At 69.6% G+C, this 41,185-nt stretch carries 34 protein-coding genes and 4 pseudogenes; 22 read left to right on the forward strand and 16 right to left on the reverse strand.

What is annotated here, in order from left to right; all coding sequences use genetic code 11:
* Positions 1-110 precede the first annotated feature (110 nt).
* Positions 111-947: a hypothetical protein gene (locus tag KV557_RS35015; RefSeq protein WP_218205627.1), complete on the reverse strand. Its 837-nt coding sequence runs from the start codon at positions 945-947 to the stop codon at positions 111-113.
* 339 nt (positions 948-1,286) lie between these two features.
* Positions 1,287-2,036, reverse strand: a complete 750-nt coding sequence (locus KV557_RS35020) for a FadR/GntR family transcriptional regulator (RefSeq protein ID WP_308130224.1) — start codon at positions 2,034-2,036, stop codon at positions 1,287-1,289.
* Between the two features lie 214 nt (positions 2,037-2,250).
* On the opposite strand from KV557_RS35020, the gene KV557_RS35025 reads away from it, so the two are divergent.
* Genes KV557_RS35025 through KV557_RS35045 form a run of 5 tightly spaced genes read left to right on the forward strand, consistent with a single transcriptional unit; the run spans position 2,251 to position 8,053 of the window.
* Positions 2,251-3,816, forward strand: a complete 1,566-nt coding sequence (locus KV557_RS35025) for an amino acid permease (protein WP_256178416.1) — start codon at positions 2,251-2,253, stop codon at positions 3,814-3,816.
* Positions 3,813-5,171, forward strand: a complete 1,359-nt coding sequence (locus tag KV557_RS35030; RefSeq protein ID WP_218205628.1) for a glutamine synthetase family protein — start codon at positions 3,813-3,815, stop codon at positions 5,169-5,171. Before KV557_RS35025 ends, KV557_RS35030 begins: the two co-directional genes overlap by 4 nt.
* Positions 5,168-5,893, forward strand: a complete 726-nt coding sequence (locus KV557_RS35035; protein WP_218205629.1) for a gamma-glutamyl-gamma-aminobutyrate hydrolase family protein — start codon at positions 5,168-5,170, stop codon at positions 5,891-5,893. Before KV557_RS35030 ends, KV557_RS35035 begins: the two co-directional genes overlap by 4 nt.
* A gap of 13 nt (positions 5,894-5,906) precedes the next feature.
* Positions 5,907-7,280 carry an aldehyde dehydrogenase family protein gene (locus KV557_RS35040; protein WP_218205630.1) on the forward strand — a complete coding sequence of 458 codons (1,374 nt, stop codon included), beginning with the start codon at positions 5,907-5,909 and terminating at the stop codon, positions 7,278-7,280.
* Between the two features lie 5 nt (positions 7,281-7,285).
* Positions 7,286-8,053, forward strand: a complete 768-nt coding sequence (locus KV557_RS35045; protein ID WP_218205631.1) for a 3-oxoacyl-ACP reductase — start codon at positions 7,286-7,288, stop codon at positions 8,051-8,053.
* A 173-nt stretch (positions 8,054-8,226) separates the two neighbouring features.
* Here the strand turns inward: KV557_RS35045 and KV557_RS35050 are convergent, their stop codons facing one another.
* The 4 genes and pseudogenes from KV557_RS35050 to KV557_RS35060 all read right to left on the reverse strand — a co-directional run bounded on the left by KV557_RS35050 (position 8,227) and on the right by KV557_RS35060 (position 13,045).
* Positions 8,227-10,503, reverse strand: a complete 2,277-nt coding sequence (locus tag KV557_RS35050) for a S9 family peptidase (protein ID WP_218205632.1) — start codon at positions 10,501-10,503, stop codon at positions 8,227-8,229.
* A 253-nt stretch (positions 10,504-10,756) separates the two neighbouring features.
* Positions 10,757-10,888 (reverse strand): annotated as a pseudogene (locus KV557_RS43475) (ABC transporter); the annotation flags it as partial.
* A gap of 597 nt (positions 10,889-11,485) precedes the next feature.
* On the reverse strand, positions 11,486-12,013 hold the full coding sequence (locus tag KV557_RS35055) for a hypothetical protein (protein WP_308130225.1): 528 nt from the start codon (positions 12,011-12,013) through the stop codon (positions 11,486-11,488).
* 237 nt (positions 12,014-12,250) lie between these two features.
* Positions 12,251-13,045 (reverse strand): SDR family oxidoreductase, encoded by a 795-nt coding sequence (locus KV557_RS35060; protein ID WP_218205655.1) that lies wholly within the window; start codon positions 13,043-13,045, stop codon positions 12,251-12,253.
* A gap of 333 nt (positions 13,046-13,378) precedes the next feature.
* On the opposite strand from KV557_RS35060, the gene KV557_RS35065 reads away from it, so the two are divergent.
* From KV557_RS35065 to KV557_RS35075, 3 genes are read left to right on the forward strand one after another with little or no spacing between them, the layout of a single operon-like run.
* Positions 13,379-13,615 (forward strand): ferredoxin, encoded by a 237-nt coding sequence (locus tag KV557_RS35065; RefSeq protein WP_218205633.1) that lies wholly within the window; start codon positions 13,379-13,381, stop codon positions 13,613-13,615.
* Positions 13,605-14,999: an NAD(P)/FAD-dependent oxidoreductase gene (locus KV557_RS35070; RefSeq protein ID WP_218205634.1), complete on the forward strand. Its 1,395-nt coding sequence runs from the start codon at positions 13,605-13,607 to the stop codon at positions 14,997-14,999. Before KV557_RS35065 ends, KV557_RS35070 begins: the two co-directional genes overlap by 11 nt.
* Before the next feature lie 18 nt (positions 15,000-15,017).
* On the forward strand, positions 15,018-16,256 hold the full coding sequence (locus tag KV557_RS35075) for a cytochrome P450 (protein ID WP_218205635.1): 1,239 nt from the start codon (positions 15,018-15,020) through the stop codon (positions 16,254-16,256).
* A gap of 70 nt (positions 16,257-16,326) precedes the next feature.
* On the opposite strand, the gene KV557_RS35080 is transcribed toward KV557_RS35075, so the two are convergent.
* From KV557_RS35080 to KV557_RS35100, 5 genes and pseudogenes are all read right to left on the reverse strand, one after another.
* Positions 16,327-18,156, reverse strand: a complete 1,830-nt coding sequence (locus tag KV557_RS35080; protein WP_218205636.1) for a glycoside hydrolase family 15 protein — start codon at positions 18,154-18,156, stop codon at positions 16,327-16,329.
* Positions 18,157-18,245: 89 nt separating this feature from the next.
* Positions 18,246-18,623 carry a GAP family protein gene (locus tag KV557_RS35085; RefSeq protein WP_374106712.1) on the reverse strand — a complete coding sequence of 126 codons (378 nt, stop codon included), beginning with the start codon at positions 18,621-18,623 and terminating at the stop codon, positions 18,246-18,248.
* A 323-nt stretch (positions 18,624-18,946) separates the two neighbouring features.
* On the reverse strand, positions 18,947-20,734 hold the full coding sequence (locus tag KV557_RS35090; protein ID WP_218205637.1) for a hypothetical protein: 1,788 nt from the start codon (positions 20,732-20,734) through the stop codon (positions 18,947-18,949).
* Between the two features lie 268 nt (positions 20,735-21,002).
* Positions 21,003-21,552, reverse strand: a pseudogene (locus KV557_RS35095) (winged helix-turn-helix domain-containing protein); the annotation flags it as partial.
* Between the two features lie 86 nt (positions 21,553-21,638).
* Positions 21,639-22,706 carry a zinc-dependent alcohol dehydrogenase family protein gene (locus tag KV557_RS35100; RefSeq protein WP_218205638.1) on the reverse strand — a complete coding sequence of 356 codons (1,068 nt, stop codon included), beginning with the start codon at positions 22,704-22,706 and terminating at the stop codon, positions 21,639-21,641.
* A 370-nt stretch (positions 22,707-23,076) separates the two neighbouring features.
* Between KV557_RS35100 and KV557_RS35105 the strand changes: the two are divergent.
* A pseudogene (locus KV557_RS35105) lies at positions 23,077-23,570 on the forward strand (winged helix-turn-helix domain-containing protein); the annotation flags it as partial.
* A gap of 230 nt (positions 23,571-23,800) precedes the next feature.
* Here KV557_RS35105 and KV557_RS35110 read toward each other — a convergent pair.
* The gene (locus KV557_RS35110; protein ID WP_218205639.1) at positions 23,801-24,100 is read right to left on the reverse strand and encodes a YciI family protein; all 300 of its coding nucleotides are present in this window, start codon (positions 24,098-24,100) and stop codon (positions 23,801-23,803) included.
* 153 nt (positions 24,101-24,253) lie between these two features.
* Here KV557_RS35110 and KV557_RS35115 point away from each other — a divergent pair, with 153 nt between their 5' ends.
* The 4 genes and pseudogenes from KV557_RS35115 to KV557_RS45155 all read left to right on the forward strand — a co-directional run.
* Positions 24,254-24,691, forward strand: a complete 438-nt coding sequence (locus KV557_RS35115) for a hypothetical protein (RefSeq protein ID WP_218205640.1) — start codon at positions 24,254-24,256, stop codon at positions 24,689-24,691.
* 225 nt (positions 24,692-24,916) lie between these two features.
* Positions 24,917-25,831 carry a COG4705 family protein gene (locus KV557_RS35120; RefSeq protein WP_218205641.1) on the forward strand — a complete coding sequence of 305 codons (915 nt, stop codon included), beginning with the start codon at positions 24,917-24,919 and terminating at the stop codon, positions 25,829-25,831.
* 228 nt (positions 25,832-26,059) lie between these two features.
* Positions 26,060-27,565 (forward strand): protein kinase domain-containing protein, encoded by a 1,506-nt coding sequence (locus KV557_RS35125; protein WP_256178421.1) that lies wholly within the window; start codon positions 26,060-26,062, stop codon positions 27,563-27,565.
* Between the two features lie 245 nt (positions 27,566-27,810).
* Positions 27,811-27,935: pseudogene (locus KV557_RS45155) on the forward strand (IS630 family transposase); the annotation flags it as partial.
* 10 nt (positions 27,936-27,945) lie between these two features.
* On the opposite strand, the gene KV557_RS35130 reads toward KV557_RS45155, so the two are convergent.
* Genes KV557_RS35130 through KV557_RS35140 form a run of 3 tightly spaced genes read right to left on the reverse strand, consistent with a single transcriptional unit; the run spans position 27,946 to position 31,995 of the window.
* Positions 27,946-28,599 (reverse strand): response regulator, encoded by a 654-nt coding sequence (locus KV557_RS35130; RefSeq protein WP_218205642.1) that lies wholly within the window; start codon positions 28,597-28,599, stop codon positions 27,946-27,948.
* 4 nt (positions 28,600-28,603) lie between these two features.
* Positions 28,604-29,791 carry a sensor histidine kinase gene (locus KV557_RS35135; protein ID WP_218205643.1) on the reverse strand — a complete coding sequence of 396 codons (1,188 nt, stop codon included), beginning with the start codon at positions 29,789-29,791 and terminating at the stop codon, positions 28,604-28,606.
* A gap of 5 nt (positions 29,792-29,796) precedes the next feature.
* Positions 29,797-31,995, reverse strand: coding sequence for an MMPL family transporter (locus KV557_RS35140; protein ID WP_218205658.1), 2,199 nt, complete (start codon positions 31,993-31,995; stop codon positions 29,797-29,799).
* 569 nt (positions 31,996-32,564) lie between these two features.
* Between KV557_RS35140 and KV557_RS35145 the strand changes: the two genes are divergently transcribed.
* From KV557_RS35145 to KV557_RS35160, 4 genes are all read left to right on the forward strand, one after another.
* The gene (locus tag KV557_RS35145; RefSeq protein ID WP_218205644.1) at positions 32,565-33,002 is read left to right on the forward strand and encodes a hypothetical protein; all 438 of its coding nucleotides are present in this window, start codon (positions 32,565-32,567) and stop codon (positions 33,000-33,002) included.
* 147 nt (positions 33,003-33,149) lie between these two features.
* Positions 33,150-33,440 carry a hypothetical protein gene (locus tag KV557_RS35150; RefSeq protein WP_218205645.1) on the forward strand — a complete coding sequence of 97 codons (291 nt, stop codon included), beginning with the start codon at positions 33,150-33,152 and terminating at the stop codon, positions 33,438-33,440.
* Positions 33,441-33,629: 189 nt separating this feature from the next.
* Positions 33,630-34,361 (forward strand): SDR family oxidoreductase, encoded by a 732-nt coding sequence (locus KV557_RS35155; RefSeq protein WP_218205646.1) that lies wholly within the window; start codon positions 33,630-33,632, stop codon positions 34,359-34,361.
* Between the two features lie 91 nt (positions 34,362-34,452).
* A complete protein-coding gene (locus tag KV557_RS35160) occupies positions 34,453-34,893 on the forward strand; it encodes a cupin domain-containing protein (RefSeq protein WP_218205647.1) in 441 nt (146 codons plus the stop codon).
* Between the two features lie 527 nt (positions 34,894-35,420).
* Here the strand turns inward: KV557_RS35160 and KV557_RS35165 are convergent.
* Positions 35,421-36,263 (reverse strand): flavodoxin family protein, encoded by an 843-nt coding sequence (locus KV557_RS35165; RefSeq protein WP_308130229.1) that lies wholly within the window; start codon positions 36,261-36,263, stop codon positions 35,421-35,423.
* A 36-nt stretch (positions 36,264-36,299) separates the two neighbouring features.
* Between KV557_RS35165 and KV557_RS35175 the strand changes: the two genes are divergently transcribed.
* From KV557_RS35175 to KV557_RS35195, 5 genes are all read left to right on the forward strand, one after another.
* Positions 36,300-37,196, forward strand: coding sequence for a LysR family transcriptional regulator (locus tag KV557_RS35175; RefSeq protein ID WP_305149037.1), 897 nt, complete (start codon positions 36,300-36,302; stop codon positions 37,194-37,196).
* Between the two features lie 312 nt (positions 37,197-37,508).
* Positions 37,509-38,372 (forward strand): LLM class flavin-dependent oxidoreductase, encoded by an 864-nt coding sequence (locus tag KV557_RS35180; RefSeq protein WP_218205648.1) that lies wholly within the window; start codon positions 37,509-37,511, stop codon positions 38,370-38,372.
* Positions 38,373-38,753: 381 nt separating this feature from the next.
* The gene (locus KV557_RS35185; RefSeq protein ID WP_218205649.1) at positions 38,754-39,215 is read left to right on the forward strand and encodes a transposase; all 462 of its coding nucleotides are present in this window, start codon (positions 38,754-38,756) and stop codon (positions 39,213-39,215) included.
* Between the two features lie 135 nt (positions 39,216-39,350).
* Positions 39,351-40,430, forward strand: coding sequence for a tyrosine-type recombinase/integrase (locus KV557_RS35190; protein ID WP_218205650.1), 1,080 nt, complete (start codon positions 39,351-39,353; stop codon positions 40,428-40,430).
* A complete protein-coding gene (locus tag KV557_RS35195; RefSeq protein WP_218205651.1) occupies positions 40,427-40,750 on the forward strand; it encodes a helix-turn-helix domain-containing protein in 324 nt (107 codons plus the stop codon). Before KV557_RS35190 ends, KV557_RS35195 begins: the two co-directional genes overlap by 4 nt.
* Positions 40,751-41,185: the final 435 nt, after the last annotated feature.

Here is a 41,185-nt window from a genome sequence, read left to right on the forward strand (position 1 = left end):
TCGCGTCCCGCTTGAACTCGGCCGTGTACCGCTTGCTCATGTTGCTCTTACCGCTCACTATCAGGACTGCTTCCTCCGGGACTCAACGTCCCAGTATCAGGCTGTCCAGTTCAGTGGGGGAACTTCACGTCGGTGAAGGTGATCGAGTCGAAGAAGTCGTACAGCGTGTCGGTTCGGGGATCGACCACGATCTGGTTGCCGATGGTCTGGGTGTTCGGCGTCGAGCTGGTGACCACGAAGGGCTCCGCCGGGGACCAGGTGCGGCCGTGGTCGCGGGTGATGGAGATGTAGCCCGGTCCGTCGAAGACGGGCGTCGGGCTGGTGGCCTGGTCCACCCGGTCCCAGACCTGGTAGGCGACGCCCGGGTGCACCGGGTCGGCGGTGACGGCGTTCTTGTCGTCGACGATCGCCGGGTCGTTGTCGCTGATCAGCTCGGCGACGTGCTGCCAGCTGCGCCCGCCGTCGGTCGAGGTGGCGGCGGCCACCGCGCTCCGCGCCGTGGTGGCGTCGAAGACCAGGGCGCTGGCGTAGGCGGTGCCGTCCGGACCGAAGCTCACCCAGCCGTCGGAGGCCCGCTGGTAGGCCAGTCCGCCCGGCGCGCAGTGGGTGAACGGCAGAGCGGTCTGGGTGAAGTGCACACCGTCCGTGGTGTAGCTCGAACTCAGGCCCCGGGCACCGCCGTTGGACCAGCGGTCCTGCTGGTAGATGGTGATCGTGTTGGCCGGGTCGCGCGGGTTGGCGGCGGCGTACGGTTCGTCCTCTGCCGACGGGTAGTTGGTGCCGTCGCCGTCCGCGGTGAGGTTGCAGGCGGCGTACGGATCGCCGGGCGAGATCAGGGCGAGCGGCGCGCCGCCCGTACTCGCGCCGGCCGGGACACCGCCCGCGACGGCGGCGAGGAGGAGCGCTGCGGTCGCCGTGGCGAGCGACGCTCTGGCGCGGAACTGCATGGAGACCCCCATGGTCGTCGGCGGGTTGTGCCTGGTGTCCTGGGTGGTGCTGCGCTGTTCCTGTACCGAAACTGAAGTTGATGTTCGGTCAGCCGGGTGAGTCTATCCAGCCATGGGGGTCACGCCAATGATCTGGACGGGTCAGAAGCAGGGGCCGCTGCCTGGGCCCCCGAGCCGGAACGAGGTGGCGGTGGTCCGCCCGCGTCGTAGAGGTCCGGGCTGGTCGAAGTGACCTTCGGCGCGGGCGAGTCGGCGGAGTCGCGAACCGGGAAAGTAGCCCACCGCCTCACCGTTGAGGCCCAGGTCGAGCTGCAGGTCGGGTGGGGTGCCCAAAGAGCCTCAGGCCAGGAAGCCCCGCAACAGTGCGGCCGTCGCGGCGAGGTGTTCCTCGGTGGCGCGTCGGGCGGCGTCACCGTCGCCGGCGAGGATCGCCCCGACCATCGCCCGGTGTTGTTCGGCGGCGTGCTCGATGTTCCGGTCCAGCATGGGGATGGCGTTGAGCAGGTCGTTGAGACGCATCCTGGCCTCGGCGATGGCCGCGGCAAGGGTGGGGGAACCGGTGAGCTCGCCGATGGCGAGGTGGAAGCGCGAATCCAGCTGGCGGTACTGCTCCGGCGGGGCTCCCTCCAGGTCGGTCAGCCGGCTCTCCAGGTGGGCCCGCTGGTCGGGGGAGAGGGTGCGACGGGCGGCCGCCTCGGCGGCGCCTACCTCCAGCACCTGGCGGTAGGTCAGCGCGTCCTCCAGCGCGCCGCCGAGGTCGCGGGCCGCCCGGCGCAGGTCGGCGACGTCCGGCGCGGGCATCCGGTAGGTGACGAAGGTGCCGCCGTACCGGCCGCGGCGGGGTTCGACGCAGCCGGCCTGCTGCAGCGTGCGGAGCGCCTCGCGCAGGGTCTCCCGGCTGACGCCGAGCCGGGCGGCGAGCTCCCGTTCGGCGGGCAGCCGGTCGCCGAAGCCGAAGACGCCGAGCTTGATCGCCTGGAGCAGCCTCTCGACGGTCTCCTCGAAGGCGTTGCCGGTCCGGACCGGGCGGAAGATCGCCCCGGCCTGCCAGCCGAGCCGCGCCTGCTTACGTGCTTCTTCCAGGTCCACGCCGGAATCGTACCTACGAGCGGGTTTCCCGGACTCGTTCCCTCCTCGCTCTTGACGCGGCCCCGATCCAGCCGGAACGATGCTGCTCACCCACCCCAATGGCCTGATTCCAGACCATTGAAGAGCCGTCCGACCGTCGAACCCGCCGGGGCGACCGCGCCACGCCGTCGTGGCCGTGTGCTCCCCGGCACACCCTCAACCCCCAGGGGTGCCCATGACCGACGCACGCTCACCCGACCACCCTGCCCCCGCCGTGTTTCCGGAGAACACCGCCCCCGTTTCCGCCGACGAACAGCGGCTCCGCGAGCTGGGCTACACCCAGGAACTGGCCCGGTCGATGTCGGGCTTCTCCAACTTCGCCGTCTCCTTCTCCATCGTCTCGATCCTCTCCGGCTGCCTGACCCTGTACGGGACCGGGATGAAGACCGGAGGCCCGGCCCTGATCGTCTGGGGCTGGCCGGTGGTCGGCCTGCTCACGCTCTGCGTCGGGCTGGCGATGGCCGAGATCTGTTCCAGCTACCCGACTGCCGGCGGGCTCTACTACTGGTCCGCCAAGCTGACCCGCAGCCGCGGCCCGGCTTGGAGCTGGTTCACCGGCTGGTTCAACTTCCTCGGCCAGGTCGCGGTGACCGCCAGCGTCGACTACGGCGCCGCCTTCTTCACCAACGCGTTCCTCACGCTCCGCTTCGGCGTCGAGGCCAGCCCCGCGCACACCATGGAGATCTTCGCCGTCATCCTGCTGGTGCACGGCCTGCTCAACACCCAGGGGGTGCGCCTGGTCGCGGTCCTCAACAGCGTGTCCGTGTGGTGGCACCTGGTGGGTGTCGCGGTCATCGTCGGCGCGCTAGCCCTGCTCCCCGATCGGCACGCCTCCGCCTCCTTCGTCTTCACCGAGTTCGTCAACCAGACCGGCTTTCACAACCAGTTCTACGTCGCGATGCTCGGCCTGTTGATGGCCCAGTACACCCTCACCGGCTATGACGCCTCCGCGCACATGACCGAAGAGACCCACGATGCCGCCCGCTCCGGCCCGCGCGGAATCGTCAACGCCATCACCGTCTCCCTGGTGGCGGGCTGGATCCTGCTGATCGGCATCACCTTCGCGATCCGCGACTACGACGGCGCGCTCGCCAGCGACACGGATGTCCCGCCCGCGCAGATCTTCATCGACGCGATCGGCGCCGGTGGCGCCCAGCTCCTGCTGCTCATTGTCATCGGCGCCCAGTTCTTCTGCGGTATGGCCTCCGTCACCGCCAACTCCCGTATGATCTACGCCTTCTCCCGGGACGGCGCGCTGCCCGGCTCCCGCCTGTGGCACCGCATCGACCCGCGCACCCAGACCCCGACCAACGCGGTCTGGCTGGCGACAGGCGGCGCGTTGCTGCTCGGGCTGCCCGCGCTCTGGAACACCACCGCCTACACCGCCGTGACCTCCATCTCCGTCATCGGTCTCTACATCTCCTACGTCATCCCGGTGTACCTGCGGCTGCGCCAGGGCGAGGACTTCCCACGCGGCCCCTGGCACCTGGGCCGATGGAGTCGGCCGATCGGCGCCGTCGCGGTCGGCTGGACCGCGGTGATCACGGTCCTGTTCATGCTCCCCACCGTCAGCCCGATCACCGTCGAGAGCTTCAACTACACCCCCGTCGCCGTGGCCATCGTCCTCGGCTTCGCCGGCCTGTGGTGGCTGGCCTCCGCCCGGCACTGGTTCACCGGGCCCACCGTCCACGGCACGCCACCCGAACCCGACGCACTGGACACCGAACTGGAGGTCCGATGACCAGCCCCCGGCTCACCCTCGACGGGCTGCGCGCCCGCGTCGCCGACGGGTCCGTCGACACCGTCGTGCTCGCCATGACCGACATGCAGGGGCGCCTCCAGGGCAAACGCGTCGCCGCCGAGTACTTCCTCACCGACGTCGTGCCCGGCGCCGCGGAGGGCTGCGGCTACCTGTTGGCCGTCGACGTCGACATGAACACCGTCGACGGCTACCGGATCTCATCCTGGGAGAGCGGCTACGGCGACCTGGTGCTCCGCCCCGACCTCGCCACCCTGCGGGTCGTTCCCTGGCACCCCGCCACAGCCATGGTCCAGTGCGACGTCACCCACCACGACGGCAGCCCGGTCGCAGTCTCCCCGCGTCAGGTCCTGCAACGCCAGCTGGAACGCCTGGCCGGATACGGCTGGCAGGCCCACGCCGCCACCGAGCTGGAGTTCATCGTCTTCCGGGACAGCTACGAACAGGCCTGGGACAAGGACTACACCCGGCTCACCCCAGCCAACCAGTACAACGTGGACTACTCCATCCTCGGCACCGGCCGGATCGAGCCCCTACTGCGCCGACTCCGCAACGACATGGCCGGCGCCGGCCTCACCGTCGAGTCCGCCAAGGGCGAGTGCAACCTCGGCCAGCACGAGATCGCCTTCAAGTACGCCGACGCCCTCACCACCTGCGACAACCACGCCGTCTACAAGACCGGCGCCAAGGAGATCGCCGCGCAGGAGGGCTGCAGCCTCACCTTCATGGCGAAGTACGACGAACGCGAGGGCAACTCCTGCCACATCCACCTCAGCCTGCGCGACCGGCAGGGCGCACCGGTGTTCGCCGGCGACCGGCCGCACGGCTTCTCCCGCACCATGGAGCACTTTCTCGCCGGGCAGCTCGCCTGCCTGGCCGACTTCGCGCTGCTGCTCGCACCCACCGTCAACTCCTACAAGCGCTACGCGCCCGGCAGCTTCGCGCCCACCGCCATCGCATGGGGCCGCGACAACCGCACCTGCGCCCTGCGCGTGGTCGGTCACGGCCCGTCGCTGCGCTTCGAGAACCGTGTCCCCGGCGGCGACGTCAACCCGTACCTCGCGGTCGCGGCCCTGATCGCGGCCGGATTGCACGGCGTCGAGCAACAGCTGGAACTCGAACCGGAGTTCACCGGCAACGCGTACGCCTCCGACGCGCCCCGGGTGCCCGCCACCCTGCGCGACGCGGTCGACGCCTTCGAACGCAGCGCCGTCGCCACCGAGGCCCTCGGCAAGGATGTCGTCCGGCACTACACCCACGCCGGACGCACCGAACTCGCGGCCTACAACAGGGCGGTGACCGACTGGGAGCGGCGCCGCGGATTCGAGCGGCTGTGAGTCGCGACGACCGCCGACGACCGCTGATCGGCATCACCAGCTACCAGGACGACGCCGCCTGGTCCGTCTGGAACCAGCGCGCTTCCCTCGTGCCCCAGACATACGTCGACGCCGTCGTCCGCGCGGGCGGCACCCCGGTGCTGCTGCCGCCGCAACCCGGCGGGGCCGACCACCTGCTCGACGCCCTGGACGGGCTCGTCCTCGCCGGCGGACCGGACGTCGACCCGGCCCGGTACGCGGCGACCGCCGATCCGCGCACCGGCCCGCCCCACCACGCACGGGACGACTGGGAGAGCGGGCTCCTGGGGGCCGCCCTGGCGCGGGACCTGCCGTTGCTCGGCATCTGCCGCGGCATGCAGCTGCTCAACGTCGAACTCGGCGGCACCCTTCTCCAGCACCTGCCCGATGAGAGCCACCAGATCGTCCCCGCCCGCTTCGTCCGCCACCGGGTCGGCCTGGTGGACGGCAGCCGGCTCGCCGCCGTCCTGGGGCCGGCCGCCGAGGTCTCCTGCTACCACCACCAGGCCGTCGACCGGCTCGGCACCGGTCTGCAGGCCACCGCCCGGAGCGCGGACGGCACCGTCGAGGCGCTCGAACTGGCCGGCCACCGCTTCGCGTTGGGCGTCCAGTGGCACCCCGAGACCGACCCCGACGACCTGCGCGTCTTCCGCGCGCTCGTCACCACGAGCCAGACCTCCACCCACAGGGAGACTGTCCGATGAGGGAGACAGGCCGATGACCGAAACGGACCTCTTCGAGGTCGTCAACCCCGCCACCGAGGAGGTGATCACCACCGTCGAACTGGCGGGCCTCGCCGAGACCGACGCCGCCGTCGCCCGCGCCCGCGCCGCCTTCGACACCTGGCGCCGGGTGGCCCCCGCCGACCGAGCTCGGCTGCTGCGCTCCTTTGCCGCCGCCGTCGACGCCGACCGCGAGCACCTCGCCGCACTGGAGGTCGCCAACGCCGGCCACACCATCGGCAACGCGCGCTGGGAGGCCGGCAACGCGCGGGACGTCATCGAGTACTACGCCGCCGCCCCCGAACGGCTCCTCGGCCGACAGATCCCGGTGTCCGGCGGCATCGATGTCACCTTCCAGGAACCGATCGGCGTGGTCGGGGTCATCGTGCCGTGGAACTTCCCGATGCCGATCGCCGCCTGGGCCCTGGCCCCGGCGCTGGCCGCCGGCAACACCGTCATCGTCAAACCGGCCGAACTCACTCCACTCACCGCCCTGCGCCTCGGTGAACTCGCCCTCCAAGCGGGGATCCCGGAGGGCGTGTTGCAGATCCTGCCCGGCCGAGGCCCGGTCGTCGGACAGCGCTTCGTCACCCACCCCGACGTGCGCAAGGTGGTGTTCACCGGCTCGACCCGGGTCGGCAAGGAGATCATGGCGGGCTGCGCCGCCCAGGTGAAACCCGTCACCCTCGAACTCGGCGGCAAGAGCGCCAACATCGTCTTCGCCGACGCCGATCTCGCCAGGGCCGCCGCGACCGCGCCGTACGCGGTCTTCGACAACGCCGGCCAGGACTGCTGCGCCCGCTCCCGGATCCTGGTCGAAGCATCCGTGTTCGAGGACTTCCTGGCGCTCCTGGAACCAGCCGTCCGCGGCGTGCGGGTCGGCGACCCGACCGACGAGAAGACCGAGATGGGCCCGCTGATCTCCGCCGCCCACCGGGCGCGGGTCTCCTCCTACGTCCCGGACGGGTCGGCCGTCGCCTTCCGTGGCAGCGCCCCCGACGGGCCCGGCTTCTGGTACCCCCCGACCGTCCTCGCGCCCGTGCGGCACGACGACCGTGCCTTCATCGAGGAGATCTTCGGCCCGGTCGTCGCGGTCGTCCCGTTCCGCGACGAACAGGACGCCCTGCGCATCGCCAACGCCACGGAGTACGGGCTGTCCGGCTCCATCTGGACCAGGGACGTCGGGCGCGCACTGCGGGTCTCGCGCGGCGTCGACGCCGGCAACCTCTCCGTCAACTCGCACTCCTCGGTGCGCTACACCACGCCGTTCGGCGGCTTCAAGCAGTCCGGACTCGGCCGCGAGCTCGGCCCGGACGCCCTCGACGCCTTCACCCAGACCAAGAACGTCTTCATCTCCACGGAGGAGTGATCAGCATGACCCAGCGACTCGACGGCCGGGTGGCCGTCATCACCGGCGCGGGCAGCGGCATCGGCCTGGCGACCGCCCGCCGTTTCGCCGCCGAGGGCGCCAAGGTGGTCTGCGTCGATCTCGACGCGGAGACCGGCGCCAAGGCCGCGAGCGAGGTCGGCGGCCTGTTCGTCGAGGCCGACGTCACCGACGAGCAGGCGGTGCGCGACCTCTTCCAGCGGGCCGTCGACGAGTACGGGCGGCTCGACATCGCCTTCAACAACGCGGGCATCTCCCCGCCGGACGACGATTCCATCCTCACCACCGGCCTGGACGCCTGGAAGCGGGTCCAGGAGGTCAACCTCACCAGCGTCTACCTGTGCTGCAAGTACGCGATCCCGCACATGCGGCGGCAGGGCAAGGGGTCGATCATCAACACCGCCTCGTTCGTCGCCGTGATGGGCGCGGCCACCTCGCAGATCTCCTACAGCGCCTCCAAGGGCGGAGTGCTGGCCATGTCCCGCGAGTTGGGCGTGCAGTTCGCCCGCGAGGGCATCCGGGTCAACGCACTCTGCCCCGGCCCGGTGAACACCCCGTTGCTGCAGGAACTGTTCGCCAAGGACCCGGAGCGGGCGGCCCGCCGACTGGTCCACATCCCGCTCGGCCGCTTCGCCGAGCCCGAGGAGATCGCCGCCGCGGTGGCCTTCCTCGCCTCCGACGACTCGTCCTTCATGACCGCCAACACCTTCCTCGTCGACGGCGGCATCTCCGGCGCCTACGTGACGCCGCAGTAGCGGCGGCCGCCCTGGGGGACGCCGACGGCTCGTCCGCCGCTGTCGCGGGGGCGGACGAGCCGTCGGTGGTGCGGGCGCTGAGCACGCCTGGTCGGTTGCAGCGGTGCACTGATCGATCGGCTGACGTGGGGCGACGCCGGTGCAGGGCGGAAACGGGCTGCTGGTTGTTCGGCTCAGGCGAACAGCTCGCCGAGCAACTCGGGGTCGATGGCGATGGGGGCGGGGCGGTAGGCGGGTGGCTGCGTGCCCATCAGCTCGCGCACCAGGAAGTCCCAGCAGCGCTTGCGAACGTAGGTGAGGCAGTCGATGAACGTGTGCTCGGCCCCGGGCACGATGAGCAGCTCGAAGTCCTTGTCGGCGGCGATGAGCCGGTCGGCCAGCCGCAGCGTGTGGTCCGGGTGGACCTGGTCGTCCATTTCGCCGTGGATGAGCAGCAGCTTGCCCGCCAACCGGTCCGCGAGGTCCACGTTGGAGGCACTGGCCCAGGCCTCGGGATTGTCCGCGCCGTCGTAGGTCTCCACGAAGCCCAGGTTGAAGTAGCGGGCGTCGTGCGAGCCGGAGAGGGCGACTCCGGCCTTGTACACCTCGGGGAAGTCCAGCATCGCCCGCGCTGCGGCGAACCCGCCTCCGGAGTGGCCGAACGCGCCCACCCGGTCCAGGTCCATCCACGGCCGGGTCCGGGCCAGCTGCCGCAGCGCCGCGACATGGTCGGCCAGGCAGCCCGCGTCGGCCAAGTGGCCGTAGGAGGCGTCGTGGAAGGACTTGCTCCGCCCCGGGGTGCCTCGCCCATCCAGCGCCACCACCACGAAACCCAGCGCCGCGACGGGTTCCGCGTCGAGGCCCATCCCGCCGGGGTCGAAGCACGGGGCGACCCGGTCGACCTGCGGGCCGGGGTAGACGTTGTCCACCACCGGGTAGCGCCGGGCGGGGTCGAACCCCCGCGGCCGGTACAGCACCCCGTAGATGTCCGTCACCCCGTCGGCCGCCTTGACGCGGAACCGTTCCGGCGGCGTCCAGCCGGTGGCGGTGAGCTTGCTGATGTCGGCGCGCTCCAGCTCGACCAGCACCCGCCCGGCCCAGTCACGGACGCGGGACACCGGCGGGGTGTCGACAGTGGACGCGGAGTCGATGAAGTACTCCTGGTTGTCCGGCATGGTGACGATGTGGTCCAGCTCGTCGTCCGTGACCTTGGCGAAGCCGGAGCCGTCCAGACCGACACGGCACACCGTGCGCCGGTACGGATCCTCGTCAACCAGCCCGGAGGCGGTGAAATACACCACCCGCTCGGCCTCGTCGACGCGCAGGATCTGACGCACCGCCCACTGCCCGGAGGTGACCTGCCCGAGCAGCGCGCCGGTGCGCAGGTCGTACCGGTACAGGTGGCCCCAGCCGTCCCGCTGCGAGTACCACAGCACCTCGTCGGCCAGCACCCGCACGATCGGCGGCTCGTACATGAACTGGTTGGGCTCCACGCGGGTGGCCCCGGTCTCGCTGAGCACAGTGGTGACCTCGCCGGTGGCCGGTTCCAGCCGGTGCAGGGTGAGCGTGCGCAGGTCGCGGGGCCGGTCGAGGTAGTACACCGCCGAGCCGTCCGGAGCCCACCACGCCCACTTGGTCGTGATCGGCGACAACTGCGGCATGAGCAGCGGCTCGGCCTGCGCGCGGACCACCGTGCCTTCGGCGACGTCCAGCACGACCAGCTGGGCCTGCGGCATGTTCTCGTCCCCGGCGTAGGCGTACCGCTGGGTGTGCAGGAGGGGCGCGCTGCCGTCGGCGGGCCTGGCCTCCACGAGGTGGGTCTGCCGGACGCCGCGCTCATCGGTCCGATGCGTCAGCACGTTCGTCGAGTCGGGCGACCAGGCCACCGCGGGCGGCAGGTGCGGCAGGCCGATCTTGCGCAGCAGGGTGGCGTTGCTCGTGCAGTCCGGGCCGGAGCCGTACTGGTGGTCGGGCTCGCCGTCGGTGGTCAGCGCCCACTCGCGGCCGTCGGACAGCGAGCGCGCCCACAGGTCGTGCCCCCGCCGGGACACCGCGACCTTCTTGTCGGGTGACGGCACCTCCAGCGGGTTACCGGGCGGCGTGGACTCGGCCCGCTCGCAGGCGTAGCTGTCCAGGCGGCAGCGCCAATGCTCGCCGAACGCGTCGAACTCCACGGCGTTCCCGGCCAGTTCGATGGCCATGAACGGCAAGGCCGCAGGGTCGACCTGTTGCCCGGAGGCGGCGGCCAGCGCGGCGGCGAGCAGGGCGTGGTCGAAGGCCGGCCCGCAGGTGCCCGCCGCCGGGTCGACCAGCATGAACCGCCTGCCGACGCCATTGCTCACCGCGTACCAGAAACGGGCGCCTCCGTCGATCCACTGCGGCCTGACTTTGTCGCCGATGACGAGCTCGCCAGGGCGGGCGGGTCGGCGGAGGAGTTGCTCCGCGGCCTGGTAGTCCTGAGTGGTGCTCATTCCTTTTGTCCTTCCTCGGTGTCGGTTTGGGCATGGTGATGCCACGGTGGTGCCATCACGGCAGGGGTGATGAGGGCATGGGAGGGCTCAAGCGAGGGCGCCGGCCGTCTCGCGAGCCGGGGGAGCCGAGGTGGGCACTGTCGGTGCCGTGTTGGGGTCAGGCGTGGCGGACGATGGATGTCACCGCCGTTGCTGCGGGCGCGCACCTTGACGGTCCGGTCGGACTGTTCCGGGTTGCCGGGGGCCTGCAGGTGGCGGTGGTCTTGCCGGCGTCGTTCGGGCCGAGCAGGGAGAAGATCGTTCGTTCGGGGACGGCCAGGTCGACGCCGTCGAGCACGACCTTGTCGCCGTAGGACCTGCGCAGCCTGTTCGCGGCGATGGCCAGGTTGGCTTTAAGGGGTGCTGCTCAGAGGCTGCGGGCGGTGATGTCGCCGTAGGCGGTCAGGCCGGCGCCGGCGCCGTCGGTGTTCTTGAGCGCGTTGTGGATCCGGCCGTATCGAACTTCTGCATCGTGCTCTCTTTCTTCCGCAGCGGGCGCTCCGTCGGCCCGCCGTTTCTTATGACGGAAAAGCTACGTTGCACTCACTGATCTGGCAACAGATTCGTTGTGTGGAAACCCTATCACTGCAGGTAGAAGCCGAGAAATCGTTGCAGTGACCCTGGAGTCTAATGCAACGGCCCGCACCCTGTTCGTTGCAATGGATGGAGTTGAACGCTATGTCGGAGGCACGTCGTGCCCGGCTGCCACTGCGCTCAGTGAGATCGGCGAGCGCGGTGCGGGCAGTGCGGCCGGCTTCCTGATCACCTACCAAGGCGGAGCCGTCCAGTTCAGCGGGGGAACCTCACCAGCCCGCTTGCCCCAGGGCCGGATCGGTAAATGGGGTCGACCACTGGTCAGCCACGACGGCCGGACTGACGTTGCCGGCCTCCGGCGCCGGTCCGGGGCTGTCGTGTTCGGCGGGCTGTGCCGGGGAATCGGCTGTCAGTGATGAAGGGCGGCCTTGGCGGCGACAAGGATCAGCCCGAGTAGAAGGTTGACGGCGCCGCTGACCACCACCAGACGGCGGGTCGCGCCGGCGCGGACCAGTGCGGCACTGGCCCAGCCGACCAGCTCGGCCCCGGCGATGGCGAGGGCGAACCAGGCCGTTCCCGCCACTCCGATCCCCAGGACCGGACTGATCATCACGGCAGCGGCCGGAGGAACGGCCGCCATGACGATCGGCCACTCGCGGGCGCTTTGGCGGCGGATCTCCTCCCAGGTCAAGGACTTGTGCGCCAGCCGGTCTCCGACGAGGGCGGTGTAGACGTGCGTAGCCCAGAACACCAGCGCGGTGATGAGCAGGAGCAGCACGAGCTGGAGCCGAGGGAAGGAGCCGAGGCTGGCCCCGGCCACGACCGATGCGGCGAGGATCGATCCGTAAAGCGCGCTGACGTAGTCGGTCCGAGCTGCGTGGGGCCGCTTGTGAGCGGGTCCGTCCACGCTGTCGTCAGGGTGCTCGTGGTAGCTCACGTCTGGCTCCGTTCCCGGTTCAGCGGCTCGTGCTGGAGTCCGGCTGCTTCCCGGCCGAGCCGGCGGATGGCGACGTAGGCGGCGCGGTCGAGGATGGCGGCGTAGATGGGGAATGAGAGCGGAATGCGGCCGAGCAGGAAAGCGACCCCCGTCCAAGCCGAACTGTGGGTCGGCGCGCTCGGCGGAGAGGTGGACGCCTGCGTCGACTCTGTGGAATCCGGGGCACGTTGTCGACGATCACCCGCCGGTGGCGAAACCGGGGAACAGCGTCATCCCGCCATCGACATAGAGCGTGGCGCCCACTACGTAGTCGAACAGGTCGGATGCCAGCGCGGCCACCGCGGTGGCGATGTCCTCCGGGTCGCCGACCCGGCGGTAGGGGATCAGACGGAGCAGGTCGGCCTCCGCCGCCGGGGAGTCCCAGGCATCGCGGTTGATGGGGGTACGGATCGCTCCAGGGGCGACCGCGTTGACCCTGATCTTGTGAGGTGCGAACTCCTGGGCCAGGGTCTGCATCATCATCAGGACGCCGCCCTTGGAGGCCGCGTAGTTCACGTGCCCCGCCCAGGGAATGATCTGGTGGACCGAACTCATGCAGATGATCTTTCCCGCGGACTTGGAGACCTCCGGGACGACTCCTCTGCGCAGGAACTCCTTGGCCGCCTCCCGGGCACACAGGAACTGGCCGGTCAGATTGACGTCCAGGACCTTCTGCCACTGCGCCAGGGTCATGTCGGTGGCGGCGGCGTCCCGCTGCAGGCCCGCGTTGGCCACCAGGACGTCGATCGTGCCGAACTCGTCGACCATGCGGGAGATCATCTCGGCCACCTGGTTCTCCTGGGAGACATCGGCCTCGTGCGCGTAGGCCCGCACCCCGAAGCTCTCGATCTCCCGCACCACCGCTTCGGCGGATTCGCGATCGGACACATAGTTGACCACGACATCGGCACCGACCTTCCCCAAGCCGATGGCGGTGGCCTTGCCGATCCCGGAGTTTGCGCCGGTCACCAAGGCTTTCTGACCTTTGAGCAGCGGATAGGCAGCGGTCTGGCGACTCTCGCTGATGCTGGTGCCCACTGATGTCTCTCCCTCTGTGCGGCGGTACACGGAACAGAAGCACGATCGCCAGTACGCAGTGCGGCTCGGCTCGCGCCCTTGGTCCGTCCGGGGGAGATCTCTCAGACCTGCGGCATGGGGCGCCTCACCTCATTGGCCCGGTGGACGTGCGCCGTTCCGGGAGGGCCTTCCATGGTGGACCGGGGACACCACGTGTCCGGGCTGTACGCGGATCATGGGGGCACCTTGCGGCCGAAGGCCGGGGGCGGATCAGTGGCAGCGTCATGACGCTGAAGAAGCGGAGACCTGATGAGGCTTGTCGTTGATCTCAACCGGTGCCAGGGGTACGCGCAGTGTGCCTTTCTGGCCCCGGAGGCGTTCACCATGCACGGTGACGAGGCGTTGATGTACGACCCGCAACCCGACGACGCGCAGCGGGAGCACGTCCTGCGGGCAGCGCAGGCCTGTCCGGTCAAGGCCATCACCGTGGAAGGCACGGACGGGGCGCTGATCGCGGAGAGGGCAGGTGCCTCCCGTGTCGGTTGACGGTTCACTGGAGAAGCTCAGGCGGGAGGGACACATCGTCATCGTGGGAGCCTCCCTGGCGGGCCTGCGGGCCGCCGAGACGCTCCGCGACGAAGGCTTCACCGGCACCCTCACCTTGGTCGGTGACGAGCCGCACGATCCGTACGACCGGCCGCCGCTGTCCAAGCAGGTCCTGCTCGGCAGAGTGCCCGCCGACCATACGGGGCTGCCCCGGCGCCGGGCGCTGGACGCGCGGTGGCGGCTCGGCGTCGCGGCCACCGGGCTGGACCTGGCAGCCAAGCGGGTGCACCTCGCCGACGGCGACTCGCTGGAGTACGACCGGCTGCTGATCACGACCGGCGTCCGCGCCCGCCCCTGGCCGCACGAGCTGGAGGCCGACCTGGACGGGGTCTTCGTGCTGCGCACCAGCGACGACGCCGCCCAGCTGCATCGTCGGCTGAACGCGGGCCCGAGCCGGGTCCTGGTCATCGGGGCCGGATTCACCGGCTCCGAGATCGCCTCCGCCTGCCGTGAGCGCGGACTGGACGTCACCGTCGTCGAACGCGGTTCGGCTCCCCTGGTGGGCGCACTCGGCGGCGTCGTCGGCGAGGTGGCCGCGAAGCTGCAGCGCGAGCACGGTGTCGACCTGCGGTGCGGCGTCATGGTGACCGGGCTGGAGGGGGACTCCGCGGGACGCCTGCGGTGTGCGCATCTGTCGGACGGCAGCACGGTCGAGGTGGAAGTGGCGGTCGTCGGCCTGGGAGCGACACGCAACACCGAATGGCTCGCGTCATCCGGTCTCGGTGCCGGCCCGCGCGGGATCGCCTGTGACGCGGGCTGCCGGGCGTTCGACGTGCGGGGCATCGTCACTGACGACGTCTTCGTCGCCGGGGACGTCGCCCGCTCCCCCCACCCGCTCTTCGGTTACCAGTTCCTCTCCCTGGAGCACTGGGGCAACGCGATCGCGCAGGCCGAGGTCGCGGCCCACAACATGGTCAGCTCCAGCACGGAGCGCCGCCCGCACGTCTGGACGCCGTCCTTCTGGTCCGCCCAGTTCGGCGTCAACATCAAGTCCGTCGGTGTGCCGCCCATGGCTGACGAGATCATTGTCACCCAGGGGTCCCTCGACGAGCGCTGCTTCACCGCGGCCTATGGCTACCAGGGCCGCATCATCGCCGCTGTCACCTTTGACCAGGCGAAATGGCTGGAGTTCTACCAGCGGCAGATCGAACAGGCCGCGCCGTTCCCTCCCGAGTTCACCACCGTCGACCGGCGCCCCGAGGGGATGCGGCCGGTACCGGCCGATTTCCCCGACCCCTCCCTGCCCAGCCACGGCCCCACCGTCACCCTCAGCGGCCACTCGCCGTCCGACCGGCGTATCTCGTTCACCCCCCTCCACGCCTGACTTGGAAGGACCCACGCCATGACGTCGGTCGCACTCCTGCGCCAGATCACCGACTACGCCAACCGCGCCGACCCGTACCCCCTGTACGCCGAGCTCCGCAAGACCCCGGTGGTGCGGGACGAGGACGGCCCCTACCTGGTCAGCACGTACTGGGAGATCCACAGCCTGCTCCACGACCCGCGAGTCAGCTCCGACACCCGCAATCTGAGCCCTGAGGCAGCCAGGACCATCAGCCAGGAGGAGGACCCGAACCTGCCGCCCCCTTTCATCAAGCTCGACCCCCCCGAGCACGACAGGCTGCGCCGACTGGCGATGCGGCCCTTCGGGCCACCGCACACCCCTCGACGGGTGTACGAGATGCGCGGCGAACTCGGCGAGATCGTGTCCGGCCTCATCGACGGCTTCCGGGACCGGGGACAGGTCGACCTCGTGGACGACTTCTCCTACCCCTTCCCCGTCACGGTGATCTGCAGGCTGCTCGGGATCCCCCGGGAGGACGAGGCACGCTTCCACGGCTGGGCCGACACGATCGCCGCCAGCATCGACCCCGCCCACGGCACGGCCGATGAGCGCGAAGCGCAGCTGCAGGTCTTCCGCCAGGCCCGGACCGACCTCGCCTCCTACCTCGCCGGCCTGATCGAGGAGCGTCGCCGCTCACCCCGCGACGACATGCTCTCCGCGATGGCCGCCGGCTACGGACCGGACGGCCAGATGTCACCGGTCGAAATGGTCAGCACCTCGATCCTGCTGCTGATCGCCGGCCACGAGACCACGGTCAACCTCATCACCAACGGGATGCTCACCCTGCTGCGCAACCCCGACGTCCTCCAGCGGCTGCGTGACGACCCCGACCTGGTCGTCCCGCTGGTGGAGGAACTGCTGCGCTACGAGCCGCCCGTGCAACTGCTGCCCCAGAAAACCACGCTGGCCGACATCGACATCGCCGGGACCACCATCCCCAAGGGTGCTCCCCTCTGGCTCGTGCTCGCCTCCGGCAACCGGGACCCCCAGAGGTTCCTCGACCCCGACCGCTTCATCCCCGACCGTCCCGACAACCAACACCTCGGCTTCAGCAGTGGCGTGCACAACTGCTTCGGCTCTCCCCTCGCCCGGCTGGAGGCCCAGCTCGCCCTGACCGAACTCGTCCGCCGACTCGACAACCCCCGCCTGGTCGAGGACCCGCCCCCGTACCGCCACAACGCGGTCCTCAGGGGCCCCCAGCACCTGGGCATCGCCTTCGACGGCCTCAGGCAGTAGCCCGGTCCAGCCCCACCATGCCTCGGCCCGCCGCACATGAGCGGCGGGCCGAGGCGCACGGGACTTCCGGTCAGTAGTCGCGCTGCCGGTCGAGGGCGTCGTCGAGGGTGGTGGCCGCCATGATCAGCGACAGATGGGTGAACGCCTGCGGGAAGTTGCCCAACTGCTCGCCGCTGGGGCCGATCTCCTCGGCGAAAAGGCCGACGTGGTTGGCATACGTCTGCATCTTCTCGAAGGCATAGCGCGCCGGGCGGAGGCGCCCGGCGCGGGCGAGGGCGTCCACGTATAGGAAGGTGCAGAGGCTGAAGGTGCCCTCCGAGCCACGCAGACCGTCGGGAGAAGCCTCAGGGTCGTAGCGGTAGACGAGGCTGTCGGAGACGAGGGTGCGCTCCATCGCGTCCAGCGTCGACAGCCAGCTCTCCGTCCGGGGGGCCAGGAACCCGACCCGGGGGATCAGCAGCAGCGAGGCGTCGAGGACATCGCCTCCGTAGTACTGGACAAGGGCCTGCTCCTTCTCGTTCCAGCCGCGCTCCATCACCTGTTCGAGGATGGCATCGCGAGCGGCGGTCCAGCGGACGGTGTCGGCAGGACGGCTGAACTCGGCTGCCAGGCGCAGGCCACGGTCGAAGGCCACCCAGGACATCACCCGGCTGAAGGTGAAGTCATTACGTCCGCCGCGGGTCTCCCAGACACCCTCGTCTGGGCGGTCCCAGGAGTCGGCGAGCCAGTCCAGCGTCCGGGCGAGGTTCTTCCAGCCGTGGTAGCCGGCCCGCATGCCGACCTCGCGGCCCTCCGCCAGGGCGTACAGCGCCTCGCCGTAGATGTCGAGCTGCAGCTGATCGGCGGCGGCGTTCCCGGCCCGCACCGGATACGAGCCGCGGTAGCCCTCCAGATGTTCGAGGATCTCCTCTGTCAGCTCGGGGTCCCCATCGACCCGGTACATGATCTGGAGTGGTTCCCCGCCGGCGCCCTCATGGCTCCGTAGGCGGTCTCCCAGCCAGCGGGTGAACTGCGCCGCCTCGTCGGTGAACCCGAGGTCCAGCAGTGCTCGTACGGACAGTGAGCCGTCGCGGACCCAGGTGTACCGGTAGTCCCAGTTCCGCTCACCGCCGACCTGCTCGGGCAGACCCATGGTGGCCGCGGCAATGGGGGCACCCGTAGGAGCGTAGGTGAGCAGTTTGAGGGTGATGGCGGAGCGGTTCACCATGCCCGGCCACCGGCCGCGATACCGGGAACCGCGTACCCATCGTTGCCAGAAGTCCACGGTCTCCCACAGCAGTTCGGCCACGCTGTCCGGGGTCGGGGGCGGCGGCAGTTCCCCGTCCGGTCCGTCGACGGTGAAGACGGCGGCGGCCACCTCCCCGGCGTTCAGGGTGACCGCACCCCGTATGTCGGGGGCGTCCCGGCCGTCCACCTGCAGGGGAAAGGTGCTCTGCAAATGGGCGGTGAAACCCGGCGCCCGGAAGGTGGCGGTGCCGTCCCGCAGGTCGAGCTCGTGGGTGGCCCGGCCGTAGTCGAACCGCGGCCGACACTCCAGAGCGAAGCGCACCGTGCCGCGTACGGCCCGCACCCCGCGGACCAGAACGTGCCGTTCGGAGGGCGTTCCCATCCGGTCCGGCGGCATGAAGTCGAAGACCTCGCCGACCCCCTCAGGCGACATGAACCGCGTCACCAACACCGCGGTGTCCGGATAGTAGAGCTGTTTACAGACGGTGGACCGGTCCTCTGGCGCTAAGAGGAAATAGCCGCCTCGATCATGGCCCAGCAAGGCGGCGAAGACACTGGGCGAGTCGAACCGGGGAGCCGCGAACCAGTCGACAACCCCCTGTGAGGAGACCAGAGCCGCAGTCTGCAGGTCGCCGACAAGCCCGTGGTCAGCGATGGGCGGATACCGATCCATAACCATCACGCCTCCCTGAAACCCCTCCTTCCACTCTCCGCCCGGTCCGACAGCTTCGCGAGAGGGAGACGAGTGTCCCGCGGCCACCGTCATGAGGAGGTAAGGATCCCGATGCCGTCCCCGAACAGCTTCAACCCGAGCACGAAGAACAGGACCGCCATCACGATCGAGGCACCCGCGGCGATGGTCAGCGGCGCATTCTTGACATTCGCGGCCGCCAGCGCCACCGCGAGCCCGAACATCTTCACCGGTGCCAGGTGATCGATCGCGGCCATCCACTCCGGCAGCTGCGCCTGGGAGGTGTCCGCAGGACGCCGGTGCCACTGCCGGGAAGCCCTCAGGACAAGCAGCACCCCCAGGGCGACCTTGAGGGCTCCCACCCAGGTGGCCGGAGGGCTGTGGGTGGAGGCGCTCGCCGGCCCGGCGATCGCCAGCATCACCCCACCCAGCGCCGAAAGCCCCACCACCCAGCCGGCCGAGCGGCTGGTCGCCCGCCTGCGCCCGCAGTGGCAGCCAAGATCACCACGGCGGCTTTCACGGAACTCGCGCCAGAGCCATTTCGGCGTGTCCGCTCACAGACGCCGGCCGGGCTGCTGCCCACCACTCGCAGTCTCGTCTGGAGCGAGCCGGCGGGGCACTGGACGACTTCCGTGCGCCATGCGCTGGATGTCACCCGCAAGGCCTCGATCGCCTCGGTGACGGCTGCCGGGTCGAGCAGTCGGTACGCGGTCGAGCCGGTGAGCGCGGGCGAGGGCGGGGGCCGGTACGTGGTCCCCGCCCTCGTGGAGGTTCAGCGGTGGGTCGCGGTCTTGCGCCGGCGTGCGACCGTGAACAGCACACCGCCGAGGGCGATGGCTGCCGCGCCGGTGCCGGCGATCAGGAGGGTGCCGTCGCTGCCGGTGTGGGCCAGGTCGCCGCTCAGCGCGCGGGCGCTGGGCGAGGCGGTCGCGTTCGCGGTGGGGACCGGTGCGGCCGAGGCCGTCGCGCTCGGGGTCTGGCCCGGTGCCGAGGGCGTGGCCGTGGGCTGTGCAATCGGCGGAGCGGAGGTCGGTCGGGTGCTCGGCGTCGAGCTCTGCGAGGTGCCCGAGGACGGGGTGGAGCTCGGGATCGAACCGCTCGGCTGGGTGCCCAGCGGGACCGAGACGGACTCGTGCGACGGGTCCGGCTCGAACGACAGCTTGGCGATCGTGGAGTTGACGTTGTACAGGCTGTCCTGGTCCTGGAGGGTCACCGGGACGGTCGGCCGGGTGGTGCCTGCGTCGATCGACAGCCCGAACTGGAACACCTTCTCCAGCCCGCTGGCCACGAAGACCGGGGACTCGCACAGGTACTTGTTCGGGTGGGCGACCTGCTTGCCGTTCTCCCAGGTCTTGGGCCGGCAGCCGTCCGGGACCTTGGTCACGGTGACGCCGGAGGGGATCTCGGCCTGGACGGTCACGACCGCGTCGCCGCTGCGGTAGAAGATCGAGGCCGGGCCGCTGTTGCGGAAGCCGACCGACAGCGTGCCCTGCTTGTCGCCGTTCGGCGCCCAGGCGCCCAGCGCCGAGAAGTCGGCGGTGTTCGTGGCGAGCACGTTCTGCTCGACCTGGTTGTCGTAGCTCTTCCTCGGCGCGGTGATCAGGCCGGGGTCGCTGGCCGGCTTCGCGCCCAGGGCCGGGCCGGTGCCGCGCTGGAAGGTCAGCCGCCTGCGCCAGTCCGGGATTTGGGAGAACTGGGCGTCCTCGGTCGGGTACACGGTGACGTCCGCGAAGGTGTACCACGCGCTGTTGGTGATGCCGAGCTGCAGCGGGTCCAGGGTGACCACCTGACCGGGCGCGACCGTGGCGTCCACGGTGCAGATCGCGACGGTGTCACCGGGCCAGTTCTTGTCGCCCCAGCTGCCGTCCGGCTCGGAAGCGAACTCACAGTTCGACGGGCGCTGCTTGAACTCGATGCCGGAGATGGCGTCGACGGCCACCACGACCTTGGAGGCCGGCAGGTCACCGACGTTGGCGAACTCCACGGACGGCGTGAGGACGGTGCCGGGCTTGACGTTGTTCTGGTCGCCGAGCGGCTTGGCCTTGAAGTCGGGCCCGCCGACGTCGACCCGCACATCCATGCTCGCGCTCTGCGCGTTGGACGCCGTGAGCTTCAGGTGCAGGATGCCGTGGCTACCAGGGGCCGCACCCTGCACGGCGCTGAGCCACGGGTGGTAGAGGAGGTTGATCCGGTCGAAGTTCAGCTCGTGTTCGTCGCAGGAGATGGTCTTGCCCGCGGTCGAGCAACCGGGGACGGTCAGGTCCGCGACCCCGGTCAGATCGGTGGTGTCGAACACGACCTTGACGTCGTGCGCCGTGCCCGCGCCGACCCGGCCGATCTCGACGAACAGGTTCTGGCCGAACTGGCCCGGCTGCGCCGGCTTCGTGGGGATCTGGACAGCGGAGTTCGAGGTCCCCGTGAACGTGAGCTTCAGGTCGTCCGCCTGCGCCGGGACGGCGGTGGCCCCGAGGACGACGGCGGCGATGGTGAGGGGCGCGTAGAGCGCGCGTCTGCGCGAGGTGCGCATGTGGAAGGTCCCCCTGAGGTTTTCGACGGGCATGTCAGGAGGGAACATCTACTCGACCGACAGACAGGTCCGCAATTTTCGACAGCGTGACACTTCCTCAGATATGGCTGATCCAGTAAGGAATGTCCGAAAAGCACATTCTCTCCTCGTGCACATTTTTGCAACCCTTTGAAGTTCCGTCACCCAGCCGTTATCGGCCCGGGCGGCACGCTCGCTATGCCAGGGCCATCCGCGGCGGCCTGCCCGGCGACCGCGAGCAGTTCGAGCAGGCCCTGGCCGCCGCTCTCGATGCCTCCCCGATCGGCGGCCTCAGCCCCTGGCCCGCCTCGTCCGCGAAGCAGATCCAAGCGTTCCGGGCCGCCGCGGTGCCTCTACCCGGGGCCACACCTCCTCCTTCCACGCCTCGACCGCCCCGCCGTCGCGCTCCAGCGCACGTCGGGCCGGGACCTGCGCGGACCAGCCGTGCCGGTGCATCAGCTTCCACACGCCCTGCACCGTGTACCCGACATGGAAGAGCCGTCCGATCAACGTGCAAATCCGGCCCAGCGTCCCGCGCTGGTCCTCGCCCCAGCCGTGCACCGGCGGGCCGCGCCCGAGCTCCCGCTCCAGCCGCGCCCACTGTTCCGGGCTCAACCGCTCCACCGCGTGCGGTCCCCGCGAGCGCAACGCCTGTGCGCCGCCCTCCCGCCAGGCCTTGCGCCACTTCTCCACCTGCCGCACGCCGACCCGCAGCTCAGCGGCGACGTCAACGGTCTTCTCACCGCGCGCGAACCGCTCCACCGCGCCCAACCCGACCCGCTCCCGCCCCTGATGACCCTTCGGGGTCACCCACCACCCTGCGCATACCTCATGCGCACTGCATACCGCAGGCATCAAGGAACGTCAGCCCCGCCCGCCACTACGAGTTCAGCCTGAGCAGCACCGGCAGGGCCGCTTCCTACCTGTCGTCTTTGTCCCGGCCGTCTTCGAAGACGAAGAGTGGTTTGGTGCCATGTGCGGGTGTTTCGGCGAGCGAGATGGCTTCCGTGAAGCGTTCGAGCGGGAACGGCTGGCCTTGGGGGATGCTCAGTACTTCATCAGCGACGAGACTGCGAACCTCGGACAGCGCGCGCAGCGCATCCTCAGGTGAGGCAGTGCCGAACCAGCGGTTCAGCCAGAAGCCACGGACTGCTTTGGTCTCGTAGATAACCGAGCGTGCCTGCAGCGGGATCGTCAGCGCTGCCGGGTCAGCCTGCCGATGGGTAGAGAGCGCGCCGTAGACCACGAGCTCTCCTCCCGGAGCCAATGCCTGGGATACCTGGGCACCCACGTGGCCCGCGACACAGTCGATGGCCTTGCGCGCGCCGGCCGGTCCTGCTATCTCAGCCACACGCTGCAACAGGTCCTCGTCCTCGGTGCAAATGACCTCGTCACCACCAAGCGCTTTGATCTCCTCAACGGCATCGCGCCGCCGCACGACATTGATCGTGCGAATACCCAGATGCCTGGACAGCTGAATGACGAGCCGGCCGACGGTGGAGCCCGCGGCCGTCTGCAACAACCATTCACCCGGCTGTACGTCGAGTTCGCGAGTCACGAGGAGCAGCGCGGTCAACGGGTTGACGGCGAGTTGACAGGCGCTGGAGTCGCTCAGATGGTCGGGGATCGGCAGGAGCCTTCGTGTATCGGCAACAAGGTATTCCTGCCAAGTGCCAGCCACATGGGGTCCGGGTACCGCCGGCACCGCCGGGACTGCAACGGCCACCACGCGCTCGCCGATCTTCGGTCCCTCGGTATCCGGGCCCAGGGCCTCAATGCGGCCCACGCATTCCATGTGACCCCCAACAGTGGGAAACTTGGGGGAGAAACCGTAGCGGCCACGCAGCACGTGCAGATCACTGGCGTGAATCGGAGTCGCCTTCACGCGGATCAACGCCTGACCGGCTTTTGGCGTGGGAACAGGCCGGGATTCCAGCCGCAGGACATCGGTAGGCTCGCCGACCTTTCCGGCTACGAGCGCGCGCATGGATTGAGGCATGAGCGACCTTTCGCCTCTCAGCGCCCGACGAACTCGGCGGGCGTTCCGGACAAGAACGATGCTGGTGCCGGCATCCTCGTCGGCGCCCAGGCTCCGGACCCTTCCTTCTCAATGGAACCGGCCCGTGCGCAGAGTGTCATCGGCGTCGGGCCCCTCTAGGCCTTTACCGACTCGCTCAGTATGATCATGTAAGCGCTGCGTTCGTGCGGCCTACTGAGGTCCGTGATCAGGACCGCTCGCCGCAGCGCACTACTCTGAGTTCAGATTATGAATCTGTCATTTCGGGATCGCTACTCAGGCTGAACTCGTAGTGGCGCGCGGGGCTGACGTTCTTTGATCTCTGCGGTATGCAGTGCGCATGAGGTATGCGCAGGGTGGTGGGTGACCCCGAAGGGTCATCAGGCGCGGGAGCGGGTCGGGTCGGGCGCGGTGGAGCGGTTCGCGCGCGGTGCGAGGACCGTTGACGTCGCCGCTGAGCTGCGGGTCGGCGTGCGGCAGGTGGAGAAGTGGCGCAAGGCCTGGCGGGAGGGCGGCGCACAGGCGTTGCGCTCGCGGGGACCGCACGCGGTGGAGCGGTTGAGCCCGGAACAGTGGGCGCGGCTGGAGCGGGAGCTCGGGCGCGGCCCGCCGGTGCACGGCTGGGGCGAGGACCAGCGCGGGACGCTGGGCCGGATTTGCACGTTGATCGGACGGCTCTTCCATGTCGGGTACACGGTGCAGGGCGTGTGGAAGCTGATGCACCGGCACGGCTGGTCCGCGCAGGTCCCGGCCCGACGTGCGCTGGAGCGCGACGGCGGGGCGGTCGAGGCGTGGAAGGAGGAGGTGTGGCCCCGGGTAGAAGCACTGCGGCGGCCCGGAACGATGCCCCTGGGCGAGCGCGGGCCGATCCCCGAAATGGCGACACTCCGGCCTCACCCACCTCGGTGAGGCCGGGGCCGGCCTGCCGATGCTCATGGCGAAGTCGCGGCACAAGAAGCCGGAGAACGTCCGCCGGTATCTCAAGCCGTCCCCGGAGGCGATCGCCGAGGTCACCAGCCTGCTCGCGCCCGGCAACAGCAGGCGCTGAGACCTGGAGCGTCCCGTTACGCCGGCCGTCGCTGCCGGTACTCCTCCAGCGCTGGCGACGTCTTCATCGCGAGGAAATTCGTGATGGTGTACTCGGCCAGCCCCGCCACCGAGAACGGGTCGCTCTTGGTGATGTCCTCGATCTGCGCCCGGTCGACGCCGACCGCCACGATGACCGCACCATCGCGCGGGTCCTTGGGGCCCGATGCGATGAAGACGCCAGATGCGTAGTTCGAGTCGAGCCAGGCAACGTGCTCAGGGTGGGCCGCTTCGATGCGCTCAAGCGGCGCGATGTAGGTCAGCTCAAGAATGAACATGATCAACATCATAGCGTTGGGTAGCTGTCCGGTCACGCAGAGATGGCGACGCTGATCACCTGCTCCCGGACCCGTGTCGGCCCCACATGCCCTCGGAGGAGGTGAGTGAGAACCGGGCCACCCCATAGCGCGGCGACCGTCACGTGCAGGGCGGTGCCGAGAGCACCCGGGCCGCGAACGCCACGCAGGCCGCCGCCCCACGCCTGCGCGAGCGGCCGGACGCGCCGGCGGCCGAGGCGGAGAGCGCGCCGGGCCCGGACGGGTACGAGAGAGACCGAGGCGTGGCGGGCGCTGGCCGCCCAAGGCCGCAAGGCACACCAGGAACACCTGCACTTCCAGCGCGACCTCGGGCTGCTCGCCCTTCAGGCCGCGCCCGGGTACGTCGCCTGGCGGGACGCCGAGGAGGTCCTGCACATCCTGGGCGCGCAGATCGGCAGCAGCGCCGAGAAACTGCTCGCGTGCCGCCGCTACGCGCTGACCGGCGGGTCCGGCGGGCGCCGGGAGCCGCGTAGCCGGGCGCAGTGTCCGAGAGGGCACTTGGCCGCCGTGGCTCGCAGCTTCCGCAGCAGCTGCCAGGCGGCGAAGCAGTGAAGAAGTTGGCGCTTCCCTGCACCGCTACCTCCAGGGATAGCCCCGCTGTGAATGTCCGCAGTCGCGTGCACGGATGAGCCCCGGAAGCCGACGGTCCATTCAGGCCAACCGAGCAGCTCCTTCGAGTGGCGATCGGCCACCACCGGCCGGCAACGGCCCGGCGGACCCACCGGCGCTTGCACAATGGCGCGCCCGATGCTGGTGGCCGACGGACGGACGACAGGGATGGCCTCGAACACTCGCGCACACGCACCGCTGGACGGCATGACCATGGTGCTGCGCAAGCTCCCGCAGGTGACGGTGCTGTTCTGGATGCTCAAAACGGTCGCCGTGACTCTCGGAGAGTCCGCCGGGGACCTGCTCGGTATCAGCTTCCAACTCGGCTACGTCACCACCGCGTTCCTCTTTCTCGCGTTCTTCCTGGTCGTCATCGTGGCCCAGGTGCGGGCGAAGCGGTTCCACCCGGCGGTGTACTGGTCGGTGGTGCTGGGCACGAGCATGGTCGGCACCGAGGTATCCGACTTCCTCAACCGCGGATTCGGCCACGGCAGCGCCCCCGACGGCATCGGCTACGCCTCCGGCGCCGTGATCCTTACCGCCCTGCTGGCGCTGGTCTTCCTCGTGTGGTGGTGCACCGGGCAGACGTACGACGTGGAGAACATCTCCAGCCGCACCGGCGAGATCCTGTACTGGATCGCGATCCTGGTCTCCAACACCCTGGGCACCTCGAGCGGCGACTGGCTCTCGGACGACACCGGCCTGGGCTTTCGTAACGCCTTCTTGGTCATCGTGGGCATCATGGTGCTGATCGCGGCCGCGTACTACCTGACGTCGATCAATCAGATGGTGCTGTTCTGGCTGGCGTTCATCCTCACTCGTCCCCTGGGCGCGGCCGGCGGCGACGCGCTGACCAAGCCTGCGGCCCAGGGCGGCCTGGGCTGGGGCACGGCGGGCGGCACCGCAGCGCTGAGCACCCTGCTCCTGGTCCTGATCGCCTACCAGACCTGGCACATCCGCCGCCACCCCTTGGCCCCGCTGCCGGTCCCCGTGGACCGGCGCACCGGACAGCCTCAGCGCCCCAACGGAGCCCTGGTCCAACCAGGGGTGCCGTTGACGAACGGCGAACCAATCGACACGTAGCTGAACGTGACGCTCGGACCGTGTCATCCATGGCTATTGGCCGTTTGAGGTGAGAGAGCAGACAGCCGCGAACGCATGGGGTGCACATGACGTCTACTTCCCCTCATCAGGAGCCGATTCGCGTCGGTGTCGTAGGTCTGAGCGCCCAGCGGCGGTTGGGCGGCCACCGCCCATGTACCGGCACTGGCCGACCTCGCGCACCGCAAGGGGCTGCTGACGGCCGTCGGCCTGCAGGCCCGGTCGGCTCCGCCGCTTCGGTACCTGCGCGACCTGGTCGCCGAGGGCTACGCGGGGCGGGTGCTGTCGACCAGCATCGACGAGGCGCTTGAGGCCCACGGTCCACTGCCGCTGTCCGTCACTCTTCAGCTCGTCGGCTGCGTTGCACGAGCACTGGACTCCATGCATTCCGCCGGGATCATCCACCGCGACCTCAAGCCCGGCAACATCCTGCTCGGTGCGGACGGGCCCTGGGTGATCGACTTCGGGATCGCGCGCGCCGCCGAGGCCACCAGGCTGACGCAAAGCGGCGGCTTCATCGGCACTCCGCAGTTCATGTCGCCCGAACACGGCATCGGCAACGAACTCACCCCCGCCACTGACGTGTTCTCGCTCGGTCTCATCGCTGCCGTCACAGCCACCGGCCGCCATCCCTATGGGTCGGGCGGAGCGCTGACCATAGCCACGCAAATCGCCAACACCGCGCAGCGGCCGCCGGACCTGTCCGACTATCCGGACGGACTGCGACCACTGCTGGAGTGCTCTCTTGCCGCGGATCCGGCGGCCCGGCCCACGCCGGGCGAACTGGCGGAACTGTGCGAGCAGGCGTCCGGACGCGCGTGGCGCGCCCTGGACGGTTGGCTGCCGACTCCGCTGGCGGAGGCGGTCGCCGAACGGCAACACCGCATGGAGCAACTGTTGACGGGGCCGGAGCCGGAGCCGAAGGCGACCGGCGGGACGGAGGCCGGGCGTCGGCGGACGGCCACGTACGTGCCCACGCAGGCGTCGGGGCACGCCTATGACCCGTACGGCGATTCCGTGCACAGTGCGCCCACGCAAGCCGCGGGCGCGTCCGCACTCCCTGCCGCGGGGCCCGAAACACCTCCGCGGCGTCGGCGGGCCCCGCTGGCAATTGCTCTCGCGGTCGCTCTGGCCGCCGCGGCCGGTACGGCGTGGGCGCTGTCCGGCGATGGGAAGCCCCGGTCCGGCGAGGGCGCGAGTGCGCTCGCGAGCGCGACCGGCCCCCAGGCGAGCGGGCAGCCGGGCCACGCCAGCCCGTCCAAGGCGGATTCGGGACCGGCCGTGGAGACTCCGAAGAGGGGTTACACGGCGATCTTCACCGACCGACCGCTGCTCATCGGTCCTCCGACCACCGGTGAGCTGATCAACGTGGACATGGATGCGCCAAAGGTGTCCCCGCGCGGCGAGGTCGGCGACCACGACGCCGAGCTGTCATACCTGCTCCAGTACCTGAACTTCAACACTCCGACCGGCAAGAGCACGGGGACGTCACCGGAGGCGTGCCGTCAGGCGGTGGACAGTGCCCCACTGCCGTCAGAACTCAGCAACACAGTGCTGATCGAGCAAAAGGTCCTGGCGAAGGGCGACGTGCTGTGCACGGTCACCTCGAAAGGCAACCTCGCCATGCTGAAGATCACTGATGTGAGGCTGACCGGGATGCCGTTGGACCCGCCCGCATACGCCGGGCTGCTCACTCTGTGGGGACCCCCTGCCTGACCGCCCCTTACAGCACGAGCCGCCTCACTCACCCACCTGCTCGCCGCAGCGCGGGGTTGGTGAGTGAGGCGGCCGGCTATGAAGCGCAGAATCGCCATCCGAAGGGTTGTGACCGCGCTTCCGTGACAGCTGCGGCTGAAGCAGGATGCGGGCTCCGAGCAGGGCGAGGAAAGCTCCGTCGGGAACCTGCCGCTTGATCGTCTTTAAAGTTCCGTTGACGTCGCCTTCGACGACGACGGAGCTGTCTCGACCGACTCGAAGCCCTCGCGCGCGCGACCGGCTCAAGCGTCTGCAGTACCGCTCCAAGGTCCTCGACGGTTTCCTCGCGGCCACCGGCCTCACACTCGATCTTCCACCGCCGTCACGCTGAAGCGCCGAAGTCAGTAACGCCTGTCCAGCAGCCCGCGTTCGAGGGCTACCACCACCGCGTGGGTGCGGTCTCTGACGTCGAGCTTGGCGAAAACCCGCAGCAGATGGGTCTTCACTGTGGCCTCCGCAATGACCAGCCGCCGACCGATCTCCACGTTGGACAACCCGTCGGCGACCGCGCTCAGCACGTCCACCTCCCGCGTGGTCAGAGCCACCGGAGCGGGCTGCCGCATGCGGGCGACCAGCCGCTCCGCGACCCTCGGGGCCAGGACGGTCTCGCCGCGGGACGCGGATCGGATGGCGTCGACGAGCTGGTCACGCGTGGTGTCCTTGAGCAGGTAGCCGATCGCGCCGGCCTCGACGGCGCGCTCGATCTCCGCGTCGGTGTCGTACGTGGTCAGGATCAGCACCCGGGTCCCCGGGTGGCGGGCGACGATCTCGGCGGTGGCACTCGCCCCGTCGAGGACCGGCATCCGCAGATCGATCAGTGCCACATCCGGCTTCAGGAGCTCGACGAGTTCGACGGCCGCGCGGCCGTCGCCGCCCTCGCCGACGATGTCGATGGTGGGTTCCGAGGCCAGCAGGGCGACGACCCCGGCGCGCATGACCGTGTGGTCGTCAACCACGATGATGCGGAGCCCGTCCGGTTCTGTTCGAGCTGTCATGTCGTCACACCTGACTGTTCGTGGGGATCACGGCGAGGACGCGGGTGCCGTCGCCGAGGGAACTGGTGACGGTGAGTTCGCCGCCGAGTTCGGCGAGGCGGTTGCGCATGCCGTTGAGCCCGAAGCCGTGGGAGTCCTCGACCACGAATCCCCTGCCGTCGTCGGTTATTTCCAGTTCGACGCCGTACGGAGACGGAGTGAGGACGATCTCCACCGCGGAGGCGGCCGCGTGCTTGCGGACGTTGGCCAGGGACTCCTGGGTGCAGCGCAGGAGCGCGATCCGGGTCGGCTGGTCGCACTCGACGTCCGGCAGGTCCGCGGTGACGGTGAGCCCCGTGTCCTCGGTGAACCGGTCCAGGGTCCGACGCAGGGTTCCCGCGACCGAGCCGAGGGCGAGACCGCTCTGCGGGGCGGAGCCGACGAGTACCCGCGCCTCGGCGAAGTTCTCGCGTGCGGTGTTCTCGATCGAGAGCAGTTGCCGGGCGCTCCTGCCGGGGTCGGTGTCGAGGCTGGAGCGGGCCGCCTCCGCCAGCACGATGATGGATGCGAAGCCCTGGGCGAGGGTGTCGTGGATCTCCCGCGCGAGCCGCTCGCGCTCCTCGGTGGCGCCTTGGAGCTTGTGCGCCTCGGCCAGGCGCAGTTGGGCGCTCTCCAACTCGGAGGCCAGGCGGCGGGCGCGCTCGTCGCTCTGCTCGACGATTCGGACCACCCCCAGTCCGAGCAGCACGCTCGCCGTGTAGCCGATGAGGGTGAAGACGATGTTGCCGGTGGAGAAGTCCTCCACGTGCCGGCTCTGATGGCGGATGATGCCGACAACGGTGGCCGTGGCGGCGGCGCCGCTGAAGGCGATCGAGTGCCGCGGGCTCCTGGCGAAGAGCCAGAAGTGAGGGAGCGACACGATGAACAACGCCGCGCCGTCGCCACGCAGGAGGGACAGTGCGCCCAGACCGAGGACGAGCACGCCCAGGAAGGTGTGGGGGCGCAGCACAGGACTGCGGGGGAAGGCCACCACGGTCGCGTAGCAGAGGGCGATCACGGCCAGCAGCGCCAACGACCAGTACTTCGTCGTCCCGCCGTGGTTCAGCACGGAGATGACCGGGGGACACACGCCCAGGAGCACCCAGGAAACTGCGTACCACCGGCGAAGGATCCGTATGCGGAACCGGTCGCCCGGCTGCGGCCGTTGAATCATGATCGTCAGCCTACGTTCTGCAGCAGTCCGGCCGCAGGGCCGGCGGCATGCGCCCGTCGCGCCGGACGGACCGGCCACCACGCCCGCTCGCCGAGGAGCAGCAGGAGCGAGGGCAGGACCATGAGCCGGATGACCACGGCGTCCAGCAGCACGGCCACCGCCAGGCAGAAGCCCATCTGCTTCATCTCGGTGAGGTGCAGGGCGACGAAGGCGCCGAACACCGTCACCATCACGATCGCCGCGCTGGTCACCACCTTGGCCGACCGGCTGATGCCGTCCAGTACCGCTTCGCGAGCCGACATCCCGTTCCGCATGGCCTCCTGTATCCGGCTGACCACGAACACCTGATAGTCCATCGACAGGCCGAAGAGGATCACGAAGAGGAACAACGGTACCCGGGACGCGATGGCACCGAGGGAGTGGAAGGCCAGTAGGTCCTCTGCCCACGTCCCCTGGAAGAACACGGCCAGCAGGCCGAGCGAGGCCCCGGCGGACAGCAGATTGAGTGCCACACCGATCAGGCCGATGACCACCGAGCGGAACGCGCACACGGTCATCACGAAGGTCGCCAGCAGCAGGAACCCGATGACCAGCGGCAGCTTGCTGTTCTCGTGATCCACGTAGTCGCGGCCTCGGGCCACGTCACCGCTCACCCCCGTCTCCACACCGGACAGCCTGCCGACCGTGGCGGACAGATAGTCCTTACGGATGTGGTCGAGTGACTCGATCGCCTCGGCGGAGGGGGCGGGGAACGGGACGGCCAGCTCGAGCACGCTGACCCGGCCGTCGGCCGACGTACGCACCGTCGGCTCGGCGTCCCTGGCGAACAGCGGATCGGCCTGCGCCCGTCGGCCGAGGTCCGCCAGAGCATGCTGCACCTGAGCTGCTCGGTCCGGAGTGGAGCGGGCGACAACCACGTGCTTGACCAGGAGCTCCGGGAAGGCCGTGGTCAGCCGGTCGTAGACCTGCATGGCCGGGATGTCGCGGGAGAAGGTGTCCTTGCCCGGGTCGACGAGCTTCAGGCCGAGCGCGGGCGTCGCCAGGGCGAGCATGATCAGCACCGACACGCACAGCGTGAGGGCGGGGTGCTTCTGCGCGGGCCTCAGCAGGGCGCCGAGCACCCGGCCCGTCTCGGCCTCGGCCCGCTTCGTACGGACCGGCTTGCCGCGGGCCGCGCGGCGGGCTGCACGGAGCTCGGTCCGGTGGCCGATCTTCACCAGGAGTGCGGGAAGTATGGTCAGGGAGCTGACCACGGCAACCGCCACGACCAGGATCGTGCCCGTCGCGAGCGAGGAGAAGATGACGTCCGTGGCCAGATACAAGGTCGCGGTGGAGACGATCACGGCGAGACCGGAGACCACGATGGCCCGGCCCGCGGTCGCCGCCGCCAGCTCCACCAGGGCCTCGGAACTGAGCCGCCCCCCGGCGCGGGCCCGTTCCTCGCGTTCGCGCTTGAGGTAGAAGAGCGTGTAGTCGACGCCTACCGCCAGGCCGATGAGCAGGATCATGTTGGTCCCGACACCGGGGTCGGGCAGGACATGGGAAGCGATCATGGACAGCCCCAGGGCGGCGGTGATCGAGGAGAGCGCGAGCAGCAGCGGCACACCGGCCATGACCACCGATCCGAAGACGATCAGTAGCGTGATGAGCGTGACCGGCAGGGTGATGCGCTCGGAGAGCGTGAGGTCCTTCCCTCGCTGGTCATTGACGCCCTTGCTGATCGAGGGGGAGCCGGTCTCCTCCACGACCAGGTCCGGGTGGCCGTCGCGAACCTTCGCCGTCTGCGCGAGGAGCGGGATGACGTTCTTCTTGCCGTCCAGCTCGGGGCCGTTCAGGACCACCGGGACCCTGACGACCTGGCCGTCCTTGGAGCGGACCGGAGCCGCCACGCTGTCCACCTCGGGCAGCTTCCGCATCCGCTCGGTGAGCTCCTGCGCCGCCGAAGCGGCGGCGGCCGTGTCCAGCGGTCCGGACCTGGCGTGGATGATGACCTGCTCGGTCGGCCGCTGCTGCATGCCGCCCGCGGTCGCGATCACCTCGGCCCGCCCCGCCTCACCGACCCGGTAGTCCTCGGTCGTGGCTTCGTGGGAGCCGACCGCGCCGCCGACGCCGAGGCACAGAATGACGAACGCGAACCAGCCGGCGATCGCGCGCCATGCGTGCCGGGCGCTCCATCGGGCTATCCGCACAGGGAGTTGACTCATACCCGAGATCTTGGTCGGCCGGGGGCGGAGCTTGACACGCCCGGCCGGTTGAACCTTGGGTCCACCGTTCAGTGGACGGCAGGGGGCGGAGCCGCCGCTGTCGAGTCCGCGGTCCAGTTCCCTCTGGACGAGGGCGGCGACATCGGCGTCGAGGAGGATCAGCTCCACGCCCTCGATGTCCACGCCGCGGAACCTTGCGGGATACGGTGCGCGCCGATGTTCCTCGCACAGCCGGGAGAGCCGGTCCTCAGGGTGTGCTCCGCCCGTGTCGACGGTCGTTGTTTCCGTCGCGGACGGTGGAGCGAAGAGCAGGGCCGCAGCGTCGAAAGCGGAGCGCACCAGGTCGACGGCCCCGGCCGGGGTGAGGGCTGCGCTTGTGACGGCGCCGTGCTCGAGCTTGTCGCGCAGCAGCAGGATGCGATCACGGCGCGCAGCAACGATCTACCTCACGGTCTGCCGGCCCCACGCCTGAGGAACCGGCTGCGACGGAATCCTTCGCTCAGGTGGCAACTGTCAACGCGCTGCACCACCACCCCGGCCCGCTCCCGAACGGGACCTACAGTCCCCTCATGAACCCCGACCCGGCCCTCACCAAGACCGCACGGACCCTGGACATCCGCGAGGGTCTGGTCACGGGTCTCGCTATGGGCGGACTTGCGCTCCTCTTCGTCTTCCTTTCCGTTGAGCTGTCGAACAGCAGCCCTCCGGACCTGAGCAAGCTCGGCCTGTCCGGGATCGTGAGTCTGGTCATCGCCGTCCTGGCGAACCCGCAGGGGAAGGCGCAGAAACGGTGCTGGTGGGTCCTGCTCGTTGCGACCGGCACTGGCGCCATCGCCAGTGCAGCATTGACCGGCTTCGCGGGGCATCCGGCGGCGGCGCCGACGTTGTCCGTGTTCGCGGCGGCGTTCTTAGGCCTGCTGGTGGACGGGGAGAAGTGGTCGGTGGGGTCGCCCAAGGGGGCGGGTGAGCCGTCGAAATCCGTGGATGGCGGTACTCCGCACACCTGACGTTTGATCACTCGAACAATCGTCAGCCGCGGACGCGTCTGCGGGCGGTGTCCGCGCCGTCGGGCTTTGCATCCCGCGCCCGTTCGCCCATCTGGTCCCAGAACCGGCGCATTCCGGCGGTCGGCACCTTGCGCTGCCGAGCAGACCTTGGAGCGGCTGGAGATCACCCGCGCGACGGTGCTGGAACTGGCCACCGAGGACGGTCTCCCGCCACCTGCACCGCTCCCACCCGGCTACCACGAGATCCTCGCCGCCATCGGGCAAGTCGACCAAGGGCTCCGCGCCAAAGACATCTGCGAGGCACTTGGCACCGGCACACAGCCACGACACACCGAAGCCACCCGAGCCAAGCTGAAACGCCTGGTCAGCCGCGGCCTACTCAGCGAACCCGGGCCCGGCCTGTTCACCCTGCCCCAATCGGACGCCAACTCAAACTGAAACCCGATAAGCATCACAAAACACTCACTAAAAGCCGCCACGGGCGATCTTGAAGGCTTGAGGCGGCGGAGGTCGTCACCCATTCGGCTTAACGTCGTTGGCGAGTGTCCGAGTTTTGGTGGCCGTAGGGTGAAGTCAAGGCCGCGTAAGCCGCATATCGGGCAATATCGTCGAAGAAAGGCGTATGTCATGAAGTTCGCAGTCATCGGCGGAACCGGGCTGATCGGGTCACGGGTCGTGGAGAACCTGAACGTGGCCGGGCACCAAGCCGTACCGCACTCCCTGTCCACGGGCGTGGACATCATCACTGGCCAGGGGCTGGAGGCGGCCGTGGCGGGCGCCGACGTCGTCATCAACCTGACGAATTCCCCGACCTTCGACGACGCCTCGCCCGCCTTCTTCCAGACCTCGATGGACAACCTTCTTGCCGCGAGCGAGAAGGGCGGGGTCAGACACTTCGTCATCCTCTCGATCGTCGGCGCTGACCAAGTGCCCGATCTGGACTACTACCGGGCGAAGGTGCTTCAGGAAAACATCCTCAAGGCCGGGCCGATCCCGTATTCCATCGTCCGCGCCACGCAGTTCATGGAGTTCATGGACGCGACCCTGTCCATGACCGCCGACGGTGACACCGTCCGCCTGCCACGCACGCCAATCCAGCCGATCGCCGCTGCGGATGTCTCCAGCATCGTCGCCGAAGTCGCCGCAGGCAGCCCTCTGAACGGCGTCGTCAACATCGCAGGTCCCGACGTCTACCGCCTCGACGAACTCGGCCGACTCACCCTGACCGCCAAGGGCGACGGGCGCTCTGTCGTCACCGACGACAGCGCCGGCATGTTCGCCGCCGCCCACGGCGACGTCCTCACCGCCCCGAACGACGCCCGCATCGCCCCCACCCACTACACCGACTGGCTCTCCTGAACGGTCCCCCCTCCAGCACTCGACTTGCTGAGCCAGTCCAGGGCGATGCGCGCGTCGCTCCCACTCTGATTGCCTCAAGAGGAGGAACGCCATGTCGCACAGCGAGTCGTCCGGCGGCGCCGGACAGCAGCCGCGCTCCGATGCATGGAAAACGGCCCTCACCGTGCTCCAGACGGTGAAGCCGCCGCACATCCCCGAGGGAGCCGAGGTCATGACCGTTCACGTGGAGTTTCCTCCCGGCGACCCCGGCACCCCTCCCCACCGTCACCCCGGACCGGCCTTTGGATACATGCTCGAAGGAGAGATGCGCTTCGAGCTCGAAGGCGAGCCGGAACGCGTGATCCGGGCAGGGGAGACCTTCTGGGAACCGGGCGGCGACGTCATCCACTACCAGGACGGCAACAACCGCACCGACTCCTGGAGCCGCTTCATCGTCACCATGCTGTGCGTGCCGGACCAGCCAATGATCACCCTTGTCGACGACGAGGAGCTTGCACAGCGTAAAGACCGGCGAGCGCCCAGGCCTTCGTGAGGTCCCTCGCAGGGGACGATGTCAGGGGCGCCTGTTGGACGGGCCGGTCTGTCAGTCCGTGAGGCCGAAGTCCAAGCTGCCGGGCTGTACTTCGGTGATGCACGTCAGCCATGCGATAGCAGGGACCGAGGCAGCGGGTCGGTGGTGACCTGGCGGCGGCCCCAGATGGTGCTCCGCCCCGCCCGATGCCCGCACCACGACCCGGACACCGGGCAGTCACATGATCGCCTGTAGCTGGACGAGTCAGTAGCAACCCCCGCGAGCGCGGGGCCGACATCAGCGTTGTCCCTGGCTCGGGGTCGGCTACGGAGCAACCGTCGCGAGTGCGGGGCCGACCGCAAGGCCCCGAGCACCGTCTCCACGCCGTTGGGGGAGCTCTCCGGTGGCTGTTTCCGGCATGTTGTCCGCCCCCTTCCGGCGTCGATGTCCGCGAGTGAACCCCGAGGCAGGCGTGCCGTCCTTCCCGATACGGACCTCACGGCTTGCCTGGCCAGGACGCCGACGCCGGTGCGGGGCGATCTGCGAGGTCAGGCGCCGGTCAGCGCTGCCGGCGCGTCGCCCGTCTCCCTGAGGGAGGCCGACAGGGCGCGGGCCTCGTGTTCGGTCATCCGGGAGGTGTCGTACGGCACCGCGTTGACCCAACGCTGAGTCAGCCGGGCGATCCGCTCGCCGTACCGCTCCGCGGTGATCCGGTCGCCGCGCGATCCGGCGTGCTCCGGCCCCTGGTCGGCGTGGCTCTGGCTCATCAGACCCAGCCACGAGCCCAGCCGGTTCACATCGTCGCGGGCGCCACCGCTCCAGTTGTTGCCCGGCATGTCGCCCACGCCGATCCACTGCATGCCCAGCTGCGCGGCGAAGACCGCCAGCTGCTCCAGGACCACCAGCTTGTCGCCGCTCTGCGAGGCGGACATGGTGAACCCTCCGGCCAGCTTGTCCTTCCACGCCTGCGTCGTGAACGGCGTGAACGCCGCCTCCATGAACGCCTTGAACACCGCCGACACGCTGCCCATCAGCGTCGGGCAGCCGAGGACGATCGCATCGGAGCGCTCGAGCAGCGCCAGCACCTCCGCATCGTGCCAACGGCCCGCGGTGACGTCCTCGGCCCGGATCTCGACGAGATGCACCCGGGCGCCCGGCACCAGCCGCGCCCCGTCGGCGAGGTGCTCGGCCAGAACCCGGGTGTGCCCGTGTACCGAGTGGTAGACCACCGTCACCGTGACCATCGGCGCATCGTGCTCACGGTCAACGCCATTGACTGCCATGTCCTCTTCACTACTTCCGGTCGTGGGGAAATCCCTGCTTGCCCAGCCATCACACCCTGCGTACGGCACGGCATCAACGCCGAACTTCGGCACGCAGCGATCGGTCACACCGATCGATCGCGATAGCCTGGCCCCGTGGACAGGATGGAACTGGAAGCATTCGTCGCGGTCGCGGAAGAGCTCCACTTCGGCCGCGCCGCCGCGCGCCTGCACCGGGGGCAACCCACCGTCAGCGACGCCGTCAGGCGACTGGAGACCACCCTGGGCGGGCGGCTGTTCCACCGCACCAGCCGCCGGGTCTCACTGACCGACCTCGGCCAAGCGCTACTGCCCGACGCCCACGCCACCCTGGCCCAACTGCGCCGCTTCCAGCAGCGCGGACGCTCCCTGGCCGCCGGCGACCGGACCCGCACCACCCTCGTCGTCGCCCACGCCGAATACACCGGCCACCAGCTGCTGTTGCGCTGCCTGCCGCAACTGCGCGACCGTTTCCCCGACGTGACGATCGTGCCGGAGGCCATGCCGACCACAGCCCAGCTCACCGCCCTGCGGGCCGAGACGATCGGGCTGGGCATCGGCTGGGCGACCGGCGACGTCACCGGCGTACGCGCGAGGGTACTGTCCACCGAGAGGTTCATGGCGCTCGTACCCGCAGCCCACCCCCTCGCCGGGCACGCCGAGCTGAGCGCGTCCGAACTGTCCACCACCGGCCTGCTCACCTGGCCCCACCAGATCAACAGCGGTCTCTGCGATCGCCTCCTGTCCGCCTTCCACATCGGCGGAGCCGACCTGCACATCATCAGAACCGCCGACAGCGTGCACGCCATCGCCGCTCATGTCGCCGCGGGAACGGGCATCGGCATCACCGTCGAATCCGCACTCGACCACCAGCCACCCGGCCTGCGCATCATCCCCCTCACCGGCCCTTCGACCACCGCCGACCAGGTCGTCCTCACCCCCACCGAGCCGTCGGACACCGCCACGGCACTGCGCGACCTGCTGCTGCACGCCTCGGCAGAGTCGCCCTCCACCGATCACTGAGCGGTGTGCATCGTGAAGTCGTAGGTCGTGGGGCTGGTGTGCGCGCATCTTGCCGGGCTCTCGCTGGTCGGCGGCCGGTGTCCATGGTGAAGATCGTCTGACGGGGTGGCCGGGGCGGTTCACCGCCGGATGCACCAGCGGCACCGGCTGTTCCACGAGATCCGGCAGCGCGGCTGCACCGGCAGCATCCAAGTCGTGCGCCGCCACCTGGCCAAACTCTGCGAAGCGGCGGCCGAACCGGTCGCGCCGCACGGCGGCGGCCTGGATCCCAATCCGATTGCCCCTTCGCGGCCTGCTCCGCATCCTGTTGGAATGCGCTTCTCCGTCAACATCCCCAACTTCGGCGACTTCGCCGACCCCCGCAACGTCGCCACCGTGGCGGCCGCCGCCGAACAGTCCGGCTGGGACGGGCTGTTCGTCTGGGACCACGTCCTGCACCGACAGCACCAGGGACGTCCGTTCGCAGACCCCTGGATGCTGCTGACCGCGGCCGCTCTGGCCACCTTCCGGATCCGACTGGGCACCCTGCTGACGCCGGTTCCCCGTTACCGACCGCAGCAACTCGCCCGCCAAGTGGCCACCCTGGACCACCTCAGCGGCGGCCGGGTGATCTTCGCCGCCGGCCTGGGCGGCCCGATCGACGACGAGTACCGCAGCTTCGGCGACGACGCCGAGCCACCATTCCTCGCCGAGCGACTGGACGAGGGACTGGAGCTGCTCAGCCGCTTCTGGTCCGGCGAGCCGGTGAACCACCACGGCCGGCACTACGAGGCACGGGACGTGACACTGCTGCCCGCCACCGTGCAGCGGCCCTGCCCGCCCGTGTGGATCGGCGGGTTCTGGCCGCGGCGCCCGCCCATGCGGCGGGCGGCCCGGTGGGACGGCGCGGTGCCGCTCTTCGAGACGGCCCGGCACGGACATGTCCCGGACGCGGCAGAGGTACGGGATCTGATCGGCTACGTCCGCAAGCACCGTACAGCGGAGGCCGAGCGCCCGTTCGAGTTCGTTCTTGGCGGTGCCACGCCTCCGGATGCCGCCAAGGCCAGGGACGTGATCGGCCCGCTGCACGACGCCGGCGCCACCTGGTGGGACGAGCGACAGGTCCAGACCGGCCCCGACCTGGACCGCCTGGCCCCGGTCCTGCGCCGCGTCGAGGCGGGGCCGCCCGAGATCTGATCGGCCGTTCGAGGGTGTGCCGGGTTCGCCGGTGCGGTTCCTCGGTCGCTGCCCGGGTGGCGACCGGGGGCGTTCACGGCTTGCCGGACCGGAGTTGATCAGCCGGTCCGGCATCGGCCCGGACACCTTGGCAGCGGCTGACCAGCACCACGGACCGGTCCTGGGCCCGCATGACCGGCTCGGGTTCGGACGAACCGGTAAGGGGCCGCTGTGGGATTTCGTGCTGCCCGGCGGCGGTAGCAGATGAGCGCGGCACCGATGATGACGCTCGGTGAATGACGCGCCGGCGAACGGCTGTGCCGCAAGCTCCACCTGACTGCTGGCCGAACACGCCTGCTGGAACTGCTGGAGGCACCTCCGGTGCCGGAGCAGGCTCCGCGCATGCTTGGTGTCGACGAGTTCGCCTTCCGTCGCGGGCGCCGCAACGGAACCATCCTGGTCGACGTCGAGACCCGAAGGGTCGTCGACGTGCTGCCCGACCGCATCTCCGAGACGTTCGCCGCCTGGCTCACGGAGCATCCTGGCACCGAGATCATCTGCCGGGACCGGGCCAGCGCCTTCACCAAGGCAGTCAATCAGGCGGCCCCAAGTGCCCCGGAGGTCGCCGACAGATGTCACTTGCCGCAGAACCTGCCCGCCGCTGTGGAGAAGACCCAGATCGTCGAGAGGATCCGCCACCGCCACGCAGATGTCCATCGACTGCCCAACCAGGGCTGGACGATCAGCGCCACGTACGGCGTAGCGGCCCGTGTCGGCGCCGGGAACGTGCTGCCGAGCCCCTCCATGTTCAGGAAGAGCCGGGCCTCTGTGCGACATCCCGCGAGTTCTCCTGAGCCCCGCTGAGTACCCGAGGCTGTGGCCAGGGGCTTCTTCCTCCTTCGAGTGTTCTGTCGGCCTGTAACGTAACTTCGGGATTCCTGAAGCGTTCTCAGCTCGTCCGACCGATCTGCGGTCTGGTCGAAGGCGAGGAGGCGCGGGTTGTCGGCGCTGGCGGTGGTGCGGGACCTGCGCGCGTACCGGGAGCCGGTCTCGGCGGAGGAACTGGAGCAGTTCGAGACGGACGTGCTGGCCGGCTTCGTCCTGGCCCGGGCGTCGGCGGGGCTGACGGACGGCACGATCCGCGGCGACGTCGGGCACCTGGAGCAAGTGCGGACCTGGTTCGGCCGGCCGCTGTGGGAGATGGAGCCGGCCGACGCGGACGCGTACTTCGGGCGGGTGCTGCGGGGCTCGCCCAGCGGCACCCGCCTGGCCCGCTCCCAGGCGCTGAGCACGTACTTCCTGTTCCTGGAGCTGCGGCACAAGGTCGAGATCCACCGGATGACCGGGCGGGTCGTCGAGTGCCCGATCGACGAGATGAACCGCCTGCGCGGTTCCAAGGACGCCCAGTTGCGGATCCCGCCGACCGTCCCGGAGGTCGACCTGCTGTTCGCTGGCTGGGGCGGCGAGCTGGCGAGCTGCCGCAAGTTCGCCCCGACCGCGAGGAACTACACCGCCGCGAAGCTGATGTCCCAGGTTGGCCTGCGGGTGAGCGAGGCGTGCGGGCTCGACCTCACCGACATCAAGTGGAACCTGGGCCGGTTCGGCAAGCTGCACGTCCGCCTCGGCAAGGGTGCCCGCGGCTCGGGGCCGCGTGAGCGGATGGTGCCGCTGATCAATGGCGCGGACCGGACGCTTCGGTGGTTCATCGAGGACGTGTGGGGCCAGTTCGACGACGACCACACCCGCCCCGGCGCCCCGCTGTTCCCCTCCGAGCGCGGATGCGCCGACGGATCCTCGCACCGGGTGGGCGACGACGCCCTGCGGAACGGTCTGGCCGCTGCTGTCGAGGCTCATCTGCCCGGTCAGGCAGAGAAGTTGACCCCGCACGTCCTTCGGCACTTCTGCGCGTCCGAGCTCTACTCGGGCGGCCTGAACCTGCTCGCAATCCAGGAGGTTTTGGGACACTCCTGGATCGCCACGACGATGCGCTACGTCCACGTCCAGCAGACCAGGGTCGAGGACGCCTGGATCGCCGGGCAGCAGCGGGCCGCGAAGCGACTGGAAGGACTGATGGGATGAAGTGGAACCTGCGGCTGACCGCCGCGAACAAGGGCATCTGGAAGGCGTCCGAGCTGCAACGGATGCTGGCCGAGCACGGCCTGGTCATCTCGGCTGGGAAGATGTCCGGGTTGTGGTCCGGCCAGCCGGTCTCCCTGAAGCTGGAGGACCTGGACGTCGTCTGCGTCGTGCTCGGCTGCGAGATCAGCGACCTGCTGATCCCCGAGCCGGAGAAGGTCTCCCGCCCCGGGCAGCAGGACGCCGGACAGGCCGTCGTCGCGGCGGCGGGACCGGCGGTGGTGCCCCGCCGCCGCGATGGGCGCTCGCTGCCCCCGATGTGATGGCCTACGTCCTGCCGACAGGCAGGTGCAAACCGCCCGCCGCCTGCCCGGACTGCTTGGGCTGGGGCGTGCTGCCAGGCCGCACCTGCAGTGCGTGCCAGAGCTTCCGCCGCACCGAGGAGCCGGCTGAGTGCAGTGGATGCCGGCGACTCGTGCGGTTGAAGAAGGGCTACTGCCGCCTGTGCTGGCATCAGGCGAGCCAGGGCGCCAAAGGTCAAGTCACCGTGCTGCAGCCCTACTTGGAGAAGGTTCGGGATGGCGTCCCGTGGAGTGGTGTAGCAAGGATCTTGGAGTAACCCCTGGTCACGGGAGAGCCATCGCGCAACTCTCTGAGTAGAACGGCGAGTTCACCAGGGGGTGCGCGATGGCCTTGTCCCAGTCTGACTTACTCCGCCTCATGGAGTCACTGCGTACGGCCGACGGAATTGAGTTGAT

Origin of the sequence: Kitasatospora aureofaciens (genome assembly GCF_019192735.1) — a bacterium.
GTDB classification, from domain to species: Bacteria; Actinomycetota; Actinomycetes; order Streptomycetales; family Streptomycetaceae; genus Kitasatospora; species Kitasatospora aureofaciens_A.

Bases quoted from the DNA above. Each gene is read 5' to 3' on its own strand.
- KV557_RS35015 (WP_218205627.1), bottom strand. From the start codon at position 947: ATGCAGTTCCGCGCCAGAGCGTCGCTCGCCACGGCGACCGCAGCGCTC.
- KV557_RS35025 (WP_256178416.1), top strand. From the start codon at position 2,251: ATGACCGACGCACGCTCACCCGACCACCCTGCCCCCGCCGTGTTTCCG.
- KV557_RS35030 (WP_218205628.1), top strand. From the start codon at position 3,813: ATGACCAGCCCCCGGCTCACCCTCGACGGGCTGCGCGCCCGCGTCGCC.
- KV557_RS35040 (WP_218205630.1), top strand. From the start codon at position 5,907: ATGACCGAAACGGACCTCTTCGAGGTCGTCAACCCCGCCACCGAGGAG.
- KV557_RS35045 (WP_218205631.1), top strand. From the start codon at position 7,286: ATGACCCAGCGACTCGACGGCCGGGTGGCCGTCATCACCGGCGCGGGC.
- KV557_RS35050 (WP_218205632.1), bottom strand. From the start codon at position 10,503: ATGAGCACCACTCAGGACTACCAGGCCGCGGAGCAACTCCTCCGCCGA.
- KV557_RS35065 (WP_218205633.1), top strand. From the start codon at position 13,379: ATGAGGCTTGTCGTTGATCTCAACCGGTGCCAGGGGTACGCGCAGTGT.
- KV557_RS35075 (WP_218205635.1), top strand. From the start codon at position 15,018: ATGACGTCGGTCGCACTCCTGCGCCAGATCACCGACTACGCCAACCGC.
- KV557_RS35080 (WP_218205636.1), bottom strand. From the start codon at position 18,156: ATGGATCGGTATCCGCCCATCGCTGACCACGGGCTTGTCGGCGACCTG.
- KV557_RS35090 (WP_218205637.1), bottom strand. From the start codon at position 20,734: ATGCCCGTCGAAAACCTCAGGGGGACCTTCCACATGCGCACCTCGCGC.
- KV557_RS35100 (WP_218205638.1), bottom strand. From the start codon at position 22,706: ATGCGCGCGCTCGTAGCCGGAAAGGTCGGCGAGCCTACCGATGTCCTG.
- KV557_RS35110 (WP_218205639.1), bottom strand. From the start codon at position 24,100: ATGTTCATTCTTGAGCTGACCTACATCGCGCCGCTTGAGCGCATCGAA.
- KV557_RS35120 (WP_218205641.1), top strand. From the start codon at position 24,917: ATGGCCTCGAACACTCGCGCACACGCACCGCTGGACGGCATGACCATG.
- KV557_RS35130 (WP_218205642.1), bottom strand. From the start codon at position 28,599: ATGACAGCTCGAACAGAACCGGACGGGCTCCGCATCATCGTGGTTGAC.
- KV557_RS35135 (WP_218205643.1), bottom strand. From the start codon at position 29,791: ATGATTCAACGGCCGCAGCCGGGCGACCGGTTCCGCATACGGATCCTT.
- KV557_RS35140 (WP_218205658.1), bottom strand. From the start codon at position 31,995: ATGAGTCAACTCCCTGTGCGGATAGCCCGATGGAGCGCCCGGCACGCA.
- KV557_RS35145 (WP_218205644.1), top strand. From the start codon at position 32,565: ATGAACCCCGACCCGGCCCTCACCAAGACCGCACGGACCCTGGACATC.
- KV557_RS35155 (WP_218205646.1), top strand. From the start codon at position 33,630: ATGAAGTTCGCAGTCATCGGCGGAACCGGGCTGATCGGGTCACGGGTC.
- KV557_RS35160 (WP_218205647.1), top strand. From the start codon at position 34,453: ATGTCGCACAGCGAGTCGTCCGGCGGCGCCGGACAGCAGCCGCGCTCC.
- KV557_RS35175 (WP_305149037.1), top strand. From the start codon at position 36,300: ATGGAACTGGAAGCATTCGTCGCGGTCGCGGAAGAGCTCCACTTCGGC.
- KV557_RS35180 (WP_218205648.1), top strand. From the start codon at position 37,509: ATGCGCTTCTCCGTCAACATCCCCAACTTCGGCGACTTCGCCGACCCC.
- KV557_RS35185 (WP_218205649.1), top strand. From the start codon at position 38,754: ATGCTTGGTGTCGACGAGTTCGCCTTCCGTCGCGGGCGCCGCAACGGA.
- KV557_RS35195 (WP_218205651.1), top strand. From the start codon at position 40,427: ATGAAGTGGAACCTGCGGCTGACCGCCGCGAACAAGGGCATCTGGAAG.